The organism is Streptosporangium sp. NPDC048886 (assembly GCF_055586905.1).
Genome location: NZ_JBVJHH010000045.1, coordinates 1 through 56,018 on the forward strand (window position 1 = coordinate 1; position 56,018 = coordinate 56,018).

Below are 56,018 nucleotides of genomic sequence, written 5' to 3' on the forward strand. Positions count from 1 at the left end.
ATCGGGGGTTGTCGGTGCCGGGGGAGGTGTCGGTGGTGGGGTTCGACGACTCGCCGTTGATCGCTTTCACCGATCCGCCGCTGACCACCGTCCGCAAGCCCATCGGCGCGATGGCCTCGGCCGCCGTGGCGACCCTGCTGGAGGAGATCAACGGCATCCGGAGCAGGCACATCGAGCTGATGTTCCAGCCGGAGCTGGTGGTGCGCCGCTCGACCGGCTCCGGGCCGCTGGTCAACCGCTGACGGCGCCCCGGGCGGCCAGGCGGGCGGCACCGGCTGCGCCAACGACTACCGGCCGGCCACCCAGGGGGCGCCAGGTCAGCACCCCCTGGTCCACCCGGACGATCGCCTGAGCGGGTGCGGCCCGCGCCCGCCGGGGCGGGGCGGGCCGCGTCCCGGCGGGGTGCGATCATGGGGCGATGAAGACTGGTCACGACGTCGTCGTCATCGGTGGGACCGGGGTGGACACCACGGCCTACGTGCCCGAGCTGCCCCTGCCGTACGCCGACACCTACGCCGTCCCTCCGGTGATCGACCGGATCGGCAACACCGGTAGCGGTGTCGCGCTCGGCTGCCACTCGCTCGGCCTGAAGGTCAAGCTCGTCGACCTGATCGGCGACGACCCGCAGGGCCGTTTCATCCGGGCCCACATGGAGGCCAAGGGGGTGGAGTTCGACTGGGCTCCGGCCCCCCAGGGCACCCGGCGCAGCGTCCTGCTGGTCGGCCCCGACGGGCGGCGGCTGTCGCTGTTCGACCCGCGTGACGCGCCCGGCGAGCGGCTGCCCAGGGAGCTCTACCTGGCGGCGGTGCGCCAGGCCCGGCACGTGCACGTGTCGCTCACCGGTTTCTCCCGGCACGTCTACCCCGACCTGGAGGGCGGGTCCGTCTCCACCGACCTGCACGACTGGGACGGGGACAACGACTTCCACCGGGACTACGCCTACTCCTCCGACCTGGTCTTCCTGTCGGACACGGCGCTCGGCTCCCGCCGCGAGGCCGTCATGCGCGACATCCTGTCCCGCGGCCGCGCCAGGACCGTGATCTGCACCTCGGGCGCCGAGGGCTGCCACGTCCTCGACGCCGACGGGCTGCGGCACTTCCCCGCCGCCCCGCTGCCCGGCCCGGTGGCCGACAGCAACGGGGCCGGGGACGCGTTCGTCTCCGGCGTCCTGTACGGCCTGCTGTCGGGCCGGTCCCTGGACGACTCCGTCCGGCTGGGCGCCGTCGCGGGCGCGCACGCCTGCACGTCGGTGGGCACCCACGAGAACCCCATCGACGAGCCGTCCCTGCTCAGCCGCGGGGAGGAGCTCGCCCGCCGCCGGCCGTCCTGACGTCCAGCCGGGCCTGACGTCCAGCCGGGCCTGACGTCCCATTCGCCCTGGCGGCCTGCCCGGCCTGCCCGGCCTGGCGGTCTCACCGGGCCGGCGTCTCACCGGGCGGCGTCCTGTCCTGCCCATGGCGATCCGCCGACCGTTACTTTAAGCTATTAATTACTACACTGAGTAGCTATGGGGGCATCGCAGGATCAGATCATCCGGACGCTCATCCCGGCGCGGATCGACCGGCTGCCCTGGTCGCGCTTCCACACCAAGATGGTGGTCGCGCTCGGGGTGGCCTGGGTGCTCGACGGCATGGAGATCACCATCGCCAGCGCCGTCGGCGACGTCCTCCGCGACAGGCAGACGCTCGCCCTGACCTCGGCCGAGGTGGGCTTCGCCGCCACGGTCTACCTGCTCGGCGAGGTCGCGGGCGCGCTGGTGTTCGGACGCCTGTCGGACCGGTTCGGGCGGCGCAAGCTCTTCATCATCACGCTCGGCCTCTATCTCGTCGCCAACGGCATCACCGCGCTCTCCTTCTCCTACTGGTGGCTGCTGATCTTCCGGTTCTTCGCCGGCATGGGCATCGGCGGGGAGTACGCGGCGATCCACTCGGCCATCGACGAGCTCATCCCCGCCCGTTACCGGGGCCGGATCGACCTGGCGGTCAGCGGCACCTACTGGCTGGGCGCCATGATCGGCACCGCGTCCACCTACGTCCTGCTCAACCCCGACCTGTTCCCGGTCGACCTGGGCTGGCGGCTCGGCCTGCTGATCGGCCCGCTCATCGGCCTGGCGATCTGGGGCCTGCGGCGGCACCTGCCGGAGAGCCCGCGCTGGCTGGTCATGCACGGCAGGGAGCGCGAGGGCGAGCTGGCGGTGCGGGAGATCGAGGAGCACGTCCGGGACTCCGGCAAGGAGCTGCCGCCGGTGGACGGGCGCAAGGTCATCGGGATCCGGCCGCACGGCAGGGTCAGCTACCGCGACGTCCTGCGCGTGATCTGCAAGGACTACCCGAAGCGCTCGATCCTCGGCGCCACCCTGATGATCAGCCAGTCGTTCCTCTACAACGCGATCTTCTTCACCTACGTGCTGGTGCTCTCGCAGTTCTACGGGGTGAGCGCCTCGGAGGCGTCGAAATACCTGTTCGCCTTCGCCGTGGGCAACCTGCTCGGCCCGTTCGTCCTGGGGCCGCTGTTCGACACCGTCGGCCGCAAGCCGATGATCTCCTCCACCTACATCACCTCCGGCCTCCTGCTGGCCGTGACCGGCTGGCTGTTCAAGGAGGGCCTGCTCACCGCGACCACCCAGACCCTGCTGTGGTCGGTCATCTTCTTCATCGCCTCCGCCGCGGCCAGCTCCGGCTACCTCACCGTCAGCGAGCTGTTCCCGCTGGAGATCCGGGCGCTGGCCATCGCGGTGTTCTTCGCCGTCGCCCAGACCTTCGGCGCGCTCGGCCCGGCCATCTTCGGCGCGCTGATCGGCGACCAGGCCCACCCCGACCCGACCCGCCTGTTCTACGGCTATCTGGTCGCGGCGGGCATGATGGTGCTGGCCGGGATCGTCACCATCCTGCTCGGGGTCAAGGCGGAGCGGACCTCCCTGGAGGACATCGCCCCGCCCCTGTCCTCGGTCGGGGGGTGACCTACCGGCCGCCGAGCTCGCCGAGCAGCGCGGCCGCCCGCTCCCGGTAGGCCGCCACGTTGCGCAGCTTGACGTGCTCGTAGCCGCGGATCACCTCCGGCAGCTCGGCCAGTTCGCGGACCCGGTCCTCCGTCTCCGGGCGCAGGTGCGAAAGGGCGCGGTGCACGTCGCGGGTGTACTCGGCGACGAGCTCGCGCTCCGTCCTGCGCACCCCGGCCGCGCCGAACGGGTCCAGCCGGGTGCCGCGCAGCCCGCGCATGCCGTACAGCAGGCGGAAGGCGGGGTCGAACCAGGTCCCGAGACGGATCTTGCGGTCCATGCCGAGGGCGCGCAGGACCGGCGGGTGCAGGTTGTAGGAGATCTTCGCCCCGGGGCCGAACTCGGCGGTGACGCGGGCCCGCTCGGCCGGGTCGAGGTGGAGCCGGGCCACCTCGTACTCGTCCTTGTAGGCCATCAGGCGGTGCAGGTGGCGGGCGTAGGCCTCGGTGACCGGCGAGCCTTCCACCGAGTCCGCCACCGACGCCTCCCGCTCCCTGGTGAGGACCGCGCGGACCGCCTCGGCGTAGCGCGTGGCGTAGCGCGGATTCTGGTAGGCGGCGAGGTCGGGCACCCGGATCATCAGGATCCGGTGCAGCTCGGTGCCGGGATCGGCGATCGAGTCGACGAGCGCGGCGATCTCGGGGCTCGGCGGCTGCTCGGCCGGGGCGGCCGAGCCGGTCGCCCGCGCCACGGACTCCGGGTCGGCGGCGACGGCCCGTCCCCAGTGGAAGGCGGCGATCGTCTTCTCTGCGCTCTTGCCGCCGCCCAGGCGGATGGCCCGCTCGATCGCCTCCAGGCTCAGCGGGATGAGCCCGCGCTGCCAGGCCGCGCCGACCACGATCGTGTTGGCCGGCATGTGGTCGCCGAACAGCCGCTGCGCCACGTCCTCGGCGTCGAGGTAGACGTTCAGCTCACGCCGGGTGCGCGACTCCAGCGCGCCGATCGGCGAACCGAGGTCGGTGACGTGCGTGGACGGGTCGAGGACCATGGACCCGGTGGGAACCAGGCTGGTGGAGACCACCGCGACGGTCCGGTCGCGGTCGGCGCCGCGCAGGTGCTTGGGGTCGGTGGCACCGATCAGGTCGAGCGCGAGATAGGCGTCCACGCCGGCCGTGCCGGCCTGCCCGGAGCGGTCACCGTCACCGTCGAAGATCAGGATGTCGGAGACGACCGTGCCGCCCTTCTGGGCCAGGCCGGTCTGGTCGAGCCCGCGCGACTGCCTGCCGTCGAACATCGCGGCGGTGCCGAGGATCTGCGCCACCGACACCACGCCGGTGCCGCCGATGCCCACCAGCCGGATCATCGTCTCCCCGGTGCGGAGCTCGGGCATCGGCGTCGGCGGAGGAGCCGGTACGGCGGTGCGCCTCTTGGTGCCCTTGGCCGGGACGACGGTCAGGAAGGAGGGGCAGTCACCCTCCACGCAGGAGTAGTCCTTGTTGCAGGACGACTGGTGGATCTCGGTCTTGCGGCCGAACTCGGTCTCCACCGGCAGCACCGACAGGCACTCGGACTTCTGCCCGCAGTCGCCGCAGCCCTCGCACACCCGCTGGTTGATCGCCACCCGCCTGACCGGGTCGGGCAGGTCGCCCTTCTTGCGCAGCCGCCGCTTCTCGGCGGCGCACTGCTGGTCGTGGACCAGCACGGTCACCCCGGGGATCGAGGCCAGTTCGCGCTGGGCGTCCTCCAGCGCGGTGCGGTCACGGACCTCGGCGATCCGCGCCAGCCTGACCCCCCGGTAGCGCTCGGGCTCGTCGGTGGTGACGATCACCCGGCGCACCCCTTCCACCTCCAGCCAGCGGGTCAGGTCGGCCACGGCGAGGGACGGAGTGATCACCTGGCCGCCCGTCATGGCGATGGCGCTGTTGTAGAGCAGCTTGTAGGTGATGTTGACGCCCGCGCCCACGGCGGCGCGCACGGCGAGCGAGCCGGAGTGGTGGAAGGTGCCGTCACCCAGGTTCTGGAAGATGTGGGGAGTGTCGGTGAAGGGCGCCTGACCGATCCACTGCGTGCCCTCGCCGCCCATCTGGGTCAGGCCCGTCAGGGTGCCCTTGCCCTCCCGGTTGAGCACCACCATCGTGTGGCAGCCGATTCCCGCGCCGACCGGGGCGCCGTCCGGGACGGCGGTGGAGCGGTTGTGCGGGCAGCCCGAGCAGAAGAACGGGGTGCGCTGGGCGCCGAGCAGCTTCAGTGGTGCCGGGCGGGAGATCACGGCCAGGCCCTCGGCGATCCCGGTGTGATTGTCCAGGCCCTTGCGGCGCAGCCGGAAGGCGATCGCCTTGGCCGCCAGATCGGCGTCGACGCCCCCGGCCCGCGGGATCAGGACGGCGCCGTTCTCGTCGAGCTTGCCGAGGACGCGAGGGGCGTCGACGGTGCCGTACAGGACGTCCTTGACCAGGGTCTCCAGCAGCGGGCCCTTCTCCTCGACGACCATGATCTCTTCCAGGCCGCGGGCGAAGTCCCGGACGATCCCCGGTTCCAGCGGCCAGAGCATACCGATCTTGAGGATGCGGATGCCCAGTTCGGCGGGGTCCACGCCCAGCTTGCGGAACCCCTCGCGCACGTCGTAGTAGGCGGTGCCGGAGGCGACGATGCCGAGCCAGGCGTCCGCGGGGTCCACGGTGATCCGGTTGAGGCCGTTCTCCCTGGCGTAGGCGCGGGCCAGCTCCAGACGCGGACCGACCAGCGTGCGCTCCATCTCCAACGACCAGGGAGTGAGCAGGGTGGCATCCGGCGTGTGCCGGTACGGCCTGCCCTCGTATTCGACGACGGGCATGACGGGGACCACCCGGCCGGCGCCGACGTTGACCGTGCCGGTGCCGTCCATCACGTTGGTGACCGCCTTCACCGCCACCCACAGGCCGCTGGCCCGGGAGGCCGCGATGGCGTGGCGGCCCAGGTCGAGCAGCTCCTGGACGCTGCCGGGATGGACGATCGGCATGCCCAGCGCGGCGAGCGCGCTCTCGGTGGCCGAGGGCAGCGTCGAGGACTTGCAGGTCGGGTCGTCGCCGCAGAAGGCGATCAGGCCCCCGTCGGGGTGGGCGCCGACGAAGTTGCCGTGCCGGAACGCGTCGGCCGCGCGGTCGACGCCGGGGGCCTTGCCGTACCAGACGCCCAGGACGCCCGCCCTGCGCGGCCGGGGGAGCGACGGCACGAGCTGGCTGCCCCAGACGGCGGTGGCGCCCAGCTCCTCGTTCTGGCCCGGCCGGTGCACGACGCCGAGCGGCCCGGTGTGCCGGTGCGAGCGGGCGAGTTCCTGGTCGAAGCCGCCGAGCGGGGAGCCGGGATAGCCCGACACCATCGCGCCCGTGTCGAGGCCGGCGGAGCGGTCGGCGCGCATCTGGTCGAGGATCACGCGGACCAGCGCCTGCGTGCCGGTCATGAAGACCTGGCCCTCGTCGAGGACGTACCGGTCGTCGGGGGTCACCTCGTGGGCGTCGGCGAAGATCGTCATGGCTGTGGTCCCGTCTGTCTGCGCCGCTTCGATTGCCCGCAAGGTTATGTCAGGAGGTGCGAAATCCGATGTCAATATTTATTGCGATTAACGGACTGGTTAGCATCTGTTGCCATGGATGCAACCGATCGCGCAATTCTTGGTCTTCTGCAGGCGGAAGGGCGGCTCAGCAACCTCGAACTCGCCGAGCGGGTACGGCTGACCCCCTCGCCGTGCCTGCGCCGGGTCCGCAATCTTGAGGAGTCGGGGGTGATAACCGGCTACCGCGCCATGGTCGACCCCGCCGCCGTCGGGCGCGGGTTCCAGGTCCTCGCCTACGTCGAGCTGGAGGGACAGGACGCCGAGACCGTCACCGCTTTCGAGGCGGCGGTCATGGAGGTCGAGGACGTGGTCGAGTGCCTGCGCATGTTCGGCCGCCCCGACTACGTGCTGCGGGTCGCGGTGCCAGACATGGACTCCTACAGCCAGCTCTGCCTGGAGAAGCTCGGCCGCCTGCCCGGGCTCGACAAGCTCACCTCTCAGATCGCCATGAAGGCCCTCAAGCCGGGGGGCGTCCTGCCCCTGTGAGCGGCTCGGACGGCAGGCGCACCGCGATCATGGCGATGTCGTCCTTCCCTCCGGCGGTCAGATCGGTCAGCAGTCCTTCGCAGAAGTCCTCCAGCGGCTGCCCGGCGAGCGTCGCCACGTGCCGGCACAGCCGGTCCAGGCTCACGTCGAGGTGCTCGCCCGGGCGCTCGATGAGACCGTCGGTGTACAGCAGCAGCGTGCTGCCCGGCGGCAGCGGCTCGACGGCGCTGGTGCGCGGCCTTTCGCGCAGCACGCCCAGGAGGGGGTTGGCGGCGCCCTCCAGGAAGCGGCCGCGGCCGTCGGGGGTGACCAGCAGGGGCGGCGGGTGCCCGGCGACCGAGTAGCTCAGCTGCCAGCCCTCCTCCGTCCTCTCCAGGCGCGCCAGGACGCAGGTCGCGGTCTCCTCGCCGTAGAGGGTCTCCATGGCCGTGTCCAGGCGCTGCAGGATGTCTCCGACCGGCTCCTCCCGGTCGACGGCCAGCCCTCTGAGCATGTTGCGCAGCTGGCTCATGGTGACGGCGGCCGGCAGGTCGTGGCCGGCCACGTCGCCGATCGTCAGCATGGTGGCGCCGTCGCGGAGCCGGAAGCAGTCGTACCAGTCCCCGCCGACCTCGGCGGCGGCGGGGCTCGGCCGGTAACGGGCGGTGATCTGCAGGCCCGGGACGGCGGGCGGCTCCGGGAGCAGGCTGTGCTGCATGGCCAGCGCCGTGCGCTGCGTGCGCCGGTATTCGATGGCGTTGCTGAAGGGGTCGTGCGCGTGGTCGAGCATCTGGCCTATCAGGGCGACGTCGGAGGTGCTGATCGGGGGGCGTTCCCCGCAGACGGAGGCGGCCACCACCGCCGCCACGGTGCCGTCGACGATGACCGGCACGAGGACCACGCTGTTGGCCGCGGCCGCGACGAGCCACCCCTCGGCCTCCGCCGGCGCGACGCCGGGCGCCGGGGCCCCCGGCGGGAACGTCCGGTGAATGGGGCGGCGGCGCCGTACCGTGCGGGCGAACACGTTGTCGGGGGCGAAGGTCTCCTCGCCGTGCTCGGGCAGCGCGGGCAGGCCGGGCCGGACCGCGGAGGCGACGAGGTGCGCCAGAAGCGGCGCGTGCTCGGGCCGGTCCGGCGAGTGGGGCAGCAGGTAGATGATGCAGCCGTCGGCGAGGTCCGGCACGATCACGTGGGCCAGCGCGGTGAGCATCTCCTCCAGGCGCGTGATGTCGGCGGTGGCGGCGGCGGCCCGGTCGAGCAGCTCCCGGCGCTGGTTCTCCTGCCACTCCTGCTCGATGTCGGTGCAGCTGCCCACCCACTCCACCACGGTGTCGCCCTCCAGCACCGGCACGGCCCGGACGTTGAAGTGCCGGTAGGTGCCGTCGGCGCGGCGTATCCGGTGGACGTGCTCCCACAGGGGCGGCACCTCCCGGGCCGCCCGGGACCACGACTGGACGGTCGGCCCGCGGTCGTCGGGGTGGACGGCCTCCAGCCACCCCTCCTGCCTGAACTCCTCCCACGACTGCCCGGTCACCTTCTCCCAGCCCGGGCTCGGCTCGATGACACTGCCGTCGGGCGCGGTCACCCAGACCATCTCCGCGCCGACGCTGCCCAGCTTCCGGTAGCGCTGGAGCAGGCGGCCCTGCTCCTCGGCGAGGGCCTTGATCCGCCGCGCGGCGGTGACCTGCTCGGTGACCTCCACCGACACCAGCAGCACCCCGCGCTCGTCGCCGCCGAGAGAGATCTCCGAGAGGCTGAAGGTGAAGAAACGCTCCTGCGGGCCGGTGTCGGCGTAGTCGATGGCCACCGAGGCCTCGGTGACGGTCACCGGCTCCCCGGTGCTCAGGACCTGGTCCAGCAGGCCGAAGTAGTAGTCCCGTTCGACGTGATCGCTGAACGCCTCGCGCGCGAGGGTCCTGATCGACCTGTCACCGAAGACCGACCGGTAGACGGCATTGGCGTAGACCAGCCGGTGGTCTCGCACACTGCTCACCGACACCCCGACAGGGGCCGGATCGAACACCTCCAGCCCCAGCCCGCTGGCCCTCTCCTGCCGGGCAGCTCTCATCGTGCCTTCCCTGGCCAGACCCTCCGTGCGCACCGGCGTCGAGCTCTGCCTGGCGCACTTCCCCTGAATGAGTCGCATACCCAAACAGTTCGGGCTTGTATCCACGATGGGTGCCGCCGGGGTGGAAGATCTACGCTACGCCCGCAGGAGCGACCTCACCACGCGGTGGACGGCCCTAGAGCGAGCCGCCCTTGATGCGGGTCAGGAAGGTGGCCCACACCTCCGGGGAGAACAGCAGCGCGGGACCGTCAGGGTTCTTGCTGTCGCGGACGGCGACGACGCCGGGGAGGTTGACGGCCACCTCGACGCACTCACCACCGTTGCCGTTGCTGCGGCTGCTCTTGCGCCACCGGGCACCGGTCAGATCCATGAACTCATCCTCTTCTCGATAAAGGCCGCCGAGGCGGCCTGCGGGAGTGCCCAGGAACGCAATGCGTCGAACTGGGCCGACAGGGGGTCGACCCGGGCCGGATCGGTCAGGAGCTGCGCGTTCTCCGCGTTCTCCATGTAGACCACGTCGGGCGCCCCTTTGAAGGAGAGGACCAACATGGGTCCGGCCAGCCCGGGGTAGGCCCCCACCTCGAACGGGATCACCTGAAGGGTGACCCGTGGCCGCGCGGTCGCCTCCAGGAGGTGCTCGAGCTGCTCTCGCATCACCCGGGCACCGCCGATGGGGCGCGCCAGCACGGCCTCGTCCAGCAGGACGAAGAGAATCGGCGGATCGGGCCGGTCCAGCAGCCGTTGCCGCTGCATCCGCACCGTCACCATCTCCTCCACCTGCTCGACGGTGTCGAACGGCCGACCCGAGCGGGTCAGCGTCCGTGCGTAGTCCTCGGTCTGCAGCAGCCCCGGCACCACCGCGAGCTGGTAGTTGCGCAGGGTGCGCGCCTCCCACTCCAGCTCGAACAGTGAGCGGACCCAGGCGGGCGAGGACTCCCGGCCGATCAGCGGCCAGAGCTTGACGAGCGTTCCGCCGGTCTCCAGCACCTCGTCGCATCTCTGCGCGAACTTCCTGGTCGGAGCACGCATGGCGGTCTCGACCAGGCCCACCAGCGAGGTGGAGTAAGTCGTCCGCTTGGCGAGCTCCTGCTGGCTCCAGCCCATGGCCTCTCGCAGCCGGCGCAGCTCGGAACCCCAGTAGGCCATGACACTGGCACTGGGATCCAGCTCGTTTGGGGCGGGCATGGGGGCTCCCGTCCTTTCGGGTCCTACATGTGTCGGGGTGGGTCCCACAGCGGACCCCAACCGAGATGCATGTGTCTCTTAGTAATCGGACACCTACCGAAAGTAATCATCCCACGGCACCCTGGGATTGGGAAACGGTCTGCCGTTTTCATCGAACGCCGAGAGGAGGTGGGCAGTGGCGAACCTCCGAGGTGTGCTCGCGGAGACGCCCGCCGTTCACGCCGCGTGTCTGCTCCGTGACGAACTGGCGCGGCACGGCGTCGAGGGCGACGTCCACGACGGCTACGGCCTGGCCCTGGTGTCCGTCTGGGCCGACCTGGTGGTCTGGACGGACGGCGTGGTCTACCGCTGGTGGACCGGGCGCCTGTCGCCGAGGACCAGGCAGCGGCTCTACGCCGTCTACAGCCTGGACAGCCCGGCCGCCGTGGCCCGCGTGGTGGCGCTGCGCTACGCCGAGCTGAGGGAGTGCCATCCGCGCTCCGGGTTGATCGCCGAGGCGCTCCGCGCCCGGCCCTACGGGAGGGAAGAGGGGCTGGCCGGCCTGCTCCGCCCGGTGGCCGAGCCGGCCGGCCTGCTCCATCCGGCCGCCGAGCCGGCCGGGTGCGACGACCGGGCGTGCGTGGTCCCGGCGTCCCCGGCCGCCCAGCCGCTGGACGCCGTGCCCGGCCGGTGAGGGGGAGCGGCCGCCGGGGTGCGGGGGCGGGAAGGCGCGGGGTGCGGGGGCGGCGGCCGGGGAGCGGGAAGGTGGAGGAGATCGCCGGGCGACGGTAAAATCGTCCGCCAGGCACAGGCATGTCGGCCCCTCCGACACCGCAAGCCTCCTCGCCGTATCCGCCGACGCCGTGATGAACTGCTTCGGTGAAGGGCGCCGGGACCCGCAGCCGCCGAAGGGATCTCTCATCATCATGTCGCCGCGGTTCCGAGGCGGGCTGACAGCGGTCGCGGGTGTGCTGGTCGCTCTCGTCCTGGCGGGGCACCGGCAGCTGCCCAACTGGCGGGGCCTGGGCAACACGCTCGACAGCGGCCTGCCCTGGCTGGGCCTGGCGGTCCCGGCCCTGGCGCTGGCCGCCCTCGCCCGCTGGTCGTGGCTTGCGCTGACCGGGGTGATGATCCCGGCCATGATGTGGGCGGCGATCTTCGGGCCCGCGTTCGTCCGCACCGCCGGCGCCGGCCCGCGGGACCTGCGCGTGGTCCACCAGAACGTCAGCTACGCCAACGGCGACCTGGTGGCGACGGCCAGGGCGCTGCGGGCCGCCGACGCGGACATCCTCGTGGCCGCGGAGATCCCCGACGACCCCGCGCCGGCCGACGGAGCGGTCGACTCCGCCTTCGTCCGGGAGATCAACCCCGGCTACCCCCACCGCTTCCCCGGCAACCCGGGTGTGGCGGTGTGGAGCAGATATCCCTTCGAGGGCCTTCCGAGGCCGGTGCCCGGGGTGCTGCGCGCACAGCAGGCGATCATCGACACGCCACAGGGCCCGGTCAGCCTCTACGCGGTGCACCTGGCCTCCTTCCGCCCCTACCGGCCGTCGGTCATCGCCAACCGCAACGCCGAGGTGGAGGCCCTGGCCCGCGCGGTCCAGGCGGACCCCAGCCCCCGGATCATCGTCGTCGGCGACCTGAACACCGCCACCACCGACCGGGAGCTGGGCCGCCTCACCGCGCTGCTGTCGCCGGTGTCGGAGCAGGCCGGCACCGGCCTGCAGTTCACCTGGCCCGCCGCCTGGCCCGCCGTCCGCCTGGACCACGTGCTCACCCGGGGTTTCACCGGCCTCGACAGCCGGGTGCTGCCGGAGTCGGGCAGCGACCACCGCGCGATCCTCGCCGACCTGAGGGTCTCCGCCCGCTGACCGCACCGGCCTGCGGGCCGGGCCCGTTCACCGATGTCCGCGGCAGGGTCCGTGCTCCTGCGGATCGCCGCCCGATCGGTATCCATCTGCCGTTGTCCGCTCGGACGGCCCGTCCGAGCGGCGACGACGGTGGACAGGCCGGCCCGGCGGGCCACGAGGTGGGACGGCTCCTAGCGGTGCTCTTCCCGCCGCGGGTCCGGCAGCCGGTCGAACCGGATGGCGCCCAGCAGGTCCGCCGCCGGGCGGTCCAGCACGGTGACGCCCGCGGCCGGGGGGAGGGAGCCGCCGCGGGCGCGGGCGACGAGCACCCGCCAGCGCCGGCAGTGCCGGGCGAAGCCGGTGGCGGTGACGACCCGGCCGCGGGACAGCTGCCCCGCGCGCGCGACCCCCGGCTCGACGTCCAGCAGGATCAGGTGGACCTCGCTGCCGACCCGGCGGGTCAGCCAGGCGAAGCCGTACAGGATGTGCGGCCAGGTGCCCCGGGTGTGCGCGACGACGCCGTGCCCGCGCAGCAGCGCCCGCGCGATCCGCGACACATGGGTGGCGTGCACGATCGGGGTGCGGATCCGCGGCGGGACCGGGCCGAGGTAGCGTGCCCACCAGTTGCGGGACTGCCGCGAGTCGATCACCCGCACCGCGCCGGCCCGGACCGGTGCCCGCTCGTCGCCGCGCAGTCCGTACAGCCGGTCCAGCAGGGTGCTCTTGCCCGCCCCGGGCAGCCCGGCGAGCAGCACCAGCGACCCGGGGGGATAGCTCAGCTCACCGGCGGGGACCGTCTCCGGCCGGAGCGGACCGGCGGGGGCCGGACCGGAGGTCGGAAGCGGTCTGTCAGCCGGCATGGGGGCTCCTCGAATGCGCTGGGCCATTCGAGGTCTCCTTCACCCGCACCTCGCGGGCGACCGTCCGGGGACGCCGTGGGGCGTCCGTACTGACCGGACCGGTTCTTGGGAAGTACTCCCCTCGTCCCTACAGGTTAGGCGACCGCGGCGTGCCGCTCTACCCATCCGGCCGGATCCACCGGATCCGGCGGCCCGCCCCGGCGGCCCGTTCGGGCCGCGGGCGGCGCCGGCCCTACCCCCGCACGCCGGCCAGGGGCACGTGATCGCAGTCGTAGCCGAAGTAGCGCGGCCCGGCCAGCGCCAGCCCGGCGGGGGTGGTCCACCGGGGGTCACAGGGCGCCGCGACCACCGTGACGCGCAGGCCGTACCGCATGGCCTCGGTGGTGACCGGCTCGCCGGTGTCGGTGTCCAGGACACAGATCAGGTCCGGGGTGGTCGCGACGGTGGCGCCGTCCCGCACGGCCAGCAGGTGCTCGTTCTGGAAGCTCAGCTCCAGGACGCCGTCCGGGCCCTCCAGCCGGGCGCGGCCCCGGGCGAAGCCGCCGGTGGTGCGGCGCTCCACGTCGACGACCTTGCCGCTGAGCAGGCGCACGCCCTCCAGCAGCCGCCTGGCCGCCTCCACCGGGTCGGAGTGCCCGGCCCGCGCCAGCCGTACGGCCCGGCCCAGATCCTCCGCCAGCGTGAGCGTCGCCGGGACCAGCCCGTCGCGGAGCTGGTCGCCGCGGAGCACGGTGTCGGCGCAGGAGACCTGGCAGCCCATCTCCACGCAGGCCGCCCGGGCGATCTTCTCCGACCACCGGTTGGAGACCGCGTCGACGACCAGGGTGTTGCCCTTGTCGTCGGCCAGGGCCATCGGGGTGGTCGAGACGCCGATCAGCGTGGGCAGCACCATCTGGGCCTCGGGGAAGGCCCGGCCCATGGCGTCCCCGTCGACCACCAGGGCTCGCCCGCCCGGGTCGCCGAGGAGCTCCACCTGCACCGCAACGCCGTGAGCCAGCGGATCCGGCGCATCGAGGACCTCCTCCACACCGATCTCGGCGACCCCCAGCAGCGTCTGGCCCTGCAGCTCGCCTGCCGGGCGGCCCGGATCTGAGCGTGGCCGGCGCGGACCGTCAGCCGGCGACGGTGAGGACGATCTTTCCGGCCGTCCGGCCGCTCTCGCCGATCTCGTGGGCCTTGGCCGCCTGCTCGAGCGGCAGGACCGTGTCGATCTCGGCGCGCAGCTGCCCCGCCTCGACGAGCTCCGCGATCGCCTTCATCCCCGCGTGGTCGGGTTCGACGATCGTGAACCCGGCCCGCAGGCCGAGCTTGTCCGCCTCGGCCGCCAGATACGCCTCAGCCGGTGAGGCGAGCGACACGACGATGCCGCCGCCGCGCAGGGTCCGCAGCGAGCGCGGCCCGTAGTCGCCTCCGATGGTGTCGATCACGATGTCGATGTCGCCGACCGCCGACGCGAAGTCGACCTGCGTGTAGTCGACGACCTCGTCGGCCCCGAGGGCGCGGACGAAGGCGTGCTTGGCCGAGCGGGCGGTGCCGACGACGTACGCGCCGCGTGCCTTGGCGATCTGGACGGCCAGGTGGCCGACGCCGCCCGCCGCGGCGTGGATCAGCACGCGCTGGCCGGGCCGTACGTCGGCGGTGTCCACCAGCGACTGCCAGGCGGTGAGCGCGGCCAGCGGCAGCGCGGCGGCCTCCACGTGGGAGAGGCCGGCCGGCTTGCGGGCCAGGTGCCGCGCCGGGGAGGTCACGTACTCCGCGTAGGTGCCCGCCGCCTGCGGCAGGCGCGGCATGCCGAACACCTCGTCGCCGGGCCTGAACACGGTCACGCCGAGACCGACGGCCTCGACCACGCCGGACACGTCCCATCCCAGCCTGACCGGCGAGCCGCCCAGCAGCCCCCCGGTGGCCCGGTGCCACCGGTCGGTCGGGTTGACCCCGGCCGCGTGGACCCGGATGAGCACCTCCGAGATCCCGGGCTCCGGGCGGTCCACCTCCACCATCTTCAACACCTCGGGTCCGCCGAGCGAGTCCTGGCCGATGGCGCGCATAGTCGTCGTTCCTTTGCTCTCGGGTGATCGCCTGTGTGGCGTACGGCCAACGTTGCCGCAGCCGGCCGGTCCCCTACGAGTGGCCAGATAGCCAATATGTGAAAGAATCTGGCCATGCATCGCGTTGTCGTACTGGCCCTTGAGGGTGTCTATCCGTTCGAGCTGAGCATCCCGGTCCGGATCTTCGGCACCGCGGTCGGGAAGGACGGCGAGCCGCTCTACGAGGTGATCACCTGCAGTCTCGACGGCGGCCCGGTGAGAACCGACGCCGACTTCACCGTCGCCGTGGAGCACGGGGTCGAGGCTTTCGAGACGGCGGACACCCTGGTGATCCCCCCGTTCGTCTGCGGCCCGGTGGAACCCAGGGACCGGCTCCCCGAGCCGCTGGCCGAGGCGTTCACCCGCCTCCGGCGGGGCACCCGCATCGTGTCGATCTGCACCGCCTCATACGTCCTCGCCGCCGCGGGTCTGCTCGACGGCCGCCCGGCGACCACGCACTGGAACGACGCCGGCCACTTCCAGCGGACGTTCCCGCGGGTCAAGCTCGATCCGGACGTGCTGTTCGTCGACGACGGCGACGTGCTCACCGCGGCGGGGGTCGCCGCCGGCATCGACCTGTGCCTGCACATCGTGCGCCGCGACCACGGCAGCGAGGTCGCCAACTGGGTGGCCCGCCGCTGCGTCGTGCCACCCTGGCGTGAGGGGGGCCAGGCGCAGTTCATCGAGCGCCCGGTGCCCGAGCCGTCGGCGGCCACCACCTCCGCGACCCGCGCGTGGGCGCTCGAGCGGCTCGACCGGCCGCTCTCGCTGTCCGAGCTGGCCGGCCACGCGCGGATGAGCGTCCGCACCTTCTCCCGGCGCTTCCGCGACGAGGTGGGGATGACCCCCGGCCAGTGGCTGGCCCGGCAGCGTGTCGAGCACGCGCGCCGCCTGCTGGAGACCACGGACCTGCCGGTGGACCGCATCGCCGCCGAAGCGGGCTTCGGGACCGCCGCCTCGCTGCGCCAGCACCTGGCCGCCACGATCGGCGTGTCACCCATGGCCTACCGCCATACGTTCCGCGCCGGCGACCAGACGCCGATCACGCACCGGTGAGCGCGCGGCGCCGACCGGACGGAAGGCCGAAGACAGGGAAGGCCCATGGCGCCGGGTAAGGCGGCCATGGGCCGGGTCCCATGAGCGTCACACCGGGTCACGGTGACTCATGGCGCACGCGGACCTAGGGAGGAGACGGCCCGCCTGCGAGTTCGAGAGGCCGGGCGTGCCCGTGCCGGGGGGCTCCGATGGAGCGCGCCTCGGCCGGGCACGGCCCGGTGGAGAGCGGGCTAGCGGAGCGCGGCCGCCTCGGCGGCCAGCTTCTCGATCCGCGCGTAGTCACCGGTGGCCAGCGCGTCGGCGGGGGTGAGCCAGCTTCCGCCCACGCAGCCGACGTTGGGCAGCGCCAGGTAGCCGGGGGCCGTGGAGAGCTTGATCCCGCCTGTCGGGCAGAACCGCACGTCGGGCAGCGGGCCGCCGAGCGACTTCAGGTACGGCAGGCCACCGGCGGCCTCGGCCGGGAAGAACTTCATCTCCGTCAGCCCGCGCTCGGCCAGGGCCATGACCTCCGACGCGGTCGCCACACCGGGCAGGAACGGCACGCCGCTCGCCTCCATGGCGTCCACCAGCTTCGGCGTGCTGCCCGGGCTGACCAGGAACCCGGCGCCGGCCGCCACGGAGGCCGCCACGTCGGCCGGGGTACGGATGGTCCCGGCGCCGATCACCGCGTCGGGCACCTCGGCGGCGATCCGCTCGATGGCCTGCAGGGCGTCGGCCGTGCGGAGGGTCACCTCGATCACCGGCAGACCGCCCGCCACCAGGGCGCGCGCCATGGGCACCGCGGCCTCCAGGTCGTCGATCACGACGACCGGGACGACCGGGGCGATGTCCAGCAGACTCATACATACTCCATGTTCGACAGGCGCTGGTTCAACCAGGCCGCCGCGCCGACCAGCGCGGGCTGGGGGGCCACGATCAGGGTCGTGGCGATGGCGGACAGATAGTCGGTCAGGGTCGGGGTGGCCTCGAACCGGCGGCGGAAGTCGCTGGCACGGACCCGCTCCACGATACGGGGCAGCACGCCGCCGCCCAGATAGACGCCGCCACGGGCGCCCAGGGTCAGTGCGACGTTCCCGGCGAAGGTGCCGAGCATCCCGCAGAAGACCTCGATGGTCTCGGTGCACAGCGAGTCGTCCAGCCGGGCCACGATGTCCGAGGCGGACAGCCGCGGCGCGTCCACGCCGTGCACCAGCGCGAGACCGTGGTGCAGCCGGGTCAGTCCAGGCCCCGACAGCAGGTGCTCGGCCACCACGTGGGTCAGCCCCTCGGCGCGCAGCGCCTGGACGATCGCGTGGTCGCGCTCGTCCAGGACCGGCACGGTGACGTGCCCGCCCTCGCCGGGGACCGGCACCCAGCCCTCGGCCGCGGGCACCAGGCCGCCCACGCCGAGGCCCGTCCCCGGGCCCAGCACGGCCTTGACCCCGCGCGAGGGCTCGGGGCCGCCCAGGGAGACCAGGTCGTCACCCTCCAGATGCGGCAGCGACGCCGCCAGGGCCTCGAAGTCGTTGAGCAGCTCGACGTGGGGGATCCCCAGGTCGAGCACCGAACCGGACCAGCCGGCGTTGGTGAGCCGGTAGCGGTCGCCCTCCACCGGCCCGGCGATCGCGATGCAGGCCGCTCCCGGCTGAACTCCGCCCGCATGTTCTGCGAGATAGGCGGCTACGGCTTCGGGGAGCCCGTCGTGATCCGCTCCGGCCAGTACGGCCACCGCCTCCGGCTGCCCGCCGGGCTCGGTGACCAGTGCGAACCGGGCGTTGGTGCCGCCGATGTCGGCGACGAGCCAGGGAAGGCTCACCGGGCCTCCTTCTCCGCCGCGTCCGTGGACGAGAGGGCGCGCCCGCCGTGCCGCCCGCTCACGCCGGGACCCCGTCCGCGGCGGCGCGGGCGACGGCCTCCGCCTCGCCGTTCAGGGCGAAGATCCCGGCGCCGCGCTCGGCGGGGCCCGCCGTACGGCGGAAGGCGGCGAACAGCTCGCGGCCGGTGCCCACCCACTGTGCGTCGGTGAGCGGCGCCCCCTGCGGCGTGCGGGCGGCCAGCTCCTCGGCCGGGACCAGCAGCTCCAGGGTGCCCGCGGTGGAGTCGAGGCGGATCGGGTCACCGTCGCAGACCAGCGCGATCGGGCCGCCGTGGGCGGCCTCGGGCGACAGGTGGATGGCGGCGGGGACCTTGCCCGACGCGCCGGACATGCGGCCGTCGGTGACGATCGCCACCCGCTGCCCCCGGTCCAGCAGCACCGACAGCGGCGGGGTGAGCTTGTGCAGCTCCGGCATGCCGTTCGCGCTCGGCCCCTGGTAGCGGATGACCGCCACGAAGTCCTGCCCGTCCAGCTCGCCCGCCTCGAAGGCGCGCAGCAGCTCCAGCTGGTCGTCGAAGACCTTCGCCGGAGCCTCGATGACCAGGTGTTCGTCCTTGACCGCGGAGACCTTGCTGACCGCGCAGCCCAGGTTGCCGTTGAGCATGTGGATGCCGCCGTCGGGGGAGAAGGCGTCCGAGACGGGACGGAGCACGTCCAGGTCGGTGCTGCCGCCGGTGCGCTCCGCCCAGACCAGCTCGCCGTCCTTGAGCTCGACGGAGGAGCGGTAGTGGTCCAGGCCGTGCCCGGCGACCGTCAGCACGTCGCGGTGGAGCAGCCCGGCGTCCAGCAGGTCGCCGATGAGCACCTGCATGCCGCCCGCGGCCTGGAAGTGGTTCACGTCCGCCTGCCCGTTGGGGTACATGCGGGTGAGCAGCGGCACCACCTTCGACAGCGCGGCCAGGTCGTCCCAGAGCAGGTTGATGCCGGCCGCCGCGGCGATGGCGACGATGTGCATGGTGTGGTTGGTCGAGCCGCCGGTGGCCAGCAGCGCCACGCAGGCGTTGACGACCGCCTTCTCGTCGACGACCCGGCCCACGGGGGTGTACTCGTCGCCGTGCGCGGTCAGCTCCACCGCCCGCCTGCCCGCCGCCTCCGTCAGGGCCTCGCGCAGTTCGGTGCGCGGGTTGACGAAGGTCGAGCCGGGCAGGTGCAGGCCCATGACCTCGATCATGACCTGGTTGGAGTTGGCGGTGCCGTAGAAGGTGCAGGTGCCGGGGGAGTGGTAGGACTTCGACTCGGCGTCGAGCAGCTCTCCCTTGCCGACCTTGCCCTCGGCGAACAGCTGCCGGGTGCGGGCCTTGACCTTGTTGGGCAGGCCGGAGGTCATCGGCCCGGCCGGCACGAACACCGCCGGCAGGTGACCGAAGTGCAGCGCGCCGATCAGCAGGCCCGGCACGATCTTGTCGCAGACGCCGAGCATGAGCGAGGCGTCGAACATGTCGTGCGAGAGCGCGATCGCGGTGGCCATCGCGATGACCTCGCGGCTGTAGAGCGACAGCTCCATGCCCGCGCGGCCCTGCGTGATGCCGTCGCACATGGCGGGCACGCCGCCGGCGAACTGCGCGACGCCGCCGGCCTTGCGGACGGCCGCCTTGAGCGTCGCCGGATAGGTCTCGTACGGCTGGTGCGCCGACAGCATGTCGTTGTAGCTCGACACGATCGCCACGCCGGGCTTGACGTTGGCGCGCAGGTCGAGCTTGTCGGCCTGGCCCGCGGCCGCGAAGCCGTGGGCCAGGTTGGCGCAGCCCAGGCTGGCCCGGGCCGGCCCGCGCCGGCGGGCCTCCTCGGCCTCGGCGTCGAGCCGTGCCAGGTAGGCGGTACGGCTGGCGCGGCTACGTTCGATCAGGCGGTCGGTGATCTCCTGGATGACGGGGTTCATCCGGCCTCCTCCGTCGTTGTCGGGTCGGTCTGCGTGTCCTGCTGTGGTCGTCCGGTCCTCGTGGGCGCTCACGCGAGATCCTCCTCGTGCCAGAAGCGGCCGCTGCGCAGGACGAGCTCGTGGGCTCCGGCGGGGCCCGGGGAGCCCGCCGGGTACGGCTCGGGCGGGGTGCCCCACGACTCCCACTCCCGCAGGATCGGGTCGATGAAGCGCCAGGCGGCCTCCACCTCGTCGCGCCGCATGAACAGGGTCGGGTTGCCGGTGAGGACGTCCATGAGCAGCCGCTCGTAGGCCTCGGGCACCCGGTTGGTGAAGGTCTCGGCGAAGCTCAGGCTGAGCGGGACCGGCTTGAGCGCCACCTCGCCCGCGCCCGGCTCCTTGGCCATGATGTGCAGCCGGATGCCCTCGCTCGGCTGCAGCCGGAGCACCAGCCGGTTGGGCGCGCTGCCCGGGAAGATCGAGTGGGGCACGTCCTTGAACTGCACCACGATCTCCGAGCACCGGTACGGCATGCGCTTGCCGGTGCGCAGGTAGAACGGCACGCCCGCCCAGCGCCAGTTCTTGACCTCGGCGCGGATCGCGGCGAAGGTCTCCACCTGGCGGGAGGCGTCGGTGGGCGCGGTGTTGTCGGGCTCGTCGAGGTAGCCGGGGACCGGCGCTCCGCCGGACTCTCCCGCGGTGTACTGGCCGCGGACGGTGAAACGGTCCACCTCGCCGCCGGTGATCGGCCGCAGCGACTCCAGGACCTTGACCTTCTCGTCGCGGATGGACTCGCGGTCGTTGCGCGCCGGCGGCTCCATCGCGACCAGGCAGAGCAGCTGGAGCAGGTGGTTCTGGACCATGTCGCGCAGCGCGCCCGCGTGGTCGTAGTAGCCGCGGCGGCCCGGCGTGCCCACGGTCTCGGCGACGGTGATCTGGACGTGGTCGATCCACAGGGAGTTCCAGATCGGCTCCAGGAACGCGTTGGCGAACCGGAGGACGAGCAGGTTCTGGACCGTCTCCTTGCCCAGGTAGTGGTCGATGCGGTAGATCTGCCGCTCGTCGAAGATGGCGCCGACCTCGTCGTTGATGCGCTGTGCGCTGGCCAGGTCGCGGCCGAGCGGCTTCTCCAGCACCACCCGCGAGGCGGGGGTGACCAGCCCGGCCCGGTGCAGCTCACGGCAGAACGGGCCGAACGTCATGGGCGGGCTGGCCAGGTAGAACACCCGGTCCCGCTGCTCGTGCCCGGCGAGCAGGCCGGTGAGCTTCGCCCAGCCGGTCGTGTCCTCGCCGCCGATGTCGATGGAGACGTGGTGCAGGCGGCCGAGGAAGCGCTGCCAGGTCTCCAGGTCGTCCACCGGCACCGAGCCCCGTACCTCGGCGTCCACCTTGCCGCGGAAGTCGGCGTCGTCGAGCCCGCCGCGGGACATCGCGATGATGCGGGTCTCGGGGGACAGGCGCCCGTCGCGGTCGCAGTGGTAGAGGGCGGGGAGCAACTTCCGCATGGAGAGGTCGCCTGTGCCGCCGAAGACGATCAGGTCGGCGGATTGCGGGTTCTCTGACATGGGGGGTGCTCCGTAGTGATCTACCGAAATTGGGGATAGATCGGACACTAGCCACATCTTGCGCTCCACACAAGCGGAGTTTTGTAATTTGAGATGAGAAAGGTCGAAGTTTTCATTTCCTAAGTGGGTGTGATTCACTGGGCCGATGCCTCGACGTCCCGCTGCCGCGCTCGCCACCAGCGGTGAGGTGCTCCGCCTCATCCGCACCGGTGAAGCTGCCACGCGCGCGGACATAGGGCGCGTGACCGGCCTGTCCAGACCCGCCGTCTCCCTGCGCGTCACCGAGCTGCTGGAGCGGGGTCTCGTCGTGGAGGACAGCGAGGGCCCCTCCACCGGGGGCCGGCCCCCCACCCGCCTGGCCTTCAACGCCTCCGGCGGCGTCGTACTGGTCGCCTCCCTGGGCGCGAGCCGCGCGCAGATCGCCGTCTGCGACCTCGCCGGCCGCGAGCTGGAGCGCGAGGGCCTGGCCGTCGACGTGGAGGAGGGCCCGGACGTCGTCCTCCCCCTGGTCATGGACACCTGGGCCAAGCTGCTCGGCGACCGGCCGATCTCCCAACTGCGCGGCGTCGGCCTGGGCGTCCCCGCCACGGTCGAGTTCGCGGCCGGCCGCACCGAGAGCGCCCGCATCATGGCGAGCTGGACCGGCGTCGCCATCCCGCCCATCATCGCCGAGCGCTTCCCCGCCCCCGTCTTCCTCGACAACGACGTCAACGTCATCGCGATCGGCGAGCACCGCGCGGTCTACGCGGGCGAGGCCGACGACCTGCTGTTCATCAAGGTCTCCACCCGGATCGGCTCCGGCGTCATCGCCGGCGGCGAGATCCTGCGCGGCGCGCTGGGCGCGGCCGGGGAGATCGGGCACATCCCGGTCCGCGACGGCGGGGGAGTGCTGTGCCGCTGCGGCAACATCGACTGCGTCGACTCGGTGGCCAGCGGCACCGCGATCCTGCGCGACCTGCGCGCCCGCGGGCACCAGGTGGAGACCCTGGCCGACGTGGTGGGCCTGGTGCGGGCGGGCGACGCCGAGACCATGACCGTGGTCCGCAACGCCGCCCGGATGCTGGGCGAGGTCGTGGCCAGCGCGGTCAACCTGCTCAATCCCGCCGTGGTCGTCCTCGGCGGCGACGTGGCCGAGACCTTCCAGCCCATGGTGTCCGGCGTGCGCGAGGTCGTCCACCGCCGCTCGACCGCCCTGTCCACCCGCAACCTGCGGATCGAACGCAGCCGTCTGGGCCCCGGCGCGGGCATCGTCGGCTGTGCCCACATGGTCCTCGACCACATCCTCTCGCCCGAGGCCGTCGACTCCCTCTCATGACCCGCGCCGGTGACCCGGTCCGCCCGTGATCGGGGTCCACTTGGGGGCGGGGTCCGGCTGGGGCGGGTCCGTCCGTGACCCGGTCCGTCCGTGATCGGGATCCTCTGGGGCGGGTCCGTCCGTGATCGGGGTCCTCTGTGGGGTCGGGTCCGTCCGTGATCCGGGGCCGCCGCGCTCCCGGGGCCGGCGCGGCCGGTCACGCCGGGTCGCGGCCCCGCCGGGGCGGGCCTGCCGAGGCGCCGCCCCGGCTGTTCAGCCCGCTTCCGTGGTGGTGCCCGGATTCCGTGACTGGCGGTGGACCGCCAGGGCGATGTCGACGATCGCGATCACCGCCAGCACGGCCATGGCGATCGTCAGCCACTTGAGGCCGGCCACGAGACCGAGCACGCCGATGGCGATGATCGCTATCAGGGCGAACGATCCCATGCGGATGTGGACCACATCCCGCGGCGTCGCGCGGACCATGGGCTTACCGGTCGCGGATGTCTCCTCCGGCTGTCCTTCGAACGTCATTGTCCCCTCCTCCGATCAGACGCACCCTGTACCCGGATGCCTGCCTGTCATGTCTCTTGTGGTTCGTCATGTGCCTGGTGCACTCTCAGTGCCTCCATGAGTCCTTCGGGATCGGAGACGGTGAGAGTTGCACCGGGATGGGTCAGCAGGCCGCCGGGCAGGAGCGCGGGGACCGGGGTGTGGAAGCGGACGCAGACGCCGCGCCTGGGGTTGGTCCCGAAGGTCACCCCCCGGTCGGCCGGCGAAAGGCGCGGTCCGATGACCTTCCACATCGAGTAAGGGCCGGTCAGGGTGGTGCCGGCGACGTTGGACACCGGCGTGCGCAGCAGCCAGCGCCCGAAACGGACCGTGAGCGTGCCGTTCTCGACGAGGACGGAGGCCCGCTCCGGGGTCACGCCGAGCAGCCGGAGGGGCGCCCGCCACGCCGGCTCGATCGCGAAGTCGAAACGCGGCACCGCTCAGCGCTCCCACGGAGCGGTCTCGCCCATCTTGGCGTAGTACTTGGCCAGGTGGGACTTGATCCGGCCGATGTCCTGCTCCGGCACGTCGACCCCGCCCCGCGCGCCCTGCACGACCGCCGCGGCGGCCATGACGGCACGCGGCACCGCCTTGAGCTCGCCGCCGACCACATCGGCGATCGGCAGCTTGTAGCTCTCGAAGTTGTCGGCATCGTCGCCGTCGTACCAGACGTGCGCGTCACGGTATTTCGCACTGGGCTCCTCCTCGGCCCCCGCCCACCTGCGGACGCGTTTGTCCGCCGCGTCGCCGTCCCAGTGCCGACCCCGGTCGGCGAGAGGCAGATCCTGAAATCGCGTCACCGTCATGGTCCTGCTCCTTTCTCCAGGAGGTCCCGTACCCGGCTGCCCGGCTCCATGCCAGGTGGGCGGCATATTTAGTCTTTTGTCGGGGAGAGGGGGTGGCATGACCGATGACCATGAAGTGAGTGAGAAGACGGCCGGAGGCGTCCCCTCGCAGGAGAGCTCCGCGTCCGCGGACACGCGTGTGGACGAGGAGAGCTCCGTGTCCGCGGACGCGGGGAGGATGGGCGGCGAGAGCTCCTCACCCGCGGACGCTGGGCGCGTGGACGACGAGAGTTCCGCGCCCGCGGCAGGCGCCGGGGGCGCGGAGCCGGCGCCTGCGGCTCCGCGGGGCATCGACGGTGAGAGCCGGGTCGTGGCGGAGAGGTCGGGGGCCGACACCTCCTTCCCCGAGCGCCCGCTCCTGGCCGATCCCGACGACGCCCGCCGTCCCCCGGGCGGTGGCGAGGAGCCCGGCCGGACCGCCGACGCCGGCGAGAAGTCCGGCGGACGCGCCCCCGAACCCGAAGTCGGCCCGGCCTCCTGACCGGCCCCTGAGCGCCGTCCCGCGCCCGCTTCCGCCCCGCCTCCGGAAAGCGCGGGAGCCTCCGGAAAGCGCGCGGCGGAGGCCCCGGAAGCCGGGGTCTCCGCCGAAGGAGCGCTGGGATTCAGCTCTTGAAAGCGTCCTTGACCTTCTTCATGCCCTCCTTCGCCTTCTCCCCCGCCTGCTTGAGGTGGCTCTCGGACTGGTCGGCCCTGCCCTCGGCCTCCAGGCGCTCGTCACCGGTGGCGCGGCCGGCGCCCTCCTTGATCTTGCCGCCGATTTCCTCGGCCTTGTTGGAGATCTTGTCGTCGGCACCCATGGTGTGGTTCCTCCCCTTAAGTGGAGTTTCCCTCCACGCAGTGATACCTACTTTCCGAGGTGGCACCGGATAAACATGCCTGGCACAAGCGGCGGCCGCCCCGCCTGCGGGTCCGTGGAGGCGGGTGGCCGCCTGGCGGGCACCGCCGATCTCGGCGCGCTCGCCGCGGCCGCCGAATCCATCCGCAACGGCACCCGGCTCGCCTGGGCGATGGACCGGTCGGGGCCGCTCGCCGAGGCGCTCCGCCGGGACCTGCGGCCCCTGCTCGACCCCTACCGCGTCATCAAGGAGGAACGGTGAGTGGTGGACAGGTGGCCATGGTGGCCGGAGCGACCCGGGGCGGCGACCCGTTGACCGCGTGGGACAGGCCCCGGTGGGAGCAGTCGCTCCAGGACGGCCTGCGGCTGCAGCGCCAGGCCGTGCACACCCTCATCATCACCAGCTGGCACGCACTGCCGCTGATGGTCACCCGGGGCCGGGGCCGGGGCCGGGGTCTGGTCGTGGAGGTCGCCGACGGGCTGGCCGACCACGGCTACCGGGGCACCTTCTTCTACGACCTGGTCAAGTCCAGCCTTCTACGACCTGGTCAAGTCCAGCGTGATCCGGATCGCCCAGGCGCAGGCCGCCGACCTGAAGCCGTACGGCGTGACGGCACTCGCCCTCACCCGGGCTTCCTCCGCTCGGAGGCGATGCTCGACCACTTCGGAGTGACCGAGGCCACCTGACGCGACGGGGTCGCCAAGGACCCCTGCTTCGCCATGTCGGAGACTCCCGCCCACCTGGGGCGCGCGGTCGCCGCTCTCGCCGCCGATCCCGACGTGCACCGCTGGAACGGCAGGTCGCTGGCCACCTGGGAGCTGGTCAAGGAGTACGGCTTCGCCGACGCCGACGGCTCCCGCCCCGACTGGGGCCGTTACTTCGCCGACTCTCAGCGCGGCACGGCGGGCGACCCGCAGGACTACCGGTAGTCACGCGTGCCGCCGGCGCGGGGCGGTGCTCGCCGGGGTGGTCTACGAGTACGTCCTCAACACGCGCCGGGCGGCGCGGACCGCCGGACAAGGCGCTGCGCAACGGGGCCGACCTGGCCGCGGCGGCCCTGGCCGCCACCGACAGCGCCGAGGAGGGCATGCGCGCGACGATCCCCATGGTCGCCCGTAAGGGGCGCGCCTCCTACCTGGGCCCCCGCAGTCAGGGACACCAGGACCCCGGCGCCACCTCCACCGTGCTGATCTTCCACGCCCTCGCCGAGGCGGTGAACAGATGACCGTGGACCAGGCGGAGTTCACCGGTCAGCCGGCCTCACCGGGCCTCGCGCTGGGACTGGCCCACCGCACCGACCGCCCGCGGCCCGTCCCGGCGGCGGGAGGGGACGGCGGCGATCCCGCGCGGCGTGTCGCCGAGGCGTTCGACGCCGTCGCCGAGCGGCTGGGCGGCCTGGCGGCGGCCCTGCGCGACCGCGGCCGGCCCGAGCAGGCCGACATCATGGAGGTCACCGGCCAGATCGCCCGCGACGGCGATCTGCGCGCCGCCGCGATCCAGCGTGCGGTCGAGGGCGCGCCCGTGGCCGCCGCGATCCACGAGGCCGTCAGCCACTACGCCGCCATGATCGCCTCCCTGGGGGACCCGACGCTCGCCGAACGCGCCGCCGACGTCCGCCAGGTCGGAAAGCGCGCTCTCGACTGGCTCGACGGCACCGACCTCTCCGGCGGTGCCGTACCGGACGGCCCGCTCGTCCTCATCGCCGGGGAGATCGGCGCGGCCGACCTCCTGGAGGCCGAGTCTCCGATCGTCGCGGCCCTGTCGGTGACCGGGGGACCCAACTCGCACGCCGCCATCGTCGCCCGGTCCCTGTCCATCCCCCTGCTCACCGGCGTCGACCCCGCCCTGCTGGACGTGGCCGACGGCGTGGAGCTGCTCGTCGACGGGGGGCGGGGCACCGCCCGCCCCCGCCCGGCGGCCCTCGACCGCGAAGCCGCGCTCGCCGAGATGGCGCGGGCCCGGGACCGGCGGACCGTTCACGCCGCCGAGCGGGCGCTGCCCTGCCGGACGCTGGACGGGCATCCGGTCGTCCTGCGCGCCAACATCGCCACCGCCGAGGAGGCGCGCGCGGCGCTGGCATCGGGCGCAGACGGCGTGGGGCTGCTCCGTACCGAGCTGCCGTTCCTGGAGGCGGCGAGCTGGCCGACGCAGGCCATGCACAGCGTCGCGCTCAGCCCGATCATGCGCGAACTCGTCGGCGGACCCGTCACCGTGCGCACCCTTGACTTCGCCGACGACAAACTCCCGCCGTTCCTCACCGCGGGGCGTGCGGGGCAGCGCCTGGGGCGCGGCCTGCCGCTCATGCTCGCCGAGCCGGCCGCGTTCGCCGACCAGTTCCGCGCCGTCCTCAGCGTCGCCCCAGCCTGCGCCGGCCTGCGCCTGATGATCCCCATGGTCGCCGACCTCGCCGAGTTCCGGGCCTGCCGAGACCTGCTGGAGGCCGCCGCCGCCGCGCTCGGCGTCCCCGCCCCGCCGCTCGGAGCCGTGATCGAGCTCCCCGAGGCCGTCGCCGCCGCCGGTCCGCTCGCCGCGGAGGCAGCCTTCCTCTCCATCGGCAGCAATGACCTGACCGGGCAGATCCTCGGCCTCGACCGCCGCGATCCGGCGGCCACCCCGATGATGACCGCTCATCCCCGCGTCCTGGCCGCCGTCGCCGAGGTCGTCCGCGCCGCCCACGACCACGGCCGGCAGGTCTCGGTCTGCGGGGACGCCGCCGCGGACCCCACGGTCATGCCACCGCTGGTCGGCCTGGGCTGCGACGTCCTGTCCGTCTCCCCGGCGGCACTCGACGAGATCCGCTACCGCATCCGCCGGCTCCGCCACGACGACTGCCGTGACCTGGCCACCGCCGCCCTGCGCTGTGACAGCGCCGAGCAGGTCTGGGACCTCGTCCGGCGGAGGCTTCCCGCCCTCCCGGCCTGACCGTGATGAGGTATCCGTCAAGCGGGCCGGTCTCGCCCCGTCGTCCACCGGGAGCAGGACGGCGTCCGTCCACCAGGAGCGGGACGGCGTCGCGCTTCACCGAGGACGGGCGGCCGCGGGGGTGCCGCCGGGCCGCTCGACCGGACCGCCCTGGAACGCCGTCCTCTGGGACGCCGTCCTCTGGAGCGCCTGGGCCGCCCGTTCGACATGGTGCGCGCTCCCGGTGGCAACGGTGCGCGCTCCCGGTGGCAGGAGCGGCCGGCCCGCCGACTCCCGGCGCACATGGTGGGCGCCCCGCGGAGGCGCCGGTGATCGCTCGCGGTGCCGGAGGCCGTCTCCTCATGCCAGGCCGGTGGCGCGCATCCGCCCGGCGATGACTCCGGCCTCGGGAATGCCCATGGGCGCCAAGATGTCGAGTGCCGTCCGCCAGTGCTTCTCGGCGTCGTCGGTCCTCTCCAGGGCGTGCAGGGCGTTGCCGAGGCCCGCGTACGCGAACCCTCGCTGGTAGACGTCGTCCGCCTCGTCGGCGTGGACCACAGCTGCCTGGTAGTGCTCCAGGGCGGCCTGGCCGTCCCCGCTCGCCAGGTAGGTCTCCCCGAGGCTGCTGAGCAGTTCACCCTCCAGCGGCCGGCTCCCCAGCGTTCTCGCGAGAGCGAGCGCTTTTCCGTGGTGCTCGAAGGCCTCCGGATAGAACCCCTGGTGGCGCAGGGCCACGGCGATGCCGTTGAGCACGTCGACCTCGATGCGGAGGTTGCCCTGGCTCTGCCCCAGGGGGAGAGCCTTCTCGAAACAGGCCAGAGCCGCCGTCGGATCGCCCAGCTTCGTGTGGACGGTGCCCATCTGGACGAAACAGTAGGCCTCGTCGTACTCCCTGTCCTGTTCCCGCCAGTAGTCGTAGCACTTCGTCAGGGCCTCAAGCGCCTCCTCGTAACGCCCTACCACGTGGTAACTGATCGCCAGGTTGTCCAACGCCGCGAACTCGCCCGTACGATCCCCGAGTTCGCGGCTCAAGGCGAGGCACTGCTCGCCGACCTCGATCGCCCTGACGGGGTGTCCGGCCAGCTGCAGGGCGTAGCTCACGTGGCGCAGCCCTTTCGCCTCGCCCTTCCGATCCTTGACGGCGCGCCAGATGTCCAGGGCCTGCTGCTGGTGGCTCAGATGCTCGGCGTTCCTGCCGGTGAACATCTTGGCGTAGCCCAGGTCGCTCAGGATCTCGGCCTCACCGTGCCGATGACCGATCCGCCGGGCGGAGGACAACCCGACCTCGCCTGTCATGAACAGATCGTCGAAGTGGTTCTTCGCATAGAAGAACCACGACAACAGGCTCGCGATCTGCCACGCGTGGGTGTGCCGCCCCCGCTCCGCGGCGTGGACGATCACGGCTGTGAGAACGTGGTGCTCCCGTTCCAGCCAGGCCATCGCCTCCTCGAAACCGGGCAGGTCTCCTACCCCGTCCACCGGAGTGATCGTCATCAGTCCGGTGTCGCCGGTGGACAGGTGCTCCATGGCTTTCAGGACCGCGTACTGGTACCAGTCGAGCATCCTCCCCAGAGCACCGTCACGGTCCGCCGCGGTGTCGTCGTTCTCGGTGCGCTCCTCCGCGTAGACGCGTACGAGGTCGTGCATCGACAGCCGCTGATCGTCGTCCCGCTGAAGCAGGTGCGCGTGGACCAGAGCCTCGACGGCCGTGGCCGTGTCCTCGGCGGACATGGCGGTGAGGGCGGCCACGGCGTCGAGACCGATGTCCGGCCCCGGGTGCGCGCCGAGCAGCCGGAGCGTCCGCCGTGCCGGTTCCGGGAGGTTCCGGTAGGACAGCTCCAGAGCGGAGCGGACCCCGATGCCCGGATCCTCTTCGAGCTCCAGGACGGTCAGCCGGTTCTCGTGCCGCAGTTTGGCGGTGAAGTCGCCGATCCGTGATTCGGGCTGTCCCGCCAGCTGCGCTGCGGCCAGCCGCAGCGCCAGGGGCAGATATCCGCACAGCCGGGCCAGCTCGGCGATCGGATCCGCCTCGTGATCCGTCCCGTTCCGGCCCAGGAGCTTGTTGAGCAGCGCGACGGCCTCATCGGCCGGCAACACGTCGAGGACGATGCTGCGGACATCATGGGTGACGGAGAGCCCGCGCAGGGAGTCCCGGCTGGTGATGACGGTCCTGGAGGGTGAGGAGCCGGGCAGCAGAGGGCGGACCTGCGCCGGCGTGGCGGCGTTGTCCAGGACGATGAGCATCCGCCTGTGCGCCAGCAGCGACCGGTAGAGGGCCGCCCGCTCGTCGACGTCGTGCGGGATCTCGTCGTCGACCACGCCGAGTCCGCGGAGGAGCTGGTCCAGCGCCTGCGCCCCCGTGGTGGCCCGTCCCTGCGAGTAGCCGTGCAGGTTGACATAGAGCTGGCCGTCCGGGAACCGGCCGGCCACCCGGTGCCCCCAGTGCGTCGCCAGGGCGGTCTTACCGACTCCGGCGGTGCCCGCGATGGCCGAGATCACCACGGTCGCCGTGCTCTCCTCCTCCGACAGCAGCAGGTCCAGCTGGCGCAGCTTCTCCCCGCGCCCGGTGAAACGCGTGACGTCGGCGGGCAGCTGCCGGGGCACGCGCGGCGCGGGAGCGGCGGGTGCCAGGCCCGCCGTGGCAGATGCCTGCTCCGCGATGGCCGCGCCGGAGGCCCGCTCTCCGGACAGGATCCTCTGGTGGATCCGGGTGAGCTCCTCACCGGGGTCCACTCCGAGCTCGTCACGGAAGTGCCGGCGGCCGATCCGGAACTCCTCGAGCGCCTCCGCCGTACGGCCGGCACGGTGGAGCGCGCGCATCAGCTGACCGCGCAGCTCCTCGTTGAGCGGATGCTCGGTGACCAGCAGGCGCAGCTCGCCGATCAGCTCCGGGTGACGCCCCAGGGAGAGGTCGGCCTCGATGCGGCCGATGAGCGCGGCCAAGCGCCGCTCCTCCAGGGCCGCCCCCTCCGTCGCCTGCAGCTCGGGGTGGGTGCCGCCGAGCGCGGGGCCACGCCACAGGGACAGCGCGGCGTGGAATCTCTCCGAGGCCTGGGCGGCGTCACCCGCCGACAGGGCGGAGCGGGCCAGCGCCGTCTCGGTGGCGAAGACGTCGAGATCGGAGGCCCCCGGCGGCAGGCGCAGCGAGTAGCCGGTGGGCGTGCTCACCACGGCGTCGCCGTCGGTGAGCAGGCGCCGCAGTGACCACAGGTGGTTGTGCAGCAACCGGCGTCCGGTGGCCGGGACCTTCGCCCCCCACAACGCCGTCAGGAGCCGGTCGTGGGGGACCACCCGGCCGGCCTGCAGGACCAGGACGGCCAGCAGGGTCCGCTGTTTCAGCCCGACGATCGCGGTCGGCCGCCCGTCACGCCATACGTCGACCGGACCGAGAACGCGGATCTCCATTCCAACCCCCGATGAGTCGTGGCCACCATGGAGCGGTGCCTGCCGGTCAACCCGTGAATGTTTACGGTCGCCCACCTTCCCACCTGGGATTTCCCGCGAGAAACAGGGGCGGAAAACCGGATACGAAGATCGCGACATTCTATTCGACAAGATCGCGACATTTTATCCGACAAGATCAACAGCACCAACAGTGATGCTTGGGGCGATCATGTCCGGCCGGATGCTCCCGTTTCCTGAAATCCGGCCGGTCCCCCCTAATCGCTGGAGGTAATCGGTGGGGTTCCCCTTACCGAATCGCCCTTCCACGCCGCCGCCACGGCGTGGACCGTCCAGACGGATCACCCCCACGGTCGTGACCGTCTCCGCGCTGGCCGCCTCACTCCTGGTGGCCGGCGGCCCCACACCCGCACAGGCCGACCCGGAGCCCGGCACCCCGGCCGCTCCCACAGTGACGGAGTTCCCCCGCCCGGCCGACCCCGACGCGCCGCTGAGGGCCGCGATCGCGGAGGCCAAGAAGCAGGACAGGCCGGTGGCGGTCGAGACGGCCTACACCGAGGGGTCACGCACCTGGGCCTATCCCGACGGGCACCTGACGACGCAGTCGTATGCCGGTCCCGCCCAGCTCAAGCAGGCCGACGGGTCATGGCAGTGGATCGACACCACCCTGGTGGAGCAGGACGGGGTCCTGAGGCCCAAGCTGGCCAAGGCGGAGGTCGAATTCTCCGCAGGCGGTGCGGACCGTCCTTTCGCGTCCATGGAACGCGGTGACGGGCAGAAGGTCTCGTTCAACTGGCCGACCGCACTCCCCAAGCCGACCGTCAAAGGAAACGTCGCGACCTTCGCCGACGCGGCGGGTCGCGGAGCGGATCTCGTCGTCACGGCCCTGCCCGCAGGGTTCCGGCATGACGTGGTGCTGCGGGAGCAGCCCAAGGGGCCGGTGGAGTTCCGCATCCCGGTCGAGACGGACGGGCTCACCTTCGCCGAGGGCAAGAAGGGCGGACTGCGCCTCACCGACGCCAAGGGCAAGCAGGTCGCCTCGGCCGTCGAGCCGGTGGTGGTCGATGCCGGTCCCACCCCCGTCGAAGCCAGGACCACCGGCGCGGCCCCGCCGCGCACCGGAAAGATCGACACGCGGGTGGTGGAGGAGAAGGGCAAGCAGGTACTGGTTCTCACTCCGGACCCGGCGTTCCTCGCTGATCCGGCGACCAGGTATCCGGTCACGGTGGACCCCACCACCTCGCTGACCCTGCAGAGCGACCTGGTCGTGAGCAACCACGGCACCTACGACACTTCGCCGGCCTCGGAAAGGCTGATGGCGAGCGTCGAACGCACCTACTCCGACGGACACCTCACCTACAGCCACTCGCTGCTGAAGTTCGACACCGCACCGCTGACGGGCAGGTCCGTCGGCAGCGCCAGGCTGGACCTGTACGCGGACCAGCTTGTGGGCTGCCGCTGGTACGGGCCCGGCGGGATCGAGGCCAAGCGGGTGACCTCAGCCTGGTCGTCAACCGGGGTGGGCTGGAGCAACCAGCCGTCCGTGACCAGCTTCGGGTCGTCCGTCCAGCTCTGCCCGGAAACGTCGTCGGTCGACGACAACGGCAACTGGATCCCGAAGACCTTCACCTGGAGTGTCACCGCGATGGCCCAGGCGTGGGCCTCCGGCCAGCCCAACGAAGGCATCCGGCTGTCGGCCAAGGGCACGACGGACCCCTCCCAGAACTCAGGGTGGTGGGTCTACTTCCACTCGGCGGAGAAGGTCGGGGGCACCAAGCCGAAGCTGACCGTGTCCTACTTCTTGCCGCCGGAGATCCCCACGGTCACCGCCGAGTCGATCGACTCCATGGACGGCAACGACGCGATCGCCCGCAACGCCAGCGTCAAGGTCGGCTTCAAGTCCAGCGTGCCCGAGACCGCGAACCTGGACTACACCGTCACGGTCAACGACTCCACCATGGTCCCCCCGCCCGCACTGCCGACCGGGCATGTGGCGCACTGGAAGTTCGACGAGCCCGACGGAGCCACATCCGCGGCCGACGCCGGCGGCAACGGCCACACCGCCGCCCTCCGCGGAGGCAGCACGGACGCCACCACCGGACGGGTCGACGGAGCCCTTCTGCTGAACAAGGCGCAGTCCGGCAGCGGCGCTTTCGACTCCTACGCCGTGACCGGCGGTCCCGTGCTGCACACCAATTCCAGCTTCACCATCAGCACGTGGGTCCGGCTGAACGAGAGCGACGACATCCAGAGCCTCGCAAGCCAGGACGGCGAGAACGTGTCGGGGATCAACCTGTACTACCTCGGCAACAGCTGGCAGAAATGGCGACTGGAGGCGGCCAACCAGGACGCGTCGGGCTACGGCGGCGTGTGGGTCGACTCCACCAAGCTGACCAAGGCCGACTCCTGGACGCACCTGGCCGCCATGTACGACGCGAGCGCGGGCAAGCTGCGCATCTATGTCGACGGGGCGCTGGCGGGAGAGACGGACCACCAGATCGCCTGGGACGCCCGCGGCCCCTTCCGCATCGGTAACTCCAAGTCCGGCGTCCTCCCCCTCAAGGGTGCGGTGGACGACATGCGGGTCTACAACCGTGCCCTGACCGCGAAGGAGATCAAGAATCTTTACGGGGAAGTAGCCGCCACGAGCTACAACGCCAAACCCTCGGGTCAGGTAATCGAGCAGACTTTCCAGCTCGACAACCCGGCCAGCTTCAAGTTCGTCGTCAGAGCATGCCGCAGCGGGGTCACCCCTCCGTCCTGCAACGAGAGCCCCGCCTACCGCATCACCTCGGATGCCCCGTTCCTGCCGACCGACACTGAGACCGGCATGGCCGACCCGACCCAGCCGATCCTGTCGGGCATGGTCAACCGCCCCTCCGGCGGCTCAGTGACTGCCAAGTACTTCCTCTATGACAGCGGCGGTTTCCCGGTCGGCTCCAGTCCACTGGGCCAACGCACCGTCAACGGCGGCGAACGAGCGTCGTTCCAGGTTCCAGGGAACACCGTCCAAGCAGGACGTGCCTATACCTGGCAGATGCTCGCGTGCGTCGGCCCCCAGAGCACCACCCCCACTCCGACCCCGACTCCAACCCCCACGCCGACTCCGACCCCGACTCCCACCTTGGACCCGTCGCAGAAGGCACGCTGGGCCTTCGACGAGGGCAGCGGCACCGTCGCGGCCGATTCCTCCGGCAACGGCCGTACGGCCACGCTGAACGCGGCATCCTGGGGAACGGGCAAGAGCCAGGGCGGCCTGACACTGAGCGGAGCCTCAAGCTACGCGGTCACCAACGGGCCGGCGGTGCACACCAACGCCGACTACACCGTCAGCGCGTGGGCCCGCCTGGACGCCACCACCCGCGAAGACGCTGTGGTCAGCCAGGACGGCGCGGTCAACAGCGCTTTCAAGCTCGCCTACTCCTCCGGTGACAAGAAATGGCGGCTGGTCGCCTACCAGTCCGACACCACCAACGCCGCACCGGTACGGGCCCTGTCCACCCAGAACGCGGTGGCCGGCCAGTGGACCCACCTGGTCGGTGTCCACGACGCCACCGCCAAGAAGATCCGTCTGTACGTGGACGGCGTGCTGAACGCCGAGGTGGCCTACACCGGCACCTGGGACGCGACCGGCAACGTCCAGATCGGCCGCACCAAGGTCAACGGCGCCCACAACAGCTACCTCAAGGGCACCGTCGACGACATCCGCCTCTACCAGAAGTCCCTGACCGCGGAGGAGATCACCGCCCTCCACAACGGCGCGGCCCAGACCGCCACGGCCCAGGCGCCCACCGCCGGAGCCCAGGCCACCACCGAAACCGGTGGAGAGGTCTGCACCGCCAAGACCGCCCCGGTCAGCTTCACCGTCCCCGGCACCCCGAGCGAGCCGCCCGCCGAAGACGTCCGGCACCTGACCCTGCTGAAGGACAACTTCGTCATCAAGGCGGCGAAGACCGACCCCACCGCCTGCGACGGCAACCCCTGCACGGTGACCGACGCGACCACCATGCAGATCGGCGGGACAGGCACCGACAAGACCGCCGCCGTCATCGGATTCAAGCTCGACGAACTCCCCGACGGCGCTATGGTGTCGGAGGGCATCCTTAAGCTCGGCACCCCAACATGCCCGACAGGCACCTGCCCTGCGGACGCGGTCATCATCGCAACTCCGCTCAAGAGTCCGGTGACAAGCGAGTCGAAGGGGCCGGACCTGGCGGGCGACGCCGACCCGGAGGCGACGCCGTACTCGCTACCGTTGTCCGGCCCCCAGGTCGACATCGCTGGAAGCGAATACCAGTGGCTGCTGCTCACATCCAACAAGGACGAGATCATCACCTTCGCGGATACGACGGCTACCGAACAGCCCTCGCTCGCGCTCACCTACCTGCCCGCCGGACCACCGAGCAAGGTGCTCAACCTGAATGCTTCCGGTGGTGACGCCAGCGCTATCGCCAGTTGGGGCTTGCCGGAATCCAACGGCGGCATGGCATTGCTGGACGGCTATGACGTCGAAGTGGTCGACAACGGCGGTACCGTCGTCAAGACGGCGGAGGTCAAGGACCCGTGGGTGGCGGTCAGCGGCCTGGCCAACGGTGTCACCTACACCATCAAGGTACGGGCTAAGAGCGCATTCGGCGTCAGCGACTGGGAAGCAGCCACCACCACGACCAAGGCGGTCCCACCGCCTCCGGTACCGAGTCCGACGACGGCGTGCGTCCCCTTCCTTGACACACCGCCTTCGGCTGTGAAGAACGTGTCGGCCCCGGGATCGGGAGCACAGGAGTACATCGACCGTATCCAGGCCTATTATCAGGCACAAGACGCCGTCCTCGAGGGCCGAGCCACCACCATCTGGGACGTCCCCGGCGTCACGGCGAGCGCACCCAGCACGGCCAAGCTGTCGCTGCTGAACGCTGCTCTCGTGCAGGAGCGAGAGGCGCTGGCGCAGGATGGCAAACTCAGGTCCGGCTCATCTGTGCAGCTGGCCAATACGGTTGTGCAGGCGGTGCCGGACGGCAGCGTCCGTGTCACCGCCGAGGTCAAGCGCACCTGGACGGAAACGGGCGGATCCATGCTCGACGCTGCTCGGACTCGATCTACTGCGGGCACGGCGGGGACGATCGAACCCAGCGAGGCGAGCATTTCGATCTTCGTGTTCGACCGCTGCGGCAATGTCACCATCATCGACGTCCCGTTGGAGGTAAACGAGGACCCCACTGACCATGCGGACCGGGCCGCCGGCGGTGCCGCCGTTCCTCCGCCGTGTGACACCCGAACGTCTGGCTGCAAGTCGACAACGGAAGAGCGGACTTCATGTTGGACTGCCGACCAACGCCTGTACTGCGAGATGCGGCAACAGCTTGGCCGGAAGAACTGGTGGCTTCTCACCTCGGGATACGCCGAGTGGGGGCCTCACGAAGGTATAGGCGCAGGCTGTCCTCGGGAGTGCGACGAGTTCCCGGAGCACCGTTGGAAGATCAATAGATTCCACAGCTTCATGCACGTATATCCCGCCAACGGCCAGAAGGAGCTGAAAACCTCATTCGGCCGTGCCTTCTCTAAGGCGCTCTATGCCAACTCCGCTAAGCAGGGCGGTATGGAGCACCGCTCGAAAGGCTGCTTCCGGAAGCAGACCATCAAGGGCGAGATCAAGGGAACGATAGGGTTGATGTGGGAGCAGCTCGGGGTCTCGGGCGAAAAGACTGTGAGCGGTGAGATCGCCGAAGGCTGCACCAAGGACCTCCTGCTGAAGAACGACGACCCCAACAACCCGATGAAAATCTCGGACGCGACCGGAAACGTCCAGGCGAGATGTACCGTCCCGGTCTTCGGCGAGTGCGGGATCGAAAGATATACCCATCACTTCACCGCCAAGATATGGGCATACTTCAACGTGAAGACCACCGATCCGAAGACCAAGAAGACATCCACCAAGAAGTACTCGGTGAAGGCCAACCACTCGACGGACTGTTACGTGTCGCGCTACCGCAAGAGCCCTAACGAGGTAGTGTCGCGTCCGCTGAAGTGCGAACCCGTGATTCAGAAACTCGTCGCGGGAACGCTGGATTAAGTCGGAGCGTTCCTGTTATGCGGCGGCAGGGTGTTTTTGCGACACATCCTGCCGCCGGCCTCGGCTGAGACAAGTGATGACACGGACTTCTGGAGCACCATGGCAGTGAAGGCGGGCGGAGTTCGCCTATGGAGTTTGGCCATCGCCGTGGTCGTGGTGCTAGCTGGTCTCGGCCTGCTTTCCGCGGCCCCTCGAACGCCCTCCTCAGACCTATGGCAGAACACGTATGACACCGAAGACATGTGGCGGGTTTTCGTGAACGGCTTCGCCTCGGCCAACCCTGACTATGTGGTCGACTTCCGGGAGTCGCGCAGAGAGGATGCAGGTATATCAAGTCGGGGAGGCGATCTGCGGCTAGTGCTGTCACCCATGCCGGGGCAGCTGGGCAACGATCTACGATTCGAGACGTCGATAGGGCTGCTCCCGGACGGCTCGATCAAGCTGCCCAGACTGTGGACTTCGCGAATCTCGGCGGCTTACAGAAGGCTGGCGTTCAAGACCGAACCTGTCGAAGACATGTTGGAGGAGGTTCACGGGCCTTTCTGGGCAACCGCCGTGGCCTGGTTCAGGAGTCCTTTGACGGAGACGGAAGTGGAGGCGATCTGGCCGAACGCAGTGGAGAAGGTCTTCTTCCCTCCGGCAGCGCGAGGCGTTGAGGCACCCCCGATCACCTGGTCGGCGACAACGTCCTGTCATTCCCGGGCACTTCGGGAATGCGAGCAGGTCCTTTCCCACGTTGGCCAGTTCCAACGCTGGGCATCCAGCCTCACCCGGAAGGATCAAGGTCTCCTTGAGCTGGCGGGCCTGGATGGCGACGAGATCACGGCGAGAGCAGCGTCCGGCCGTATCGCGGGGATCCTTGTGACCAGCGACGTCTCCGGGATTCGCCGGCTGGCCAAGGAACCGGCCATTGAGGGTGTCGAGGTGGTCCAAGTCACGCGTATGTGGGGGTAGCCACCACCTTGAGGTACTACGGCTTCAGAGCGTGCGACGGGGCAGGGGCTAATCTCACCAGAGGTATGACACCGGTCCGCTCCGGACGGCTTGGACGGGCTGTCGTGCCGATCCGGAGCCGACCGGGCCGAATGCCGACAGTACGGGCATCGCCGTAGGCGATCACGACCGATGCCCTGTCGGCTACCGTGGACCAATGATCAGAAAGGTCTCGTTGCCGGACGGCTGGGAGCCGAAGGTCCGCGACGCGCTCAGCGGTGTGCTGTCCGAGGCGGGGAACGCCTCGCTCCGACCTCTCGGGGCCGGGCTGGACAACGTGACGCTGCTCCTGGACGGGCAGATCGTCCTGCGGCTGCCGAAGAACGCCGACGGGGCCGAGAGCGTCGAGCGGGAGGCCAGGCTGCTCCCCGAGCTCGCGCTCGAGCTGGCCATTCCTCGGTTCCTGTTCACCGCGCCCAACCCGCTCGGGCCCGGCTCCTTCTGCGGATACCGCCTGGTCCCCGGCGAGGTGCTCGCCCCGGAGCAGTGGCACGCGCGCGGGCTGGTCGACCGTCCGGGGCCGGTGGGGCAGGTCGCCGCGGCGCTCGACGCCGTCCACGCCTTCCCGGTGGAGACGGCCGAGGACCTCGGCGTGCCGGTGTGGGACCTGCGGGAGGACTTCGCCGACGACCTTGACTCGATCCGCCAGGAGGTGCTGCCCCGGCTGGAGACGATGGAGGGCCGGGCGCTGCTCGTGGCCTGGGAGGGCTACCTGGAGGACGACGCCAACTTCGCCTACCGGCCCACGCTGACCCACGGCGACGTGAGCCTGGACCACCTGCTGGTCACCGGGGAGGAGATCACCGGGCTCATCGACTTCGGCGACACCGCGATCGCCGACCCCGACTACGACCTGTCCTACCTGTGGGCCGAGGCGGGACCGGAGTTCGTCTGCCGGGTGCAGGCCCACCGGGACCTGCCGTACAGCCGGCGGCTGGTGGGCAAGCTCGACTTCTGGGCGCTGGCCGAGCCGGCGCTGGACGTCGTGCACGGCTTGGAGATCGACGAGCCCGAGCTGGTCGACGAGGCGCTGGGCACGCTCCGCGCCCGGCTCGCCGGCGGAGCCCGGCGGGGCCCCGGCGGCGAGTAGGGCGGGACGCGGTCCGACACAGCGGGACGCGGTACGGCGAGGCGGGGCGTGGTACGGCGGGCGGCGGTCCGCCGGCGATCCGGGAGAGCGCCGGGGGAGTGCCGGGGAGTGCCGGGGGGCGTCGCCCGGCCGGATCCGATCCATGCGCAGAGTGCTTGATCCGTCACTCCAAGTGTTTGTACTCTAAGTGACTGGAGAGATACTTTACGTAAGTATTGCGGATCGAGGGTCGGAGTCCGGCCGTCCGGTGGATCCGGGCCCGGCGGGTGCGACATGGATCGAAGGGGATGCCATGCTCGGAAAGCGGATCGCGGCCCTGTCAGACCTCGGGTGAGCGGCGTGCGGGGACCGGAGATCGGCCGTCGGGGATGGGTCCGAATACACGGATCACGCAGCAGCGGGGCGGCGCGGGTGGGCGGGTCGCGCAGCAGCGGGGCGGCACGGGGCCCGGCGCGGTGGAGGGCGGGTGTGGGGGCGGCCGCGAAGGTCCTGCTGGTGTCGGTTCTGGCGCTGGGCGGGGCGCAGACGGCGCACGGCCACGCCCGGCCGGGCGCGTCGGTGTGCTCGGTGCCCGGTCTGGTCTCCCACCGCGGCTACTGGGACGGGACCGTGGAGAACACGCTCGGGGCCTTCGAGCAGGCGCTCGACGAGGGCTCGCCGAGCATCGAGCTCGACGTGCGGTTCACCAGGGACCATCATCCGGTGCTGATGCACGACGACCTGGTCGACCGGACCACCACGGGCACGGGCCGGGTCGCCGACATGACGCTGGCGCAGTTCCGCGAGCTCCGCACCGCCGACGGCCAGCGCCCGCCGACGCTGTCGGAGACCCTGGAGCTGCTCCGGGGAGGCGTCGAGGAGCTGCTGGTCGAGCTCAAGGAGGTCCCCGACGCCCGGGACCTGCGCTCGCTGCAGGGCGCCTACCGCCGCTCCGACGCCTACGGATGGGCGAGCCTGATGTCGTTCTCCATGGCTGCCATGGAGGCGGTCAAGTCCGTGCCCGCCCGCAAGGGCCTGCTGTCGAACACCGCGCCGCGGCTCTCGCTCGCCCGGAAGTTCTCCTATGTCGGGGTCAGGCACGACAGCCTCACCTCCGCGCTGGCCCGCGAGTATCTGAAGTACGGCGTGGCCGTCTACGCCTGGACGCCCAACGACGAGGATGCGTGGCGGCGCCTGGCGGACTACGGAGTCGACCGCGTCATCACCGACGAGACGCCCGCCTACCTGGAGTGGGCCCACGAGACCTGCCTGCCGTGACGTGCCCGATGGGGGCACGCGCGAGGGCCGGGGCGTAGGCGGCGCCGGCCGGCAGGGAGGGCCCGGCCAGGTGCGGGATGCCGAGGGCGTGGGCGAGACATGTCCGCGGGCTCCGCCCGCCAACCGGCGGATTCGCAGGTCGACGAGCACACTGCGGCCACCGACGGCATATCCGCCAGACGCCGCGTGTGGCAGGCGTGCACCCCACCCCACACGCTGGGCAAGGCGCCGCCACCGACCGCGTCCGAACCCGCACAGGCACGGCCTACTGCTCCGCGATCACCTGCTCGAGGGCCACGTCGGCCGACTGCGGGAGCGGCGTCTTCGAGATCTTCGAGGCACACCGAGATCACCCCGCCGGTCCGCGTTCTCCCTCACCACCGCATCTGCGCCAGAGCCGGTGACGTACGGTCCCGGGTGGCCTTTCTCAGGAGAGGGCCGCGGTGGCCTGGACCTCGACTGCGGCGCCGTAGTGGAGCCGGCCGGCGCCGGTGACGGCGCGAGCGGGGCGGTGCTGCCCGATCCAGTCGGCGTAGATGGCGTCGAACGCCGGCCATTGACCGATGTCGGTGACGTAGACGGTGACCGAGACGAGGCGGGACCGGTCAGTGCCTGCCGTGATCAAGCACCGGTCGAGGTTGTGGAGGACCTGGCGCGCCTGAACGTCGAACGCCTGGTCGCTCAGGGCAGTGCCGTGCTGGTCCACCGGCAGCTGGCCGGACACGTGGACGAGGCCTCCGTGGATGGCGACATGGGAGTAGTGGCCCGGCGGCTGGACCAGGTCTGGGCTGTTGCGCAGGTGCACGGTGTCGCTGCGCTCGGTGGTGTTCGGGGTTGCGGGGTTGGGCATCGTGTTCCTCCGTCGTGACGGCCGGCGCCAGGAGTCGATGGTCAGGACTGCTTGGCGTAGTTGTAGACGGTGCTCCGGGAGACCCCGAGCAGGTCTGCGATGGTCTCGGTGGAACTCCTGGAGGCGAAGTAGCCGTCCCGGTGCAGCTGCCTGACAAGGTCTTTCTTGGCGGCACGGCTGAGTGCTCGTGGGGTGGCGGCTCGTCCGGCGGCGAACGTCTCGATGACGTCACGCAACTCCCGCGCTGTGCGGTCTCGCAGGGTCTCCAATGCCTCGCCTCGGTGCTCGACCTCGGTCGCCACCAGGTTGGCCAGGCTGAGCATCATGGGGGAGAGGGTCGACACGTCGAGGTTCAGGCAGAGTGCCGCGACGTAGCGGCCCTCGGCATTCTTGATCCCGATCGACGTGCTCTTGACCGGCCGGCCGTCCGGGAACTGGTTGGGGTAGTTCTGGAGCACACTGGGATAGTTCGGGTCCGCGATCCGGCGGAGCCCCAGCTCGGTGGCGGAGTCACCCACCTTGCGTCCGGACAGGTTGTTCTCGATGACGCGGATCGCGTGCTCTGGCTGGCGCAGGTCGTGGAGGACCACTTCACACAGGCCTGGGAACATGCGCCCGATCGCGATCGCGATCTTCTCGGCTTCGAGTAGAAGGTGCTCGTCGGGGGCGTCAGGGTTCACGCGCGGCTCTCCTCATCCGGATTGCTGTCGGTGTCGAAGACAGTGGCCATCTTCTCTGCGGACTTGAGTCCGGCGCCGGTGAGGATGACGACGGTGGTCTCGTCGGGGCCGATGGTGCCGTCGGCCATGAAGTGATCGAGGGCCGCTGCGGCGACGCTGCTGGTCGGCTCGGCGTACAGACCACGCGAGGCCAACTTGCGCACGGCTGTACGGATCTGGTCCTCGGTGACTGCCACCGCCGCGCCACCGGAGCGACGGATCGCCTCGACGGCCTCCGGGAGGCGGACCGGGTTGGCGATGGAGGCTCCTTCCGCGATCGTCGGGACCCGTGGTCCTCGGCTCTGCGGATCGATCCCGTTCACCGCGTCCGCGATGGTGGCCCAGTGCTCCGGTTGGCCGACCAGAAGTTTGGGGCGTCTGTCGATCTGACGCGCTTCGAGCAACTCGCTGAACGCGATGTCACAGCCGAGGACATTGCTGCCCGCACCCGCTACGAGCACGATGTTGTCAGGCGCCCTGAACCCGAGCGACTCCCACATCTCGTAGGCGATCGTCTTGGTGCCCTGCAGGAAGAACGGGTGCCAATTGTGACTGGCATAGGGGATTCGCTCAGACTGACGGATCGCCTCGTCGGACACCTGGTCCCGGGTGCCTCCGACGAGTTCGATCTGGGCGCCGTACGCGCGTGCCTGGAGGATCTTGGCGGCCGACGTCGCCGCGGGGACGATGATCTTGGCGTGAATCCCGGCGGCAGCCGCGTAGGCCGCGACCGAGGAGCCACCGTTGCCGGAGCTGTCCTCAAGGACGTGCGTCTCTCCCTGTCCGCGCAGGTGGGAGATCATCACCGTGATGCCGCGGTCCTTGAAGCTGGAGGTGGGGTTGAACCACTCGAGCTTGAAGTGAACGCGCAGCCCGTTCCAGTCCAGCGGCAGCATGGGGGTGCAGCCCTCTCCGAGACTCACCCGGTGTCGAGGGGAGACCGGGATCGCGGCCTGGTAGCGCCAGAGGGAGCGTTCGCCGGTGTCGATCCGGTCGGGCGTGAGCCCCGGCACCGGGCTGAGTGCGAGAGGCGTCCCGTCCTCACCGCGCCAGCGCCGGTCGGTGACCGCGTAACGCCGGCCGGACCTGTCGTAGAGGAACGGGGTATTGATCACGGTGCTGGTGGTGTCGTTCATGGAGCTGTTGGAACCCTTCGGCAGGTGGCTCCCCCGCGAGGGGAACGTCGGATGAGTGGCCGAGGCGCGTGGGACGGACGGTGTGACGCACCAGCTGGTGCGAGTGGCAGGGACCGAACGACCGTCATGGAGCAGCGGGCTGCGGGCTTCGCCCCGCAGGGAACGCTCGGTGTGGTCGGCACGCAGGTGGTCCCGCTCACCCACAGTGTTGGATAAGAATTGCAGAAATGCAAGAAAATTCTAAACCACTCCGCGCTGGTCAGATGGTTCTCGTCGCCCGGCGAGAGGTCCGCCCGCGCGAACTCGCGCGCCAGGCGCACCGCGTCGCGTGCGGCGCTCTCACCAGGGAGAATCCCGGGCCGGCGACCCCTCGATGTCCGGCGAGCATGTCGTCGGACACCAGGACCACCTTCGGCCTGGCTCTGCCGGCCTGCCTCACCCGCCGGTCGAACGCCTCGGCCGGCGCCTCAGAGTCGGTCCGCAGCGGGTGTGGGCTCGACAGGGCAGGCGCTGCGGTGGTCGGGGAGCGCGGCCTCCGAGGCGATGCGGGCCGCGCGCTGTCAGCTGGGCCGCGGTGACCCGGGCAGCGCTTTGATGAGGAGTAGCTCGTCGTGGACGAGTCGGCGCACGGCTTGGGGTGTGAAGTTGTGCGGGTAGGTCGCTGTCTGGAGGGTCAGGCCGTCCATGAACACGTGGAGGCGCGCGGCTTGGCCTTCCAGGTCGGCCTCGGCGAACTGCTGTCCCACGCGAGCGGGAAGCGGCAGGCCGTGGCAGGAGGCGACAGCCAGGCGGCAGATGTGGCGTTCGCCCGCCCAGCTCGTACGGCGCAGCTCCGCCAGGGACTCGTCCACGCGCGAGCGCACCAGACATGCCAGCCATACGTCCGCCTCGACGCGGCGGTTGTCGTCGAGCGGAAGAAGCTCTTCGAGGATGAGCTGGGCGCGCCGCATGCCCGGCAGGTCCGCGTGGAGGTGGCCGACGATGCGCTTGGTGGCACTTCTGGCGACCGCCTGAGCCGCGAAGCTGAGCAGGCCGCGCTGATTGTCGAAATAGTGGCGCAACCCACCGACCGAGACACCCGCCGCCTCGGCGACCTTGCGGACCGTGGCCCCCTCTGTCCCGTCCCGGCTGATGATCTCCCACACCGTCCGGATGAGTTCTTCACGCCGCTGCTCGTGGTCCACGATCTTCGGCATGCCTTCTATTACAGCACACCTGTGCGGTTTCCTATAAAGTACAAGCGTGCGAAATAAGGCATTACATTCAGCGCCGTATCGCCCGACGCTGGGTCTGGGCATCCTGGTCACCGGCCTGGCCCTGATCGCCGGATCGGCCCTGTGGCTGGCGCTGACCGGCAGCACCGACATCCGCTTCTCGGCCGACCACACCGACACCGTGCCCATGTGGCATCGCTGGATCCCGGTCCTCGTCGGACTGGTGCTCATCCGGCTGTCGCCACCCAAGACGACTCCTGCCCGAGGCGTACCGGCAGGCCGCGGCCTTCACCTCCAGGCCGTCGTCCTCTTGGCGTCGGCCACGCTCTTCGCTGTGGCGCTATGGCTGTCAGGCGGCGGCGAGCCGGCCCACACGCTGTTGAAGCTCGGCCTGCTGCTCGCCGTGCCCGCGGCGCTGTTCCGGCTGTCCCGGCGCGATTGCGCAGATCGAGGTCTCCTGTACGAGCGGCCCGCGGCCTGGGGGCACTACGGCCCCATGGCGCCGGTGGCCGCCTGGCTCGTCCTCACCTACGCAGGTCCGCTGGCCATGCCGCCCAGCGACTACGCGGCGAGTGTCGACCCCGTCACCCTGCTGATCACCATCGTCATGGTGTTCATCGTCAACAGCCTGCTCGAAGAGGTCTTCTACCGGCGCTGGCTTCAGACCCGATGGGAGCACATCGTCGGCCGCTGGCCCGCCATCGTGCTGACCTCCCTGCTCTGGGCGGCCTGGCACGTCGGCATACAGGGCACCGGACACCTTCCGGCAGACCTCTCCTCGGTCTTCGTCAACCAAGGAGTGCAGGGGTTGTTCCTCGGCTGTCTGTGGAGCCGATACCGACTGATGTGGCCCATCCTTGCTGTCCATGGCGCCATGAACGCCGCCCCCGTTCTGCTGGGCATGCTGTAACGCCTGTCGCTCAAGTCCCATCGTTGGTGCACCGCCTTCCCAACCCCAGCGATCGATCTTCCAGCGGTCCTCGCCGAACTCGCCGCCGCGCGGGCGGACGAGATGGACGCCGACGGATCCGAGAAGTGCGGGGAAGGGGAGGTTGGGGCTGTTCCTCGGTCGATCAGCGGCGTCGCAGGGACGGGTCGAGCAGCGCGGGCGGAGTGTCGTTCTTCTCGTGCGCGGCCAGGTCGGTGCCGGGGGCCACGATGGCGTCGATCGCATCGAGTACGTCGGCGGAGAGCACGGTGTCCGCGGCGGCGAGTTGCGAGTGCAGGTGGTCCAGCGTGCGGGGACCGATGAGCGCGCCGGTCACGCCAGGATGCGCGGTCACGAATCCGAGCGCGAGCTGGATCATGGTCAGGCCGGCCTCGTCGGCGACCTTGGCCAGCCGCTCGACGGCTTCGAGCCTGGCCCGGTTGGCGGGGACGGTGGTGTCGAAACGCTGCGGCATGAACGCTGAGCGGTTGCTGGTGATCTCCCGGCCCTCGCGGATCGCGCCCGACAGCCAGCCTGAGGCCAGCGGGCTCCACACCAACACGCCGAGCCCGTACTCCTCGGTCACAGGCAGGACGTGGGCCTCGATCCCGCGCTGCAGGATCGAGTAGCTGGGCTGTTCCGTGACGTAGCGGCTCAGGTGGTGCTCGCGGGCGGCCCACTGTGCCTGCACGATGCGGTAGGCGGGGAAGGTCGAGGAGCCGAAGTAACGGATCTTTCCTGCGCGCTGCAGGTCGGTCAGGGCCGACAGCGTCTCCTCGTCGCTGGTACGGGGGTCCCACCGGTGGATCTGGTAGAGGTCGACGTGGTCGACATCGAGACGGCGCAGGCTGTCGTCCAGTGCGGTGACCAGCCAGCGGCGCGAACCGCCCTGACGGTTGCGCTCGTCGCCCATCGGCAGGCTCGCCTTGGTGGCCAGCACGATGTCCTCGCGGCGGCCGGCGATGGCTCTGCCGACCATCTCTTCCGACTCGCCGCCGCTGTACACGTCGGCGGTGTCGATCAGGTTGATCCCGGCCTCGAGAGCGGCGTCGACGATGGCGGTGACCTCGTCCTGGGGGGTGCGCCCGATCTTGCCGAAGTTCATCGCGCCGAGCGCGAGGGTGCTGACCTGCACACCGGTGCGGCCCAAATTGCGGTACTGCATGACCGTGTGTCTCCTCATTGCGGGTGGAACGTGGTGGCGATGGGTGGCTTGGATGTCAGGCTCCTGCCCTGGCATCATGAGCAAATGAGCAAAACGGAACCTGGTTCCGAAACAATACGGAACACGGTTCCGGTTTGGCAAGCGCGATGACGGCGGAGGAGCGCGGTGAACGACAGCGACCAGGGCGCAGAGCGTGCGGCCCAGTCCGAACGTAAGGACGCCCGGCGTAACAAGGACGCCCTGCTCGACGCGGCTGCCGCGGTCTTCGTCACGTCAGGCGTGGAAGCGCCCGTACGCGACATCGCGACCAGGGCCGGCGTCGGGTTGGGCACGATCTACCGCCACTTCCCGACGCGAGCGGACCTCATCATCGCCGTCTACCGGCACCAGGTCGACGCCTGCGCCGAGGCCGGTCCAACACTCCTGGCGACCGGCCCGACTCCTCGTGCCGCACTAGGACGGTGGATCGGCCTCTTCGTCGACTTCCTGGCCACCAAGCACGGACTCGCCGCGGTGCTCCAGTCCGACAACGCCGCCTTCGACACGCTGCACGCCTACTTCCTCGACCGCCTCGTGCCCGTCTGCGCCCAGCTGCTCAGAGCCGCAGCGGCCGCTGGAGAGATCCGCTCCGACATCAGCGCCTACGAACTCATGCGCGGAGTCGGCAACCTCTGCATCGGCGCGGACTGCGATCCCGGCTACGACGCACGCCGACTGGCCGAAATCCTCATCGCAGGACTGCGCCCACCGCATGCCTGCGCCCACTCCTGATCGCGCACCACAGGTGGGCTGTTGCGCGACCGCGCGGCGCACGGATCCTGTTCGGCTGCGCGTCGGCATGGGCGCGACGGGGCCGCGCCGGTCGATGAGCCCGCGCTTCGGAGGGCCCTCAACCCTTCAAGATCATCCCTATGTGGGTTCTGGGCTTATGTGGTTGACCACTCCTGGGGGTGGCCGGGACCAGGACGGAGCGCGCGATCGTCCCCCAGTGCTCGATCTCCTGGCCCTGGCGCCGTGAGGACCGCCTCACGGCGCCAGTCGGCCCGGCACGCTGCAAGCGGCCGGAGACGGCCGGTTCGCTGACGTCGCCCATCGCCTGCCGTCCGGTGGGCGCAGGCTCAGCCGCAGCCGCGCGGCTTCAGGGACCTGGACCAGGCCGGAAGTACGTCGGTGATCTGCGGACGGGTGATGGACCAGAGTTCACGCCCTCGCCCCGGCACGAGTTCCTGGCCGCCCAGGAGGACGTAGGAGGTCTTGTCGAAGATGAGGGATTCGCGGCCCCGGTTGTCCACCCGGGTCACGGCGGTGCCCGATCTGCCGGTGACGTCCTTGAGCTCTTCCATCTCGATGCCCTGGGGGATGGACTTCGCCGGCTTGTGCCACCACAGTTCTGGGCGGGAGCCGTCGACGGACGCCCAGACCTCGCCCGTGATGTGGCGCGGACCGACGTTGGGAACCCCGTTCTCGCTGCGCGTCTCCGCGATCCGCTCGTAGTGGAGGTACTGGTCGTCGCGGGGTTCCGGCCACGGGGTGGCGGTCGCGGCCTCGGCCGCCAGCCTCAGGACCTCGGCGGCGCTCACGGGTGCGGCGGGCTTGAACGTCTGGACGGCGATCACTCCTGTTCGAGGGATCAGGAAGGCAGGCGGGTATGAAGGAGCCGACCCTGCCGGATGGCCGCGGTGGCCGGCATGACTTCATCGCGTTGTCCGCCGGCCCTTGGCATCCGAGAGTGTGAAGGCGTTGCCTGGCCTTGGAGGAAGTCGCGCGCAGACACCAGCCGTAGAGCCCTGAGGGATCGGGCCTCAGGCGGACCAGCGGGGGTCGCGGCCGAGGAGGCCGAGGAAGCGGTCCTGAAGCGGAGCGTCGTCGGGGACCTTCACCTCGGGGCCGAAGACGACGATGCCGGGCCCGAAGGCGCCGGGGGTGCGCATCTCCTCCGGGATCTGCTGGGCCTTGGGCCACATCGCCTTGACCTCGTCGGGGTCGATGGTGTCGTCCTGGCCCGCGGCACGGGCGAGGTCCCAGCCGTGCAGGACCATGTCGGCGCTGACGACCTGGTCGATGTGCTGCTCGACCGACAGCCGCCCCGTCGGGGTGGCGACCTCGCGTGCGGCGGTCACCGGGTCGGACAGAAGGGCCTCGACATCGGCGCGCGCACAGGTGAAGGCGGTGAGCGGGTCCTCCTCGATGGTGGGCGCGGGGGTGAGCGACCGGCCGAGGGGGCGGAGCATCGCGCCGTGCATGTCGACGATGTGGCCGACCACGTCCCGGGCGGTCCACTCCTCGCAGGGGGAGGGGTTGGACCACTGCTCGGGGCGGACGGCAGCGACCTTGGCCGCGAAGATCTCGGCGCGGCTCCGGTAGCGGGCAGCGATCTCGTTCATGGGCACTCCCTTTCCATCGTCCTGGCCGGGGACACTACAGGGCGGGAGGCCTACGACGAGGTCGCGCCACGCGCAACGGCCCGATGATCGCCTGCGGCTCCGGTCCGACGCCGTCAGTTCCAGGACGCCGATGTCGCGGACAGCCGCCTGCGCGAACGCGGCCGCCAGGCACCTGGGCTCCGGTCTCGCAGAACTGGTCATTTCTGCGGACCACACGAGCTACATCCGGGTCCGCGCGTACGCTTGCAGCGCGTCGCGGACGAACGCCGCCCCCGCGGCGTCGTCGTACATGCCGGCGAAGCGGGGGTCGTCGACGTACATGTCCCCCAGGCCTTTCACCATCTCGATCGAGCGCTCCCGGTCGCCCTCGGCCGTGGGGGTACCCGGGATCTGGCTCAGCCACCGGACGTGCCGGGCGGCCAGTGACTGAGCGTGTTCCGATGTCGGAGAAACCCCGGCCCTCACCGCGGCGACCCATGTGGCGACGAGGTCTTCGGCGGCCTGTTTCCAGGCCCGCTGCTGGTCAAGGGACTTGCCGTGCCACCAGTCGTTGCTCACCTGGAACGCGCGCTCGCCCCAGCGTGAGATCACCTCGTCCTTGTAGCGGTCGTTGAACCCCGCCAACATGACGTCCATCCGCGGTTCCGCCCCCGCCTGCAGGGCCTCGAGCGTGTGACGCACAGACCGGATCTGCCGTTCGATGCGGTCCCGTTCCTCTTCCAGTGCGGCAATGTGGGCGCGGAGCCCGTCGCACGTGTCCACCTCGTCGGCCAGGACCTCGGCGATGGCCGGCAAGCCCATGCCGAGCCGGCGCATGAGCAGGATCCGCTGTAGCCGGGCGACCGCGGTGGCGTTGTAGTAGCGGTATCCGTTCTCGCCGACCCGGGACGGGGCCAGGAGCCCGAAGTGGTCGTAGTGACGCAGGGTGCGGCTGGTGATGCCGGCCCTCGCCGCGAGTTCCTGGATCGTCCACTCCATCGTTCCAGTGTTACCCGCGGCGGAGCGTGGTTGCGATGATCTCCGAGCTTTCGGCGTGCAGGGCCTGCGCCGCCGTCTGCCCGGTCGCCGCCAGGTAGGTGTCGACCAGCCGGTTGCCCGCGGCGTACCCGGCGCCCATCGGCAGTCCCACCGGGGTGAGGCCGAAGCGCTCGGCGCTGGGGTCGCCGTGCACCCAGGCGGTGAAGTTCTGCATACCTGTCACGTCGAGCCCGGTGAGCACCTTGCCGAAGACCTCGTCGTCGTGCAGGTGCGGCACGCCGATGCGGGTGGGGCCGAGTTCGTCGCCGTAGAGCTGGCGGGCGAAGGCGTCGGCCAGGCCCTCGGAGACGATGTGATCGCCGACCGTGACGGTCATCGGGTCCCACACGACCCCGCCCGGGCCGAACCGCAGGTTGTGGTGGAGTTCGTGCACGGCGGTGGTCTCCAGCCGCTCCACGTTCTCGGGGAAGGGCCAGAGCGTGATCACGATGTGGCCCGAGATGCCGCCGAACCCGGTCACACCTTGGCAGGGACCCATGAAGTGCTCGTCACCCGGATCGCCGAGCACGAACAGCACGGTGATGTCCGGGGCCCCCAGCCCCGGCGTCGCCTCCAGCAGTACGGTGAGAGCGTCGTCGAGGGCGCGTTGCATCCGCTCCCAGGCTCCGGCCGCCGCCAGGGTTTCGAGCGCGTCGAGGCAACGCTTCTCGTCGCGGTCGATGGGGAACCCGGACGCTTCGAGGTACATGGCCACCAGGTCGACCTCGCCGGGGTAGTAGCGGTACATGCCCCTGGTGGGCTCCAGCATCGAACGCAGCAGGTCGACGCGGTCCGCGACCGGGGCCAGCAGGATCCGTCTCATGGCGGAGTAGGTGTCAAGAACAGTGATCGACATGGCCCCGATGCTAGAAGTTGACGCAGCGTCAAGGTCAAACAGCGGTGCTCCTCGTCGAGGTACGGCCGGCATTCCGTCACCCGGTCTGCGCCGGAGAGCCTCCTCGGCGGCATGTCGGCGCGACCCGGCAGACACAGCACCGCGACCGCGATGACCGGCGATCGCCGACCTGACCCGTCACACGGAGCCGCTCTGCCCGTGGTGACGCCGGCCCGAGCGGGGGCCTGAAACAAGTGATCGTCGAGTTCGGGGAACCGTCATTGACATTATGCAGGCAAATGCCTGCATAATGTCGGGGTGAAGCTCGAAGCGAAAGAGATGGACTCGGTCTTCAAGGCACTGGCCGACTCCACCCGACGACTCCTGCTCGACCGTCTGCGCGAGCACAACGGTCAGACGCTGCGCGAGCTGTGCGAACGCCTGGACATGGCGCGCCAGTCGGCGACCCAGCATCTCGACATCCTTGAGCGGGCCAACCTCGTCACCGTCGTACGGCGCGGACGGGAACGGCTTCACTACCTCAACCCGGCGCCGATCCACGAGATCGAGGAGCGCTGGATCTCGGGGTTCGACAAGCCCCGCCTGCAAGCGATCAGTGCCATCAAGAACCAGGCAGAGGAGTACGCCATGAGCAACGGACCCGCGTCCGCGCCGACCTACGTCTATGTCACCTACATCCGCGCCCGCGCGGAGCAGGTGTGGCAGGCCCTGACGGACGCAGACCTGACGGCGCGCTACTGGGGACACGCCAACGTCTCGGACTGGCAGCCGGGCTCCACCTGGGAGCACCGACGCGTCGACGGATCAGGCGTCGTCGACGTCGTCGGTCGGGTGATCGAGGCCGAGCCCCCGACGCGCCTGGTCATCACCTTCGACGACGCCCCCGACGCCGAAACGCCAAGAGAACCGTCGGTGGTCACCTTTCTCGTCGAACCACACCAGGACATCGTCCGCCTCACCGTGACCCACGAGAATCTCCCCAACCAGGCGATGCTCGACGGCATCTCGCACGGATGGCCGGCTGTGTTGGCGAACCTCAAGTCGCTGCTTGAGATCGGCGACGTCCTCCCGCAGGCGCCATGGGAGATGTATCGCGCACATGCCTGAAACGGACGAAGTCGCAACGTGATCTCCCGGCGTATGGCGGGGCCGCTGTTTCCCGCACGGGCGCCGCGTTCGACCGGCTCTTCACCGAGAACGCGGCGTCCCGGCCGCGCTCCGGGCTCGAAGGCGTGGGCCCGGAGCGCGTCGCGCGGCGGATGCGGACCAGTACGGCGGGCCGGCGCGGTGACGGGTCAGGACAGGAGGCTCTCTCCTATCCAGCCGTCGGCGGAGCAGCCCGGTGGGATGGCGAAGACGGCCGAGCCGATGGGGGTCGTCCACTCGTTGAGCAGGTCGGCCTCGGCCAGGCGCTTCTGGATGGGGAGGAACTGCCGGTTGATGTCGGCCTGGTAGGAGGCGAACAGCAGTCCGGAGTCGGCGTGTCCTTCGGGGGTGAGGCCCGCGTCGTAGTTGTAGACCCGGCGCAGGATCCGCATGCCGGGGTCGGTGACGTGGGCGCGGCGGATGTGGGCGTACTCGGAGATGACGGGGAAGCCGAGGGCGTTGAGCCGGGCGAAGTCCGGCTCGTCGCGCTCGGCGCGCCCGGTGAGCGGGGCACCGGTGTCCAGGCGGCGGCCGATGGTGAACTCCTTGGCCACCCGGTCGGCGGCGTCCCAGGTCTCCAGCTCCATGCGGATGCGCCGCAGCACCAGTGTGGTGCCGCCGTGCAGCCACTCGGGGCCCTGGCTGACCCACACGGCCCGGTCGAAGTCGGGCGTGCCCGGCTGGGGGTTGACGGTCCCGTCGAGCTGGCCCATGAGGTTGCGCTGGGTCGTGCCGGGGGCCAGGGTCTGCGGGCCGCGCCGGAAGCCCTGCTGGGTCCAGCGCACCCGGGCGAAGGAGCGGGCGTCCTTGACCGTCATGCGCAGGGCGTGGGCGAGGGTGACCGGGTCGTCGGCGCAGATCTGCAGCAGCAGGTCCGCGCCGGTCCACCGCCTGTCCAGCTTGTCGATCACGAACTCCGGCAGGGGCGCCACCGACTCCGGACGCCGCTCCTCCACCCCGGCCGCGGTGAACAGGCCGGGGCCGAAGCCGAAGGTAACGGTCAGCCGGGAGGGGGCGGAGGCCAGCTCCGGCTCGGTGTCGGCCAGGGCGGGCCGGCCCTGGGTCAGACGGCGGGCGTCGTCGGTGAGCAGGTGCATCATCCGCACGACGGCCTCGCGGCCGGTGCCGGGCAGCAGGTCCAGGCCGACGAACGCGGCGTGGGCCTGGGGGGCGGTGGCGATCCCGGCCTGGTGGGCGCCGTGGAAGGACTCCACCGCCGAGCCGACGGCGGCCGGGGCCGCCTGCGGGAGGGCCGCCGCGGCGGCCCGGCCGGGGGAGACGGCCTGCTCGGGGGCGCACGCCGCGAGGGCGCCGGCCGCTGCGGCGGCGCCCCCGGCGAGCAGGCCCCTGCGAGTCAACTGGGGGTCTCGCATGATTCTGTGTCCGTTGGCTCTGCGTCCGTCAGCCGTGGTCCTTGTCCATGTCCATGTCGGGCTGGTAGTCCTCCTTGCCGCCGGCGAAGTCCTTGCCGACCGCGGTGAACTCCAGGGTCTCGCCGCCCTTGAGGGTGAGGGTGAAGGGGATCTGCGCGCCGGGCTTCACCTCTTCGGTGACGCCCATCAGCATGATGTGGTCACCGCCCGGCTGGAGCTGGTGCGTGCCCCGTGCGGGGATCACGAACCCGCCCTCCTTGGGCCGCATGACCATCTTTCCCTTGGAGTCGACCACCTCGTGCAGCTCGATCTTCGGTGACAGCGGCGAGGCCCCGGAGACGACGGTCACCTCGACGTCGGTGTTGTTGACCAGGGTGCCGAAGGCGGCGCTCATCCCCTTCTTGGTGGTCTTCACCCACGGGTCGGTGATCGCCAGGGGCGGGGCGGCCTCGGCGGCGGCGCCGGTGGCGGCCGGGCTCGCGGCGGGCGCGGCCGCCCGCTCGGCGGGCTGCCCGGTGGACTGGGCGCCGCAGGCGCTCACCGACGCGGCGGCGAGAGCGGCGAGGAGGCCGGCGGAGAGAACACGACGAACGATCATGAGAAAGCCTTTCGACGTACGGCGCCGCGGCCGGAGCGGTGCTCGACATGCCGCCTGGAGGCGCCGGAAAGGTGGACAGGTCAGGTGGAGCGCCCGGCGCCGCGTGGTCCGGCCCGGGTCGTCAGGTCGTAGGGCCCGTCAGGCCGTCGAGGACGAGGTCGTCAGAGGTCACCGAGGACGGGGCCGCCGGTCGGCAGGCCGCCGACGGACGGGACCGCCGAGGACCAGGCCGCTGAGGACGAGGTCACCGAGGATCAGACCGCCGGGATGCGAGGACCCTTTGGCCGACGATGTCGCCGGTGGACGGGGCCGCCGGTCGGCAGGCCGCCGTCGGACGGGCTCCCCGGTGGGCGAGCCGCCGGTGGACGGGACCGTCGCCGGACAGGGCGTCGCCGGACAGGGCGTCGGTGGACGTCGTCGGGGACGGAGGCGAGATCGCCGGAGGGACGAGCTCGTCAGAGCATGACGGGGCGCGGTGCGGGAGGGCCGCGCCGGCTCACCACGTGACGGAGCAGGGCCGGGCGGAGAACGGCGGGTCCGGCCGGAGTGACGGCCACCGCGGGTGGTGCGAAGGGGAAGGGGCCACCGATGAGGACCGGGCCGAGCCTGGCGCCGAGCCTGCGTAGCAGGCCCCAGAGCAGGGCCTCGCCGCGGGCCAGCCACAGCGCGGTCAGCCCCACCGCCCAGCCGTGCGTGACCAGCATGGCGAGCCCGGGCAGCAGCCCCGAGTGGGGGTGGGTGATGAGCGTGGCGAGCTCGGGCAGCAGCCCGGGCCGCGGGTGCGCGGAGGCCGCGTGGCAGGCCGCCGGGTCCGTCGCGGCGAACAGCAGGTGGAGTGCCGCCTGCGTGCTCCCCAGGAGGGGCAGGATCACCCCCATGCCGCGCTCGCGCCCGGTCAGCGGGAGTGCGGCCGCCGCCGCCAGCACCAGCCCGCCCGCCGCGCTCCACGCCGGCACCGTGCCGCCGGCGAGCACGTGCGCGACCGCGCCCAGCCCGAGGGACACCACGGCGAAGGCCGTGGTGCGGGTCAGGCGGAAGATCGCGGTCGCGGGCATGACTCGGCAATCATCACACACCACCGGGTCGCCCCCGCCTCAGCCCTGCCGTGTCCCGGAGGCGTGAACGGATCCACGCGCTGCGCTGTCAGCGGAAAGCGCTGTCAGCGAACGGGCCGAAGCCAGGGTGTCGCCCCGCGTTATGGTCGCAGGGATTCACCATTCGTAAATTATGGATTCGGGGCAGGTGAAAGAGATGACCAGTCCGCAGCCCGTGTTCGAGAACCCGCTGTACCAGCGGCTGCTGCGCAAGAGGATCGTCGTGCTCGGCAGTGAGGTGAACGACGAGGTGGCCAACCGGATCTGCGGGGAGCTGCTGCTGCTCTCCGCCGACGACGACGAGCGTGACATCTGGCTCTACATCAACTCGCCCGGCGGTTCGATCTCGGCCGGGATGGCGATCTACGACGTGATGCAGTACATCCCGAACGACGTCGCCACCGTCGGCATGGGCATGGCGGCCTCGATGGGGCAGTTCCTGCTCTGCGCGGGCACGCCCGGCAAGCGGTACGCGCTGCCGCACGCCAGGGTCATGATGCACCAGCCGTCCGGCGGCATCGGCGGCACGGCCAGTGACATCGTCATCCAGGCCGAGCAGATGCTCTACACCAAGAAGGTGATGAGCGAGCGGATCTCCTTCCACACCGGCCAGTCGTTGGAGCAGATCGAGGACGACTGGGACCGCGACCGCTGGTTCACCGCCACCGAGGCCAAGGACTACGGACTGGTCGACGAGGTCATCCGCAACACCAGTGTGGTCGGGGCGGAGAATTCATAATTCACCCTATAGGTGATTTTTCCTCTCAATTCAGGCGCACACCGAGAACTGCGCCGAGTTTCTCCGGGGAGTCGACGGGCGGGCTCCCCGCGTAACCGGCGGTAGGCCCTGCCGAGAGCGTGGCGGGCCGTCTCCTCCGGGAGCGGCACGTCACGCCAGGCGGCGTCGGCCCACTCCACCGGATCGCCGGCGAAGACCACG

Annotated in this window: 51 protein-coding genes; 23 read left to right on the forward strand and 28 right to left on the reverse strand. The window is 70.9% G+C overall.

Annotation, left to right across the window (positions count from 1 at the left end; all coding sequences use genetic code 11):
• The 3 genes from ACZ6R6_RS39575 to ACZ6R6_RS39585 form a co-directional block, all read left to right on the forward strand.
• Nucleotides 1–242: substrate-binding domain-containing protein (locus tag ACZ6R6_RS39575; protein WP_470102068.1), on the forward strand; the 242-nt coding region annotated here is incomplete at its 5' end.
• Nucleotides 243–418: 176 nt separating this feature from the next.
• Complete coding sequence (locus ACZ6R6_RS39580) at nucleotides 419–1,330, forward strand: carbohydrate kinase family protein (RefSeq protein ID WP_470102069.1); 912 nt, start codon at nucleotides 419–421, stop codon at nucleotides 1,328–1,330.
• 177 nt (nucleotides 1,331–1,507) lie between these two features.
• Nucleotides 1,508–2,959, forward strand: coding sequence for an MFS transporter (locus ACZ6R6_RS39585; RefSeq protein ID WP_470102070.1), 1,452 nt, complete (start codon nucleotides 1,508–1,510; stop codon nucleotides 2,957–2,959).
• Between the two features lies 1 nt (nucleotide 2,960).
• Here ACZ6R6_RS39585 and ACZ6R6_RS39590 read toward each other — a convergent pair whose 3' ends face one another.
• Nucleotides 2,961–6,449 (reverse strand): indolepyruvate ferredoxin oxidoreductase family protein, encoded by a 3,489-nt coding sequence (locus tag ACZ6R6_RS39590; protein WP_470102071.1) that lies wholly within the window; start codon nucleotides 6,447–6,449, stop codon nucleotides 2,961–2,963.
• 114 nt (nucleotides 6,450–6,563) lie between these two features.
• Here ACZ6R6_RS39590 and ACZ6R6_RS39595 point away from each other — a divergent pair, with 114 nt between their 5' ends.
• Nucleotides 6,564–7,016, forward strand: coding sequence for an Lrp/AsnC family transcriptional regulator (locus ACZ6R6_RS39595; protein WP_470102072.1), 453 nt, complete (start codon nucleotides 6,564–6,566; stop codon nucleotides 7,014–7,016).
• Here the strand turns inward: ACZ6R6_RS39595 and ACZ6R6_RS39600 are convergent.
• The 3 genes from ACZ6R6_RS39600 to ACZ6R6_RS39610 form a co-directional block, all read right to left on the reverse strand.
• Nucleotides 6,988–9,063, reverse strand: a complete 2,076-nt coding sequence (locus ACZ6R6_RS39600) for a SpoIIE family protein phosphatase (protein ID WP_470102073.1) — start codon at nucleotides 9,061–9,063, stop codon at nucleotides 6,988–6,990. The two genes, ACZ6R6_RS39595 and ACZ6R6_RS39600, sit on opposite strands and share 29 nt — an antisense overlap.
• 175 nt (nucleotides 9,064–9,238) lie before the next feature.
• Nucleotides 9,239–9,433 carry a DUF397 domain-containing protein gene (locus ACZ6R6_RS39605; protein ID WP_086577970.1) on the reverse strand — a complete coding sequence of 65 codons (195 nt, stop codon included), beginning with the start codon at nucleotides 9,431–9,433 and terminating at the stop codon, nucleotides 9,239–9,241.
• The gene (locus ACZ6R6_RS39610; protein WP_306858318.1) at nucleotides 9,424–10,248 is read right to left on the reverse strand and encodes a helix-turn-helix domain-containing protein; all 825 of its coding nucleotides are present in this window, start codon (nucleotides 10,246–10,248) and stop codon (nucleotides 9,424–9,426) included. Before ACZ6R6_RS39610 ends, ACZ6R6_RS39605 begins: the two co-directional genes overlap by 10 nt.
• A 175-nt stretch (nucleotides 10,249–10,423) precedes the next feature.
• Here ACZ6R6_RS39610 and ACZ6R6_RS39615 point away from each other — a divergent pair, with 175 nt between their 5' ends.
• Both ACZ6R6_RS39615 and ACZ6R6_RS39620 read left to right on the forward strand, forming a co-directional pair.
• Nucleotides 10,424–10,921 carry a hypothetical protein gene (locus tag ACZ6R6_RS39615; RefSeq protein ID WP_470102074.1) on the forward strand — a complete coding sequence of 166 codons (498 nt, stop codon included), beginning with the start codon at nucleotides 10,424–10,426 and terminating at the stop codon, nucleotides 10,919–10,921.
• A 232-nt stretch (nucleotides 10,922–11,153) separates the two neighbouring features.
• Nucleotides 11,154–12,098 carry an endonuclease/exonuclease/phosphatase family protein gene (locus ACZ6R6_RS39620; RefSeq protein ID WP_470102075.1) on the forward strand — a complete coding sequence of 315 codons (945 nt, stop codon included), beginning with the start codon at nucleotides 11,154–11,156 and terminating at the stop codon, nucleotides 12,096–12,098.
• Nucleotides 12,099–12,268: 170 nt separating this feature from the next.
• Here ACZ6R6_RS39620 and ACZ6R6_RS39625 read toward each other — a convergent pair whose 3' ends face one another.
• Nucleotides 12,269–12,937: an ATP-binding protein gene (locus ACZ6R6_RS39625; RefSeq protein WP_470102076.1), complete on the reverse strand. Its 669-nt coding sequence runs from the start codon at nucleotides 12,935–12,937 to the stop codon at nucleotides 12,269–12,271.
• 232 nt (nucleotides 12,938–13,169) lie between these two features.
• The gene (locus ACZ6R6_RS39630; RefSeq protein ID WP_470102077.1) at nucleotides 13,170–13,916 is read right to left on the reverse strand and encodes a DUF917 domain-containing protein; all 747 of its coding nucleotides are present in this window, start codon (nucleotides 13,914–13,916) and stop codon (nucleotides 13,170–13,172) included.
• 9 nt (nucleotides 13,917–13,925) lie between these two features.
• Between ACZ6R6_RS39630 and ACZ6R6_RS39635 the strand changes: the two genes are divergently transcribed.
• On the forward strand, nucleotides 13,926–14,030 hold the full coding sequence (locus ACZ6R6_RS39635; RefSeq protein WP_470102078.1) for a helix-turn-helix domain-containing protein: 105 nt from the start codon (nucleotides 13,926–13,928) through the stop codon (nucleotides 14,028–14,030).
• A gap of 19 nt (nucleotides 14,031–14,049) precedes the next feature.
• On the opposite strand, the gene ACZ6R6_RS39640 is transcribed toward ACZ6R6_RS39635, so the two are convergent.
• Nucleotides 14,050–14,985: an NADP-dependent oxidoreductase gene (locus tag ACZ6R6_RS39640; protein ID WP_470102079.1), complete on the reverse strand. Its 936-nt coding sequence runs from the start codon at nucleotides 14,983–14,985 to the stop codon at nucleotides 14,050–14,052.
• Nucleotides 14,986–15,099: 114 nt separating this feature from the next.
• Here ACZ6R6_RS39640 and ACZ6R6_RS39645 point away from each other — a divergent pair, with 114 nt between their 5' ends.
• Nucleotides 15,100–16,080, forward strand: coding sequence for a GlxA family transcriptional regulator (locus ACZ6R6_RS39645; protein WP_470102080.1), 981 nt, complete (start codon nucleotides 15,100–15,102; stop codon nucleotides 16,078–16,080).
• Between the two features lie 230 nt (nucleotides 16,081–16,310).
• Here the strand turns inward: ACZ6R6_RS39645 and eda are convergent, their stop codons facing one another.
• The 4 genes from eda to zwf form a co-directional block, all read right to left on the reverse strand.
• Nucleotides 16,311–16,922: a bifunctional 4-hydroxy-2-oxoglutarate aldolase/2-dehydro-3-deoxy-phosphogluconate aldolase gene (gene eda, locus ACZ6R6_RS39650; RefSeq protein ID WP_306858336.1), complete on the reverse strand. Its 612-nt coding sequence runs from the start codon at nucleotides 16,920–16,922 to the stop codon at nucleotides 16,311–16,313.
• Complete coding sequence (gene glk, locus ACZ6R6_RS39655; RefSeq protein ID WP_470102081.1) at nucleotides 16,919–17,875, reverse strand: glucokinase; 957 nt, start codon at nucleotides 17,873–17,875, stop codon at nucleotides 16,919–16,921. The genes eda and glk overlap by 4 nt, the downstream gene beginning before the upstream one ends.
• 58 nt (nucleotides 17,876–17,933) lie before the next feature.
• A complete protein-coding gene (gene edd, locus ACZ6R6_RS39660; RefSeq protein ID WP_470102082.1) occupies nucleotides 17,934–19,814 on the reverse strand; it encodes a phosphogluconate dehydratase in 1,881 nt (626 codons plus the stop codon).
• Between the two features lie 68 nt (nucleotides 19,815–19,882).
• Nucleotides 19,883–21,358: a glucose-6-phosphate dehydrogenase gene (zwf, locus tag ACZ6R6_RS39665; protein ID WP_470102083.1), complete on the reverse strand. Its 1,476-nt coding sequence runs from the start codon at nucleotides 21,356–21,358 to the stop codon at nucleotides 19,883–19,885.
• Between the two features lie 145 nt (nucleotides 21,359–21,503).
• Between zwf and ACZ6R6_RS39670 the strand changes: the two genes are divergently transcribed.
• Nucleotides 21,504–22,673, forward strand: a complete 1,170-nt coding sequence (locus ACZ6R6_RS39670; protein WP_470102084.1) for an ROK family protein — start codon at nucleotides 21,504–21,506, stop codon at nucleotides 22,671–22,673.
• 252 nt (nucleotides 22,674–22,925) lie between these two features.
• On the opposite strand, the gene ACZ6R6_RS39675 is transcribed toward ACZ6R6_RS39670, so the two are convergent.
• From ACZ6R6_RS39675 to ACZ6R6_RS39685, 3 genes are read right to left on the reverse strand one after another with little or no spacing between them, the layout of a single operon-like run.
• Nucleotides 22,926–23,186, reverse strand: coding sequence for a hypothetical protein (locus ACZ6R6_RS39675; RefSeq protein WP_470102085.1), 261 nt, complete (start codon nucleotides 23,184–23,186; stop codon nucleotides 22,926–22,928).
• Nucleotides 23,187–23,233: 47 nt separating this feature from the next.
• Nucleotides 23,234–23,641, reverse strand: a complete 408-nt coding sequence (locus tag ACZ6R6_RS39680) for a hypothetical protein (protein ID WP_470102086.1) — start codon at nucleotides 23,639–23,641, stop codon at nucleotides 23,234–23,236.
• A 3-nt stretch (nucleotides 23,642–23,644) separates the two neighbouring features.
• Entirely contained in the window at nucleotides 23,645–24,010 is a 366-nt protein-coding gene (locus ACZ6R6_RS39685) for a hypothetical protein (RefSeq protein WP_470102087.1), read from the reverse strand.
• 256 nt (nucleotides 24,011–24,266) lie between these two features.
• On the opposite strand from ACZ6R6_RS39685, the gene ACZ6R6_RS39690 reads away from it, so the two are divergent.
• Complete coding sequence (locus ACZ6R6_RS39690; RefSeq protein WP_470102088.1) at nucleotides 24,267–24,530, forward strand: hypothetical protein; 264 nt, start codon at nucleotides 24,267–24,269, stop codon at nucleotides 24,528–24,530.
• Nucleotides 24,531–24,651: 121 nt separating this feature from the next.
• Here ACZ6R6_RS39690 and ACZ6R6_RS39695 read toward each other — a convergent pair whose 3' ends face one another.
• Nucleotides 24,652–24,846, reverse strand: a complete 195-nt coding sequence (locus ACZ6R6_RS39695; RefSeq protein WP_306858349.1) for a CsbD family protein — start codon at nucleotides 24,844–24,846, stop codon at nucleotides 24,652–24,654.
• A 75-nt stretch (nucleotides 24,847–24,921) separates the two neighbouring features.
• Here ACZ6R6_RS39695 and ACZ6R6_RS39700 point away from each other — a divergent pair, with 75 nt between their 5' ends.
• From ACZ6R6_RS39700 to ACZ6R6_RS39720, 5 genes are all read left to right on the forward strand, one after another.
• Nucleotides 24,922–25,146, forward strand: coding sequence for a hypothetical protein (locus ACZ6R6_RS39700; protein WP_470102089.1), 225 nt, complete (start codon nucleotides 24,922–24,924; stop codon nucleotides 25,144–25,146).
• Complete coding sequence (locus ACZ6R6_RS39705) at nucleotides 25,143–25,571, forward strand: hypothetical protein (protein ID WP_470102090.1); 429 nt, start codon at nucleotides 25,143–25,145, stop codon at nucleotides 25,569–25,571. The genes ACZ6R6_RS39700 and ACZ6R6_RS39705 overlap by 4 nt, the downstream gene beginning before the upstream one ends.
• A gap of 33 nt (nucleotides 25,572–25,604) precedes the next feature.
• On the forward strand, nucleotides 25,605–25,814 hold the full coding sequence (locus tag ACZ6R6_RS39710) for a hypothetical protein (RefSeq protein WP_470102091.1): 210 nt from the start codon (nucleotides 25,605–25,607) through the stop codon (nucleotides 25,812–25,814).
• 95 nt (nucleotides 25,815–25,909) lie between these two features.
• Nucleotides 25,910–26,110: a DAK2 domain-containing protein gene (locus ACZ6R6_RS39715; RefSeq protein ID WP_470102134.1), complete on the forward strand. Its 201-nt coding sequence runs from the start codon at nucleotides 25,910–25,912 to the stop codon at nucleotides 26,108–26,110.
• Nucleotides 26,107–27,807, forward strand: a complete 1,701-nt coding sequence (locus tag ACZ6R6_RS39720) for a putative PEP-binding protein (RefSeq protein ID WP_470102092.1) — start codon at nucleotides 26,107–26,109, stop codon at nucleotides 27,805–27,807. Before ACZ6R6_RS39715 ends, ACZ6R6_RS39720 begins: the two co-directional genes overlap by 4 nt.
• Before the next feature lie 339 nt (nucleotides 27,808–28,146).
• Here the strand turns inward: ACZ6R6_RS39720 and ACZ6R6_RS39725 are convergent, their stop codons facing one another.
• Nucleotides 28,147–31,191, reverse strand: a complete 3,045-nt coding sequence (locus ACZ6R6_RS39725; RefSeq protein ID WP_470102093.1) for an AfsR/SARP family transcriptional regulator — start codon at nucleotides 31,189–31,191, stop codon at nucleotides 28,147–28,149.
• Nucleotides 31,192–31,543: 352 nt separating this feature from the next.
• Between ACZ6R6_RS39725 and ACZ6R6_RS39730 the strand changes: the two genes are divergently transcribed.
• The 4 genes from ACZ6R6_RS39730 (at nucleotide 31,544) to ACZ6R6_RS39745 (ending at nucleotide 40,598) form a co-directional block, all read left to right on the forward strand.
• Nucleotides 31,544–37,258, forward strand: coding sequence for a LamG-like jellyroll fold domain-containing protein (locus tag ACZ6R6_RS39730; protein WP_470102094.1), 5,715 nt, complete (start codon nucleotides 31,544–31,546; stop codon nucleotides 37,256–37,258).
• 99 nt (nucleotides 37,259–37,357) lie between these two features.
• Complete coding sequence (locus ACZ6R6_RS39735) at nucleotides 37,358–38,212, forward strand: hypothetical protein (protein WP_470102095.1); 855 nt, start codon at nucleotides 37,358–37,360, stop codon at nucleotides 38,210–38,212.
• A gap of 196 nt (nucleotides 38,213–38,408) precedes the next feature.
• Nucleotides 38,409–39,341: a phosphotransferase gene (locus ACZ6R6_RS39740; protein WP_470102096.1), complete on the forward strand. Its 933-nt coding sequence runs from the start codon at nucleotides 38,409–38,411 to the stop codon at nucleotides 39,339–39,341.
• Nucleotides 39,342–39,809: 468 nt separating this feature from the next.
• Nucleotides 39,810–40,598: a glycerophosphodiester phosphodiesterase gene (locus tag ACZ6R6_RS39745; protein ID WP_470102097.1), complete on the forward strand. Its 789-nt coding sequence runs from the start codon at nucleotides 39,810–39,812 to the stop codon at nucleotides 40,596–40,598.
• A gap of 427 nt (nucleotides 40,599–41,025) precedes the next feature.
• Here the strand turns inward: ACZ6R6_RS39745 and ACZ6R6_RS39750 are convergent, their stop codons facing one another.
• The 4 genes from ACZ6R6_RS39750 to ACZ6R6_RS39765 all read right to left on the reverse strand — a co-directional run bounded on the left by ACZ6R6_RS39750 (nucleotide 41,026) and on the right by ACZ6R6_RS39765 (nucleotide 44,499).
• Nucleotides 41,026–41,448: a RidA family protein gene (locus tag ACZ6R6_RS39750; RefSeq protein WP_470102098.1), complete on the reverse strand. Its 423-nt coding sequence runs from the start codon at nucleotides 41,446–41,448 to the stop codon at nucleotides 41,026–41,028.
• 41 nt (nucleotides 41,449–41,489) lie between these two features.
• Complete coding sequence (locus ACZ6R6_RS39755) at nucleotides 41,490–42,128, reverse strand: helix-turn-helix transcriptional regulator (RefSeq protein ID WP_470102099.1); 639 nt, start codon at nucleotides 42,126–42,128, stop codon at nucleotides 41,490–41,492.
• Nucleotides 42,125–43,303, reverse strand: a complete 1,179-nt coding sequence (locus ACZ6R6_RS39760; protein ID WP_470102100.1) for a threonine synthase — start codon at nucleotides 43,301–43,303, stop codon at nucleotides 42,125–42,127. The genes ACZ6R6_RS39755 and ACZ6R6_RS39760 overlap by 4 nt, the downstream gene beginning before the upstream one ends.
• A gap of 560 nt (nucleotides 43,304–43,863) precedes the next feature.
• Nucleotides 43,864–44,499, reverse strand: a complete 636-nt coding sequence (locus ACZ6R6_RS39765) for a TetR/AcrR family transcriptional regulator (protein WP_470102101.1) — start codon at nucleotides 44,497–44,499, stop codon at nucleotides 43,864–43,866.
• Between the two features lie 46 nt (nucleotides 44,500–44,545).
• Between ACZ6R6_RS39765 and ACZ6R6_RS39770 the strand changes: the two genes are divergently transcribed.
• Nucleotides 44,546–45,427 (forward strand): lysostaphin resistance A-like protein, encoded by an 882-nt coding sequence (locus tag ACZ6R6_RS39770; protein ID WP_470102102.1) that lies wholly within the window; start codon nucleotides 44,546–44,548, stop codon nucleotides 45,425–45,427.
• Between the two features lie 163 nt (nucleotides 45,428–45,590).
• Here the strand turns inward: ACZ6R6_RS39770 and ACZ6R6_RS39775 are convergent, their stop codons facing one another.
• Nucleotides 45,591–46,610 (reverse strand): aldo/keto reductase, encoded by a 1,020-nt coding sequence (locus tag ACZ6R6_RS39775; RefSeq protein ID WP_470102103.1) that lies wholly within the window; start codon nucleotides 46,608–46,610, stop codon nucleotides 45,591–45,593.
• Nucleotides 46,611–46,775: 165 nt separating this feature from the next.
• On the opposite strand from ACZ6R6_RS39775, the gene ACZ6R6_RS39780 reads away from it, so the two are divergent.
• A complete protein-coding gene (locus tag ACZ6R6_RS39780; protein ID WP_470102104.1) occupies nucleotides 46,776–47,381 on the forward strand; it encodes a TetR/AcrR family transcriptional regulator in 606 nt (201 codons plus the stop codon).
• Nucleotides 47,382–47,728: 347 nt separating this feature from the next.
• On the opposite strand, the gene ACZ6R6_RS39785 is transcribed toward ACZ6R6_RS39780, so the two are convergent.
• The 4 genes from ACZ6R6_RS39785 to ACZ6R6_RS39800 form a co-directional block, all read right to left on the reverse strand.
• On the reverse strand, nucleotides 47,729–48,226 hold the full coding sequence (locus tag ACZ6R6_RS39785) for a hypothetical protein (protein WP_470102105.1): 498 nt from the start codon (nucleotides 48,224–48,226) through the stop codon (nucleotides 47,729–47,731).
• 186 nt (nucleotides 48,227–48,412) lie between these two features.
• Nucleotides 48,413–48,994, reverse strand: a complete 582-nt coding sequence (locus ACZ6R6_RS39790) for a TIGR03086 family metal-binding protein (protein WP_470102106.1) — start codon at nucleotides 48,992–48,994, stop codon at nucleotides 48,413–48,415.
• Between the two features lie 219 nt (nucleotides 48,995–49,213).
• The gene (locus ACZ6R6_RS39795; protein ID WP_470102107.1) at nucleotides 49,214–49,972 is read right to left on the reverse strand and encodes a MerR family transcriptional regulator; all 759 of its coding nucleotides are present in this window, start codon (nucleotides 49,970–49,972) and stop codon (nucleotides 49,214–49,216) included.
• 10 nt (nucleotides 49,973–49,982) lie between these two features.
• Nucleotides 49,983–50,867 (reverse strand): DUF2268 domain-containing putative Zn-dependent protease, encoded by an 885-nt coding sequence (locus tag ACZ6R6_RS39800; protein ID WP_470102108.1) that lies wholly within the window; start codon nucleotides 50,865–50,867, stop codon nucleotides 49,983–49,985.
• Between the two features lie 297 nt (nucleotides 50,868–51,164).
• Here ACZ6R6_RS39800 and ACZ6R6_RS39805 point away from each other — a divergent pair, with 297 nt between their 5' ends.
• Nucleotides 51,165–51,974, forward strand: coding sequence for an ArsR/SmtB family transcription factor (locus ACZ6R6_RS39805; RefSeq protein ID WP_470102109.1), 810 nt, complete (start codon nucleotides 51,165–51,167; stop codon nucleotides 51,972–51,974).
• A 188-nt stretch (nucleotides 51,975–52,162) separates the two neighbouring features.
• Here the strand turns inward: ACZ6R6_RS39805 and ACZ6R6_RS39810 are convergent, their stop codons facing one another.
• The 3 genes from ACZ6R6_RS39810 to ACZ6R6_RS39820 all read right to left on the reverse strand — a co-directional run bounded on the left by ACZ6R6_RS39810 (nucleotide 52,163) and on the right by ACZ6R6_RS39820 (nucleotide 55,039).
• A complete protein-coding gene (locus tag ACZ6R6_RS39810; protein ID WP_470102110.1) occupies nucleotides 52,163–53,386 on the reverse strand; it encodes a Dyp-type peroxidase in 1,224 nt (407 codons plus the stop codon).
• Between the two features lie 28 nt (nucleotides 53,387–53,414).
• The gene (locus ACZ6R6_RS39815; RefSeq protein WP_470102111.1) at nucleotides 53,415–53,984 is read right to left on the reverse strand and encodes a copper chaperone PCu(A)C; all 570 of its coding nucleotides are present in this window, start codon (nucleotides 53,982–53,984) and stop codon (nucleotides 53,415–53,417) included.
• Between the two features lie 455 nt (nucleotides 53,985–54,439).
• On the reverse strand, nucleotides 54,440–55,039 hold the full coding sequence (locus ACZ6R6_RS39820) for an MFS transporter (protein WP_470102112.1): 600 nt from the start codon (nucleotides 55,037–55,039) through the stop codon (nucleotides 54,440–54,442).
• Between the two features lie 196 nt (nucleotides 55,040–55,235).
• Here ACZ6R6_RS39820 and ACZ6R6_RS39825 point away from each other — a divergent pair, with 196 nt between their 5' ends.
• A complete protein-coding gene (locus ACZ6R6_RS39825) occupies nucleotides 55,236–55,817 on the forward strand; it encodes an ATP-dependent Clp protease proteolytic subunit (protein ID WP_470102113.1) in 582 nt (193 codons plus the stop codon).
• Nucleotides 55,818–56,018: the final 201 nt, after the last annotated feature.

Coding starts and splice junctions, on each gene's coding strand:
- ACZ6R6_RS39685 (WP_470102087.1), bottom strand. CDS start 24,010: ATGACGGTGACGCGATTTCAGGATCTGCCTCTCGCCGACCGGGGTCGG.
- ACZ6R6_RS39775 (WP_470102103.1), bottom strand. CDS start 46,610: ATGCAGTACCGCAATTTGGGCCGCACCGGTGTGCAGGTCAGCACCCTC.
- ACZ6R6_RS39625 (WP_470102076.1), bottom strand. CDS start 12,937: ATGCCGGCTGACAGACCGCTTCCGACCTCCGGTCCGGCCCCCGCCGGT.
- ACZ6R6_RS39585 (WP_470102070.1), top strand. CDS start 1,508: ATGGGGGCATCGCAGGATCAGATCATCCGGACGCTCATCCCGGCGCGG.
- ACZ6R6_RS39760 (WP_470102100.1), bottom strand. CDS start 43,303: ATGAACGACACCACCAGCACCGTGATCAATACCCCGTTCCTCTACGAC.
- ACZ6R6_RS39610 (WP_306858318.1), bottom strand. CDS start 10,248: ATGCCCGCCCCAAACGAGCTGGATCCCAGTGCCAGTGTCATGGCCTAC.
- ACZ6R6_RS39795 (WP_470102107.1), bottom strand. CDS start 49,972: ATGGAGTGGACGATCCAGGAACTCGCGGCGAGGGCCGGCATCACCAGC.
- ACZ6R6_RS39765 (WP_470102101.1), bottom strand. CDS start 44,499: ATGCCGAAGATCGTGGACCACGAGCAGCGGCGTGAAGAACTCATCCGG.
- zwf (WP_470102083.1), bottom strand. CDS start 21,358: ATGTCAGAGAACCCGCAATCCGCCGACCTGATCGTCTTCGGCGGCACA.
- ACZ6R6_RS39600 (WP_470102073.1), bottom strand. CDS start 9,063: ATGAGAGCTGCCCGGCAGGAGAGGGCCAGCGGGCTGGGGCTGGAGGTG.
- ACZ6R6_RS39820 (WP_470102112.1), bottom strand. CDS start 55,039: ATGCCCGCGACCGCGATCTTCCGCCTGACCCGCACCACGGCCTTCGCC.
- ACZ6R6_RS39720 (WP_470102092.1), top strand. CDS start 26,107: ATGACCGTGGACCAGGCGGAGTTCACCGGTCAGCCGGCCTCACCGGGC.
- eda (WP_306858336.1), bottom strand. CDS start 16,922: ATGAGTCTGCTGGACATCGCCCCGGTCGTCCCGGTCGTCGTGATCGAC.
- ACZ6R6_RS39825 (WP_470102113.1), top strand. CDS start 55,236: ATGACCAGTCCGCAGCCCGTGTTCGAGAACCCGCTGTACCAGCGGCTG.
- ACZ6R6_RS39695 (WP_306858349.1), bottom strand. CDS start 24,846: ATGGGTGCCGACGACAAGATCTCCAACAAGGCCGAGGAAATCGGCGGC.
- ACZ6R6_RS39675 (WP_470102085.1), bottom strand. CDS start 23,186: ATGACGTTCGAAGGACAGCCGGAGGAGACATCCGCGACCGGTAAGCCC.
- edd (WP_470102082.1), bottom strand. CDS start 19,814: ATGAACCCCGTCATCCAGGAGATCACCGACCGCCTGATCGAACGTAGC.
- ACZ6R6_RS39605 (WP_086577970.1), bottom strand. CDS start 9,433: ATGGATCTGACCGGTGCCCGGTGGCGCAAGAGCAGCCGCAGCAACGGC.
- ACZ6R6_RS39800 (WP_470102108.1), bottom strand. CDS start 50,867: ATGTCGATCACTGTTCTTGACACCTACTCCGCCATGAGACGGATCCTG.
- ACZ6R6_RS39700 (WP_470102089.1), top strand. CDS start 24,922: ATGCCTGGCACAAGCGGCGGCCGCCCCGCCTGCGGGTCCGTGGAGGCG.
- ACZ6R6_RS39735 (WP_470102095.1), top strand. CDS start 37,358: ATGGCAGTGAAGGCGGGCGGAGTTCGCCTATGGAGTTTGGCCATCGCC.
- ACZ6R6_RS39815 (WP_470102111.1), bottom strand. CDS start 53,984: ATGATCGTTCGTCGTGTTCTCTCCGCCGGCCTCCTCGCCGCTCTCGCC.
- ACZ6R6_RS39790 (WP_470102106.1), bottom strand. CDS start 48,994: ATGAACGAGATCGCTGCCCGCTACCGGAGCCGCGCCGAGATCTTCGCG.
- ACZ6R6_RS39640 (WP_470102079.1), bottom strand. CDS start 14,985: ATGCGCGCCATCGGCCAGGACTCGCTCGGCGGACCCGAGGTGTTGAAG.
- ACZ6R6_RS39725 (WP_470102093.1), bottom strand. CDS start 31,191: ATGGAGATCCGCGTTCTCGGTCCGGTCGACGTATGGCGTGACGGGCGG.
- ACZ6R6_RS39595 (WP_470102072.1), top strand. CDS start 6,564: ATGGATGCAACCGATCGCGCAATTCTTGGTCTTCTGCAGGCGGAAGGG.
- ACZ6R6_RS39580 (WP_470102069.1), top strand. CDS start 419: ATGAAGACTGGTCACGACGTCGTCGTCATCGGTGGGACCGGGGTGGAC.
- ACZ6R6_RS39810 (WP_470102110.1), bottom strand. CDS start 53,386: ATGCGAGACCCCCAGTTGACTCGCAGGGGCCTGCTCGCCGGGGGCGCC.
- ACZ6R6_RS39645 (WP_470102080.1), top strand. CDS start 15,100: ATGCATCGCGTTGTCGTACTGGCCCTTGAGGGTGTCTATCCGTTCGAG.
- ACZ6R6_RS39620 (WP_470102075.1), top strand. CDS start 11,154: ATGTCGCCGCGGTTCCGAGGCGGGCTGACAGCGGTCGCGGGTGTGCTG.
- ACZ6R6_RS39740 (WP_470102096.1), top strand. CDS start 38,409: ATGATCAGAAAGGTCTCGTTGCCGGACGGCTGGGAGCCGAAGGTCCGC.
- ACZ6R6_RS39670 (WP_470102084.1), top strand. CDS start 21,504: ATGCCTCGACGTCCCGCTGCCGCGCTCGCCACCAGCGGTGAGGTGCTC.
- ACZ6R6_RS39590 (WP_470102071.1), bottom strand. CDS start 6,449: ATGACGATCTTCGCCGACGCCCACGAGGTGACCCCCGACGACCGGTAC.
- ACZ6R6_RS39710 (WP_470102091.1), top strand. CDS start 25,605: ATGTCGGAGACTCCCGCCCACCTGGGGCGCGCGGTCGCCGCTCTCGCC.
- ACZ6R6_RS39750 (WP_470102098.1), bottom strand. CDS start 41,448: ATGCCCAACCCCGCAACCCCGAACACCACCGAGCGCAGCGACACCGTG.